This window comes from Heliorestis convoluta (genome assembly GCF_009649955.1).
GTDB classification, from domain to species: domain Bacteria; phylum Bacillota; class Desulfitobacteriia; order Heliobacteriales; family Heliobacteriaceae; genus Heliorestis; species Heliorestis convoluta.
On the sequence record NZ_CP045875.1, the window covers coordinates 3,148,001 to 3,205,671 of the forward strand.

Genomic DNA, 57,671 nt, shown 5'->3' on the forward strand with positions numbered 1-57,671 from the left:
GACCAAGTGATTGCAGAGGCTTTGCTTGATGCCCTACCGACGGATAATACAGAGCCACCAGAAAGCTTATCAACGCAGAAAGATAATGAAAATGGCTCTGCCTTTCACGAAGAAGTTCCCACAGGATTACAAAGCTAAAAGTTTTATTAAGAAATTTTTACCAAAAGGAATTACCGCGCGCCATGAAGGCAGGCGCGCGGTTTTCTTCTTTGATACTAGGAGGTACTATGGAAGAAGAACGCAACCATCCACCCTATCGTATTACAGAGTCTCATTTTGTAATCAGCGCTGTTGGGCCTGATCAGTATCCTGAAGAGCCCTGGCCAGAAGTAGCCATGGTAGGACGCTCTAACGTAGGAAAATCGTCCCTCATCAATAAGATTTGCAATCGTAAAAACATGGCTCGTACATCATCGAAGCCAGGAAAGACGCAAACGCTTAATTTTTATCAAATCAATAAAGATGCACACCTCGTAGACTTACCTGGTTACGGCTATGCCAACGTACCCAAGTCATTGAAATCAACTTGGGGTAAAATGATGGAACGATATCTTCGGGATCGTCAGCAATTGCGAGGCGTTTTACAACTTATCGATATTCGGCACAGCCCTACGAAAGATGATGTAGCGATGAATGAATGGCTGGCTCACTTTGGCATTGCAACAGCCGTCATTATAACCAAAGCAGACAAAATCTCCAAAGGAAGATATCCTCAACATGTCAAAGAAATTCGCAAAACTTTGAACATAGCCCCCCATATCCCAACGATTATCTTTTCAGCTGAAACGGGCGAAGGCAAAGAAGAAGTTCTTGAATTACTCGATTATCTCTGGCACTTTGAAGAAGGAGAAATCGATAGCTAAACCAGCTCTACGCAAAAAGGGCTGGCTTTTTTTTCACCATTTTTGCTATAACCGCATAGGGTATTTCGAAGAAAAAAAGTGATAATGAAATTCAAATTCATAAAAAGGATGTGCAATTACCATGTGCGGTATAGCAGGTTGGTTTGATAGTGAAAGAGATTTACGCTCAAAAAGTGCTAGCGTAGAATTGGAAAAAATGGTAAATCATCTGTCTCATCGAGGCCCTGATGCCTCTGCGCAATGGCAATCACAAGCCGTTGCCTTAGGGCATAGTCGATTAATCGTCGTGGACCCGGCAGGAGGCGCTCAGCCGATGATTCGCTGTCAAGGCAATAACAAGTTTGTTATTGTTTATAACGGTGAGCTATATAACACACCGGAGCTACGGCAAGACTTAGTTGACGCAGGTTATACTTTTCAGTCTCATTCAGATACGGAAGTTTTGCTGAACGCTTTTATCCACTGGCGACAAGGTGCTGTTGAGCGACTTAATGGTATATATGCTTTTGCAGTCTGGGACGTAGAAAAACAAAGTCTCTTTATGGCACGGGATCGTTTTGGTGTAAAACCACTGTTCTATACCCAACGGGGAAGTGCTTTTCTTTTCGCATCAGAGCTTAAAGCGCTACTGGCGCATGAATTGATTGAACCGGAAGTGGATGTAGAAGGTCTAGCAGAAATCTTTGCCCTGGGGCCGGCGCGCACACCAGGTCATGGTGTTTTTCGTGATATTAAAGAATTAAAGCCTGGTCATGCACTAGAAATCAATGGGCAGGGAAAACGAATCTGGCCCTATTGGCAACTGGTTAGCAAAGAGCATGAAGAGGATCTAGAGCAAACAACATCTATGGTGCGAGAGTTGCTAGAAGACGCTGTAACCCGACAGTTGGTTGCTGATGTACCTATCTGTACCTTCCTCTCAGGAGGACTTGACTCCAGTGCTCTAACGGCGCTCGCTGCTCAGAAATATAATCTAGAAGGAGAAAAACTGCGTTCTTTTTCTGTTGATTATCAGGACAATGAGCGCTATTTCAAAGCCGGAGACTTTCAGCCCGATGCCGATCGCCCTTGGATTGAAAGGGTATCAAAGCATTATGGTACCGACCATCGTTATGTAGTCATTAACACAGAGCAACTCATTGAATCGCTCTATGAGGCTATGCGAGGACGGGATCTTCCTGGGATGGCTGATGTAGATGGTTCGTTGCTTCTTTTCTGCAAGGAGGTTAAAAAAGAAGCCACAGTAGCCCTTTCCGGAGAATGTGCTGATGAAGTTTTTGGAGGCTATCCTTGGTTTCATCGTCAAGAAATCTTAGAGAAAGATCAATTTCCATGGTCTCCTTTACAAGCAGATCGTTTTACTTTTCTATCGCCTCAATTACGCCATGAAATGAAGCCAGAAGAATATCTATCTCGTCGCTACAGAGAGTCGATAGAAGAAGTGCCTAGACTGCCTGGTGAAGAATCTATAGAGGCACGACGCCGGGAAATCTTTTACCTGAATATTCAATGGTTCATGGCCAATCTATTGGATCGTAAAGATAGAATGAGCATGGCGACAGGATTAGAAGTGCGTGTACCTTTTTGCGATCATCGCTTGGTTGAGTATGCGTGGAATATACCCTGGTCGATGAAAGCTTGGAAAGGTCGCGAAAAAGGTTTGCTACGGCGTGCCTTACAAGGCCTACTGCCTGATGATGTTATTGAACGCAAAAAAAGTCCCTATCCGAAAACCCATCACCCAGTCTATCGTCAAACAGTCATTCGTCAATTGCAAGAAGTACTTCATGACAGCAATTCGCCATTGTTAGCCCTTGTGGATCGTAACTACCTACTTTCCTTATTAGAAAGAGAAAAGCAGGTAGAAGGTACAATGGAGCGACCTTGGTTTGGTCAATTAATGACTCGGCCACAGTTTTTTGCTTACCTATTGCAAGTAAATATGTGGCTTCAAGAATATAAAGTGAAAATTTGTTAAAGTACCGACATATCTATACCTTGTAAGAAAGAAAAAAAACTTACAAGAAAAGGAGTGCGCCGATGAGGATAGGGCATGTGCGCAAAGTTTATGCCGGGGCTAATAGTTCGATAGGCTTTTTTTCTTACTATGATCAAATTATAGAACCTGATTGCACCCGTATTCTGGTCATCAAAGGTGGACCTGGTGTCGGAAAGTCTTCTCTGATGAAGTCTATCAGTGCAGTAATGCAAGAAAAAGGGCTAGACGTGGAACATCATTGCTGCTCATCTGATAACGACTCTATTGACGGATTGGTTATTCCAGCCATAGGTGTTGCTTTGTTAGACGGTACAGCACCTCATGTGGTAGATCCTAAGAATCCCGGCGTGGTTGATGAAATTATTCATCTTGGCGATTATTGGGATGAAAGTAAGCTTGTTGGTTCAAAAGCTGAAGTTATACGTTGCAACCGTCAGGTAGGGCGACTCTTTTCAGTTGCCTATAGCCGCTTGCGTGAAGCAAGAGTGGCTCATGACGAATGGGAATCATATATCAGTGAAAGTGTGCACTGGCCCTCCATTCACAATGTGACAGAAGAAATTCATGCTCAGGTCTTTCAAGGTATTACGGCCAATTATCAAAGAGAAGCAAAGATACGCCATCTTTTTGCCAATGCCATTACGCCTCAAGGTCTTGTTAACTATGTTTCTACCTTATTATCAGGTTATGAACATTGCTATCTGCTACAAGGCTATCCAGGCACTGGTAAATCAACGATCCTTTCATCAATCGTAGAAAAAGCGAAAAGGGTAGGGTTAGACTGTGAAGTCTATCATTGCCCCTTTGACCCTCAAAAAATTGATCTGGTATTCATTAAAGATTTAAAAACCCTTTTTATTGCAGAATCAGAATTGCTCAAATTGGATCTAAGTAATCATAAGCTCCGACAGCAAAAGATTGATCTTAACGAAATGATCAAAGATACCCTTCTATCGAAGTGGGCACCGGATATATCATCGGCAAAAACACGTTTCTGGCATGTATTTCAGGAAGCTGTAAAAGCCGTTGGTCGCGCCAAAGCCTATCATGATGAACTGGAGAAATACTATATACCACACATGGACTTTTCAGCGATTAATGAGCGAAGAGAAAGAATCAAAGAAAGAATCTTAGAATATGCAAAAGCACAAAAAGTCTTAGCGCCTTCGTAAATCCTTTCTCTTAAAAGACCTATATGGAGAGCCTCGCCTTGACAGAAATGTCAAGGTTTTTTTATTGTTTACCCTACTCATTGAATGATGTAGATGAACTTTGGTAAAAATACATACTACAGTAAGGACATATTGAATAGATACACAGGAGGGTACCACATGAATTTGTTGCAAGACAAGATTACGAAAGAAAAGGCACTTCAAAAGTTAGATGAAGAACATCGTCGTTATAGACAAGTTCTAGAAGCGGCTTATGCTTTATCAGAAGAGATGATGCAAGCAGCCTTAGAACCTTTACACAAAGAATTACAGGCCATTCGTGGACAAGTAGAGACCATCAAAACAATGGCTCAACCTCAAGTACAAGACAAAGAGCATTATCAAGAGTCAGAGCAGAAAGCGCAAGAGAAAAAGAGTACTCCTAGAGGTAGAAACAATCGTAAAAAAGAAGAGAAAAGTACCAGAAGCAGAATTCGTTGGGGCAACACAGAAGAAGAGATTCGTAAAACGGTATTTGAACAGTTGCAATCCTTAGAAAGTCGCGGAAAAGAGATTACTATTACAACGATTAAAACTGAAGTTCCAAGTATGATGCGCTATGTTTATGGTGATAAAGCGCTCTTCAAAGGTATTGGAGAATTAATGGAAGAATATGAAGAAGCAAAAAGCAGTGACACCTATCAAGAAGATAGCAACAGCAACAATGTCAGCAAAAATTATAAAGAAGAGCAAAGTACATTGATGTCTCGTGTCGTTGAGTTGCCTGCTATGGAAAGACCTAGCTTTAATCTAACTGATAGCGCAGAAGATACAGAAAGAATGCCTTTTGCTCAGACGGAACAAGAAACGGTTTTATATCGAAGTGAGTAGCTTGGTCGAGTGAGCTATACTTAAAAGGCAACAAAAGTATAAGATGAAGAAGTAACAAAGCTAACAAAGCTGCACCTTATAACAAAGGTAATTATATGAAAATGTAAAACATGAAAGGTTCTTACGTTCTATTTGTAGAAGTAACGTAAGAACCTTTTTTGATAGAGATAGGGAGAGTAGGCCTTAGGAGGTGACAATTGGATGAAGGCGATAGACGGTTTTTCTACAAGCCAAATCAAGATACAAAGCCCAACCGTTGCAGGAATTGGCGCAGGTGGATTGAGCAACCCATCTTTTCAACAACTGCTTGATGGAAAAATAACAGAAAAAGCGGAGCAATTGGCTCAAGCCATTGATAGTGAGATAGAAAAAGGGCAAGGAAAAGGCTCGAAAGAGGCTGAGGAGAAGCGACTTCGTGAACTCTGCCAAGACTTTGAGTCCCTCTTAATTCACCAGATGATTAAAAGCATGCGCAGCACCATCGATCGCTCTCAATTGATTCCGGAAAGTCCAGGACGTCAAATATGGGAAGGTATGCTCGATGAAGAGTATTCCAAAGAGATGGCTAAGAAAGAAGAGCTTGGCCTTGCTACCATGCTTTATGAAGATTTGAGTAGAGGCTTGGGGCGAAAATAGCGGTATAGTTATCCTATAGAACTTATCAAAAGAAAAGCGTAAAAGCTTAGATTTTGGTAAGTTTTTTTCTATGCTTTTTTAGAATGCCTTTTCTTTTTCTTGAACTTCCTTCATAGAAAGCAATAAGAAGGCTATAGCAGGAACCTCTGAAGGGGTGATAGAAATAGTTTAGAAAGAAGACGATGCGGAGGAGTGGTTTTGTGGTAACAGCAAGGGGTTCCAGGGGGAGGCCTAGACAAATCTATCGAGTTCCTTCTCAGAAGCTATCGGCCTATTGTGAACCTCAACGTTTTGCCTTTGCTTCAACGGAAGAAGTTGAACCTTTAGCAATTCCTTTGATTGGGCAAGATAAAGCCCTTCGTGCCATGGATTTTGGTATGGCGATTACACAACAAGGATTTCATATTTTTGTAACCGGTCCAGTAGGAACGGGAAAAAGTGATTTTGCACTTTCTCGAGTGAAAGAAAGGGCTGCCGATAGAGATATACCACCTGATCTTCTTATTGTGCACAATTTCAAGCAACCGGAGCGACCGCTCTGTTTATTTTTACCTGCTGGTAGGGGCTGTGAATTTCGAGAAGATATAAAGTGGCTTTATGAAGAAATGCGGACGGGACTTCGTAAAGCGATTGAAGATGAAGAATTTGAACAACGTAAAAATGAATACTTGCAACAAGTAGAAGCGAAGCTGGCAGAAGCTTTTTATGAAATGGAAGAGTCGGCTCGGTTAGAGGGCTTTGTACTGCAAAAAAGTAGCAATGGTATTTTTACGGTACCTCTCAACGATTCAGGCAAAGCTATGACCAAGGAAGAGTTCGAGGATTTAGAAGAAGAAGAACGGCAGCTCCTTTCTGCTAAAGAGCGGAAGTTAGAAATGCAGTTGGCTCATATTGTGCGACGAACTAGAAGTATACAGAAAGAAACGACGACCCATCTCGGTGATATGGAAAAAGAAGCAGCTCGACAAGCGACAGTGCCCCTTGTTGAAATCCTTATAGCGAAGTATGAAGAAATAGATAAAGTAAAAGACTATCTTTTTGCTATGCAAGAAGATGTAGTGCGCCATCTCGATGAAATGAAAGAATCAAATCTAGAAGGAGAAAAGACAGAACAAGTTTTATCTTTGTCTACCATGAGCAGAATAGGCAAAAAAGAGACAATGAAACGCTATGAAGTCAATCTTTTTGTAGATCGGTCCAAAGAAAGTGGCGCGCCTGTTGTCATTGAAATGAATCCTACCTATAACAATCTTTTTGGCAAGCTGGAGTATCGAAGTACTTTTGGGAGTCTGGTTACCGATTTTACGATGTTCAAAGCAGGCGCCATTCATAAAGCCAATGGTGGTTATCTTATCCTTCCTGCCAAAGAGCTTCTTACAGCACCGGGTGCTTGGGATGGTCTCAAAAGAATTCTCAAAAAAGGAGAAATGACTGTTGAGAATCTTGGAGATCATCTTGGTCTATCGGTGGCAACTACGATCAAGCCAGAGCCCATTCCCATTGATCTGAAAGTCGTTCTGTTGGGTCATCCGAAGATTTACAATTTATTATATCAATGGGACGAAGATTTTCAGAAATTATTCAAAGTTCGTGTTGATTTTGCATCTTATGTAGAGCGGCAAGATAAAACGATGGATCAATATGCAGCCTATATTAGTACGCTTTGTCGTCAGGAAAAGCTGTTGCCTTTTGATGCAGCGGCTGTGGCAGCTGTTATTGATGATGCCAGTCGACGGATGAGTCATCAGCTGAAGCTATCTGTTAACGTAGAAGAGATGAGAGATCTACTGGTTCAATCGTCACTCTGGGCGAAGCAAGCAGGTGCACAATTCGTTGGAGCAGAACATATTGAAAAAGCTGTAGAAGAAAAGCGATATCGACGTAGTCGTCTGGAAGAACAAGTAAGAGAGCTTATGCAAGAAGGTACTATTTTAATTGATACAGATGGCGCCGTGCTAGGGCAGGTAAATGCACTAGCCCTCGTTCAGCAAGGCGATTATATCTTCGGTAAGCCCAGTCGTATCACAGCTAGCCTTTATATGGGGCGAAATGGTATTGTGAATATTGAGCGCGAGACTCATATGAGCGGACAGAGTCACTCCAAAGGGATTCTTATCCTTTCTTCTTTCTTTGCTTCTCGCTTTGCGAAAGATCGCCCTCTTGCTTTTAGTGCGACCCTAACATTTGAACAGCTCTATGAAGGCGTGGATGGCGATAGCGCCTCTTCGGCGGAACTCTATGCCTTGATGTCCCTGATGGCAGATCTACCCCTTGATCAATCTATTGCCGTTACAGGATCGGTGAATCAAAAGGGAGAAATTCAGCCTATCGGTGGCGTCAATGAGAAGGTAGAAAGCTTTTTTTATCTTTGTAAAAAGCGAGGCCTAACAGGAAAGCAAGGCGTCATCATTCCTGTACAGAATTTGCCCCATTTGATGCTGCATCGAGATGTGATTCAAGCGGTGGAAGATGAATTTTTTCATATCTACGCTATTAAAAATGTTGATGAAGGCATAGCGATTTTAACAGGTCTGGAAGCAGGAGAAATGAGTGATGAAGGTCTTTATCCGGCAGACTCTGTCAATGGTCGTATTGCGGATACACTACAAGCGATGAACGACAAATGGCGTAAACTTCAAGGCCCCAATGGCAAAAGTAGTAAAAATGGCTTTGTTCAGAAAAAAGCTAAAAAAAGCTAACCATAAGCCGAGAAAGTAAACAAAGAAAAAACCCTGGAGTTAGGGCCCTTCTCTCCAGGGTTTACTTTTTTTTGCTTTGATGAGGCCCCGGGTCGCTCGGCTTATCTACGGTAGGTTGATGATCGATGAGCAGATCATGGCCGAGGTTATTCGCTTCTTCTGTCAGAGCAAGGTGATCCAGTTCTGTGAATCTGCTTGTTTTTTGGGAATCGCCCTTTTGATTAACATCACCAGGTTTCAATTTCTACCTCCTCTTCTGAGGCATTGTCCTTATGATCAGGCTGAAGTTCATGAAGAGAATCTTTTTTGTCATCATGAAGGGTTGGAATTTCAGGGTTCAACAGAATTGCCACCTCCTTTTCTATTTGCTTTTAGATTGTGCCTTTTTTCAAATTTACATACTCTTTTATCGCTATTCGCTTTTTTTAAGAAAACTATTTTTACAATATACTATTGAAACCATAACCCCCTAGGGGTATAATTAGGCCATGTCGGATGCAGACTATGGATAAAAGGAATTTATAACGATAGAGATGGAAAGGTGGCGAACAAAATGCCTATGTATGAATACAGGTGTATACATTGTAATCACCTCTTTTCACTGTTGCGCCCCTATAGCAGTCGTGATGAACAAGTGATTTGCCCTCATTGTCAATCTGATCAAGTTAGACGACTTGTCAGTTCTTTTGCTAGTAATACGAACAGCTCAAGTTCTGGTAGTAGTTGCGGAAGCGGAGGCTTTTTCCGCTGAGGTTAATACAGAGGAACCAGTTTGGTTCCTTTAGGCGGTGATTATTTTGCCCTGGGATCTCATTGTTCCGCTTGCATTGCCGATACTTTGGGTATATCTAATTGTAAGTGGTAAAGCCGGATGAAGTACCAATTCGTGTCGTCTCCCGGCGGGAGATAAAAATGAGAAGCAAAGTGATTCACAAAGACAAGAAAATGTAGAACCGTAGCGCGTTACAATATTGCTATCTTCTTACCCTATTGGGTTTTTGTTATACTCCCTCTATGTAGACCCTCCAGATTTACTGGAGGGCTCTTTTTTTGTTAGGCGCTATTAATGCACTTGCGTTGATGACAAGCCCAGAGCTTTACGTTTTGTCTCAATTTCATTGATATAGATTTGCACTGTTTTTTCTGCATCAAGCTCAACAACGACTTTTCCAAGTCCTAGTTCGGCTGTTGTTTCCGTTAAGGTCTTGACGACTAGATCACTGCCTGTAATGGAGGGCACCGGAGCTACATGAACCATCCAACCCAAGGCGAGGGCTGTGCAGGCGTCAGCCACTGCTTTTTGTTCTAGATACTCGGGGGCTCCGATTACAAGAGGAAGCATGTTCGTGTCAACATCAAGGGCGTCGGCCAACTCTTTGGCTGTTAAGGTCATTTTACCAATATCGACACAAGCTCCAAAGTTTAGGACAGGAGGGATGCCTAGAGCTTCACAGACTTTACGCAGACCTGAACCTGCTTCGGCTGCTGCAGCCGGATCGGTGAGGCCTCCATATTGCATGACACTAGAAGTACAGCCGCCTGAAAGAACTAGAATATTATTTTTAATTAAACCTTGTGTTATTTTGAAGATATTGCTGCCACCTTGACCATAGCGAGCCGTTGTGCAACCAACGATAGTAGCAATACCACGAATATTGCCATTGGCGATTTCATCAATCAGTGGCTTGAAAGAACCTCCGAGAGCTGCTTTTACTGATTCGGTGGAGAAACCGACCATGCATTTTTCGCTTACATAAGGTGGAATATAGACTTGTCTTTTTTCGGCTTTTCGAGCTTTGAAAGCATCGATGGCCATTTCCAAGGCTTTTCTTGCTTGTTCTCGCATTATTTCTGGACGGAAGTCGAGAGACTCTGTATCAGGCATACGGATAACAGGGTCTACCGATAACATCTTTGTGCCATAGCGTTTTGCATAGAGTGGCAAGGTGGGAACTGTGCAGTTGTAATCAAAAGTCCATAAATCAACAGCCCCGGTGGCAAAGAGATATTCCTCTGACAGCCATTCGCCTTCCTGGTTGCCAAAAGCTTTAAGGTTGTGAATGCCCGAATAGTTCATCAATTGTTGCCCTTCACAGACGTGCCCAAGTACTTGTAAGCTTTCGGCACCTGCTTGTCGGGCTTTTTCTTGCCATTCATCGGAAGAGGCTTCTTCGATGAGTACATGAGCCAAGAGCGGCATGTGACCATTGGTGATAATATTGACACGGTTTTCTTTCAAGAGGCCCATGTTTTGCTTTTTAATGGTCGGTTGCTGGGTGCCCATCAGAATTTCTTGAATGATATTGAGCATTAGCAGTCCTTGATATTCGTTGGCGACGCCCAATCGGACCGACTTAAGTAGGAAGTAGATGGGGTCGGCATTTAAATTGGTCATGCACATGCTTTGGGCCATTGCTACTTCTGCATTGGCTCCTCCAGGAAAGATGTCAAGCTTGCGCCAGAGTTCTTTACGGCGAGAGGGAGCAAAAGCTTCTGTAGTCTGCGAAGGTTCATAATGAGGGCGACAAATATCAGCAATAACCCAATTGGCAAAATCAGCGGCGAGATCGTTAACGCTTTTGCCTGTGTCTAAGCCAGCAAGAGAGGCCCAATGTTTTAATTTTTCTGGTTCACGAATTTTAAGGCCACTTTCGGGATGAAGAGCTGCGGCCTTTAACGTGCGGGCCGCTTGATGACAATGATAGACGTTGGCTGCAGTGCCGATGGTGACATGGCGATACATAAAGTTACGAGCAACCATTACGTGAGCATCGACACCACAAACACCACGCTGCACTTTTTCAGAGATACGGCAAGGACCGTTGGCACAGAGTTGGCAGGACAATCCTTCTACGCAAAATTTACAACGAACTTTTTCTTGTTCTGTGAAGCGGTCGAAGACGTTGGTCAAGCCTTGATCGTGTACAGACTTGTACATAACACGCATGGCTGGATCAAGAATGACATTTAAGGGATAGCCTTCTTTACTTTGGTCATCTTTGTGGGCTACATGTTCCCGTTGCCAGCGATGGACATCACCGGGTGGCGGTGCTACTTTTTCATCGATCATAAACTTTGGAACTTGATGATGTTCATCTTGGTGGGCTGTTGGGTCATTGGTGCCCGATTGAGGATGACGATCGGGTGCGCGCTCTATTGTTTTACCTGGAATGGTCGGGTCCGTAGAGTGTTGTAGATCCCTTGAAGAATAGTCACCTGTCGGGGTTGGTGCCATTGCTTTACCTGGCTGACCTTGCTCAGGATACTTCTTATCATGGCTCATCCTTATCGGCTGCTCCTTGCTTTAAGAAACCGGAGAAGAGAGAATTCCCTTCTCCGGTTTCTCTTTGTTATTTTTCAATTAATAGCTTGAACCAGATGTGTTGAAAGGCATTTGGCTGGAATTGTAGGCATAAGGGCTATAATCACCACGAATGGATCCTTGCTGAGTGGTAGGGTTCATAGAAGTGCTTTGTGTTCCCATGGTCATGTTTATAGGGGATGTATAGGTAGAACCAGAACCGCCCATGGTTGTTGTAGTGAAAGGTTGTTGTTGACCCATTGTATAGGAAGGAGTGCTGTAAGTGCCTGCAGCGCTAGAAAAATCTTGCGGTGGGCCATCGTGCTTCATACCGATGCTAGGACTGCTGAAGCTAGTGGTGCTGCCCATGCCAGTAGAACCGTAGCTAGAAATGCCCGTTCCAGAAGTGGTCGTTGATCCAAAACCTGTTGTTCCTGTTCCATAGGTGCTCATACCTTGACTGTCCGTACCATAGCTAGGTCCATCACCCATGATGGTACTGCCGTAGGAGGTGCTAAAAGGTGTTGTGCTGGTCATGCCCATGGTGGTCATGGAAGTGTTCGGTGTCATGGTTGTGCCCATGGGATAAGAACGAGTGGAGTAGCTTTGGTTTTGGCTAGCGATAGTTTGTAATTGCTGCGTCATTTGAGAGCAAATGCCTTGTAGTTGACGCAGTTGGTTTTGAGATTGTCCTTCGCTTTGGGCAATGGAAGCAAGTTGTTGTTGGTTGCGACGCTCCGATTGTTCCATCTGACTTAATGCAGTTTCTACTTGGCGGAGTTGGGATTGCAGACTTTGAATTTGTTGCTGTACAAAAGGTTCCATTTTTGTAGGCCTCCTTGTTGTAATGGCTTGGACTACCTTTACAGTTCCCCTGTTGGAATGACGGTAATCAAGGAGGTTTTTGGAAATTGGTTTTGTTGGACCAAACTTTCCTGATCACGTTGGGGTTACTTTATGCGGGGGCCTGGTCATCACGCTTTCCTCCGCTCTGGACTGGTCCCACGCTGTTACCGCCAGCAAGCTACTGATACGCTGAGGTCCCAAGTCCCGCTGCGGAAAGCGTGATGCCCAGGCCCAGAGGGTTTTTGCTGATTGTTACTCCCGTTGGAATAGCTTGGCGAAACTTCCTGCTATACGCAACGGCTATTGTATTTGCAATGCAATAGGCCAAAACTCAGTCACAACCAGCAAGATGTACCTGGGTCAGGCGTTATGACTTCCTGGAGAGAGGACTTCAGACCTCAGCCTTTCACGCAGCTTGCTGCCGCTTATGGCGTGGGATGAGTCCGTTCGGAAGGAAATCATAACGCCTGACCCCACCACAGAGTAGCAATTAACCATTTTCGTACTAGCCAAAGTAGGAACTTTTTCAGTAGCTCCGATGGTTATGCTGTATCGTAAAACCTGTTATCCAGAGACATTTAGCTTCCGGTGACAAGTTGAGTGTGAAGCATTGCACTATACCCCAACGAAGAGATAGAATAAAAGAAAAAATCTCCTGATGAGGAGGCTAAGAGAGTGAAGGAACAAGAAAAAGCCCTGATCATTCTATCAGGCGGCTTGGACTCTACGACTACAATGGCCTTGGCGCAAGAAGCAGGCTATTGCTTGTATACCATAACTTTTGATTACGAGCAGCGTCATGGAAGGGAAATTGAAGCGGCTAAAGCTGTGGCCGCTTATTATGAGGCGCCTCATCATGTGATCAAGCTGGGCCATATTTTTGCCGAGAATGCCTTGTCGAAGGCTCGTCCCACTGAAGGAAGAGGTGAGCAAAAGACCTATTCGCTCGAGCAAAAAGGGGATGAAATTCCGGATACCTATGTACCGGCTCGCAATATTCTCTTTCTAGCATTGGCTCTTTCTTATGCCGAGAAAATCAAGGCAAGAGCGCTTTATATGGGAGTGAATGCTCTTGATCATCCGGGTTATCCTGACTGTCGACCTCCATTTATTGAGGCCTTTCAGCAGGTTATTGATCAAGGGACCGAAAGAGGTGTGCTTGGAGAAGGGGTGCGCTTGGAGACGCCTTTGCTTTATTTAAAGAAAGAAGAGATTTTACAAATCGCCTTACGCTTAGATTGCCCCCTTCATCTAACCCATACATGCTACGCAGGAGAAAGTCCCGCCTGTGGGGTTTGTGCGAGTTGTATAAATCGTCGACAAGCTTTTCATAATCTAGGTCTACAAGATCCAATACCGTATCAGTAAGATGGTTATTTATCTATATGATGGTTCCTTCGAGGGACTTCTTACTTCCATTTATGAAGCCTATTATCGTCGTGAGGAACCAGAAGAGATTCACTCGCTTGCGTCTGTCTACACGGCGTCACTTTTTGCATCTTCTGTGACCATTGAGACAGATCCAGAAAAAGCAGAAAAAGTAGTGCAATCGATTCAGAATAAAATTTCCTCTCAGGCCTTTCGTCATAGTGCCTATGCTTTTCTATCGGAAGCAAAAGGAGCAGAGCTATTTATCTATCAATATCTTCGTCTCGGTTGGAAAGTCGGTCCTGATGTAGATCGCTATCTTGTCGATCCGGTCTGGACAATTCATCAATTGAGCGGCAAAGTGGCTAAAGAGAGACATCGCATGCTAGGCTTATTGCGATTTCGTTTATTACGTGATGATATCTACTATGGACCTATGGAAACAGATCACAATATTCTTGGATTGCTAGCGCCACACTTTACAAGACGACTGGCTGATCAGAATTGGATTATTCATGATAAGAAAAGATCGATGGCGGCTCTTTATAATCAAAAAGAGTGGATTCTAACAGATCTTAATAGAGAGCAAGTCATCAGTCTTGCGCCGGAAGAAAAAGAGTATCAAGCACTGTGGAAAGATTATTTCAACAATGTTACTATTACAGAGAGAAAGAATCTGAAACAACAACGAAGTTATATGCCTTTTCGCTACTGGTCTTATTTAATTGAAAAGTAGTATCCTTTCTTAATTCTTTGACATAAACTTAAAATGGATGCTCTAGAGTTGTTGACAGCAAACTATAGAGGTGCTACAATTTATGTACCAGTAACAACAGCATAGGGTATGCCTCATCTCGAAGGAGTTGAGGTAGAGGCGCGGTAGTTCAAGAGTAGATTCAAGAAGGTCCAAAGGCATGGACGATGCATTGAATTGAAAGGGTTCAACCGCCGAAGCTGAGACGATTGCACAAGTCCCAGCTGGGTCTGCAGTGAATAGCTGCAGGACTGTCACCACGGAGCATTCCCACCTTGATTTTCTAAGGCGCTCTTATTGTGGTGGAGCACTATCTTACTAGGGAGTAGAGAGGGCATTTTTCGTGTTGACGTAATAAGTCGCCGAGAACGCTCGGCGGCTTTTTTGTGTACTTTTCGAGATATGGGTTACAATGGATCACAACTAGAATGGGCTATACAGATAAGGGGCGAGGAATCATGAAACTTCAAGGTACAGCGATGATTAACGAAAAAGGGCATTTATCCATAGGTGGATGCGACACTGTTGAATTGGTACAAAAACATGGAAGTCCACTTTATGTAATGGATGAGACTTTTCTTCGTGATAACTGTCGAGCCTACTATCAGGCTTTTAGTGCATCAGGAAATGGCGAAGTCATCTATGCCTCTAAAGCTTTCATGAACCTGGCCATGTGTCGAGTCATTGAAGAGGAAGGTCTTGGACTGGATGTTGTATCTGGTGGTGAGCTTTATACGGCTCGCAGAGCAGGCTTCCCCATGGAGAAAGTATACTTTCATGGCAACAACAAGACAGACGCAGAACTTCAACAAGCTATAGAATATGGCATTGGCCACATTGTGCTTGACAATCACTATGAGATGGAACGACTTAACAACATTGCTGGGCGAGCAGGCAGAACGGTGAAGGTGCTTTTGCGCATTACGCCAGGCATTGAATGCCATACCCACGAGTTTATTCGAACAGGTCAAATTGACTCCAAATTTGGCTTTCCTCTCCCTACAGGTCAAGCCATGGAAGCAATTCAAGCCGTTGTAGAATGTAACAATCTTATCTACGATGGACTTCATTGTCATATTGGCTCTCAGATTTTCGAACTAGAATCATTCCGCTACGCTGCGGAAGTTATGATGAACTTTATTGAAGAGATTCACCAAAAGACTGGTGCTGTTACTTCCATCTTGAATCTTGGCGGTGGCTTTGGCATTCGTTACACAGAATCGGACGAACCAGCCGATATTAACGACTATGCAAGAACCGTTCTTGGTGCTGTACAAGGGGAAGCTGAAAAAAGAGGATTGACCATTCCGAAAGTGGTCGTCGAACCTGGACGCTCCATTGCCGGTCCTACTGGAACGACTTTATACACCATTGGGTCTGTCAAAGAAATTCATGGCGTTCGCAAGTATGTCGCTGTAGACGGCGGTATGAACGACAACCCTCGTCCTGCTCTTTACGGCTCCCGCTACGAAGCCATGATTGCCAACAAAGCAGAGCAAGCAGCTGAAGAAGTTGTTTCAATTACAGGAAAATGTTGTGAATCTGGAGACATGTTAATCTGGGATGTAAGCTTACCAAAAGCAGAAAGTGGCGATATTCTCGCTGTATCAAGCACAGGTGCTTACAACTACACCATGTCTATGAACTATAATCGCATTGGACGTCCTGCTGTCGTCTTTGTTCGCGATGGACAGTCTGCAGTCGTTGTAGAAAGAGAATCCTTAGATGATCTCATTCGCAATGATCGGATTCCACCTTATCTACAAAGATAAGGGTATCGAATGAATATCCTATAACCACGGAAGCAATCTTATTAACATACTCGTGAGACTACGTGAAAGGGGTGACGGAAGATGTCAGAAAAATTTTATGAGTTGGCTATGGAACAATTAAGAAAACAAACAGAGGATCAAGCTACCGAAACCGTCGCTGAAACAGTCGAAGAGAGAGAGTAAAAGGTTGTCCTAAGCATGGTTATATAGGGCTATCGATTATCGAAACTAAAATGCGGTACCCAGCTTTTTGAGCTGGTACCGCATTTTTTTCTTGATCTTCCCTATGGTAAAGTGATATAACATATATAAGAATATAATTATATAATGTTGAGATTGTTCCTTATCTCTATTTTTGGCCATGCTTTTTCAGGAGGTTTTTTCTGATGAAAGAGCGCAACAAATTTCTACTCATGCTCTTGATTTTTTTGGCTGCCTTTTATATTCCTCTAGATAGTGCCAGAGTACAAGGTGCCTTGATAGAAGCTTTTTATATGTTACAAGATTATGCAAGAGAGCATGTCTTAACGTGCTTGATCCCGGCTTTCTTTATAGCCGGTGCCATTGCCATTTTCGTATCTCAAGCAGCGGTGCTCAAGTATTTTGGTGCTGCTGCCAATAAAGTTTTATCTTATGCTGTAGCATCTGTCTCAGGTACTATCTTGGCCGTCTGTTCTTGCACCGTCTTGCCACTTTTTGCTGGCATCTATATGCGTGGCGCAGGTATTGGACCAGCAACGGCTTTCTTGTTCTCGGGACCGGCCATTAATGTGCTCGCTATTATACTAACAGCAAAAGTGTTAGGTTGGGAATTAGGTGTTGCTCGAGCCATTGGAGCGATTGTTTTTTCCATTGTTATTGGTCTTCTGATGCACCTTATCTTTTTGAAAGAGGAAAAAGAAAAAGAAGTTGCTTCCTTCCATATACCTGCAGAAGAAGATCGACGGAGCCTCTGGCAATATATCGTCTACTTTGGTACTATGATTTTACTCTTAATTACAGCTTCTTGGGGAAGACCACCGGAAGATGGAGGTTTTTTCTACTTTGTCTATACCATAAAATGGCCTCTTACTGTCTCATTGTTGATTCTATTGGCTATACTGTTGAAACGCTGGTTTACCCAAGAAGAACGAAAAGAGTGGGTGGGATCAACTTGGTCGTTTACCAAACAGATCTTCCCGTTGCTCTTAATCGGTGTTCTCGTTGCAGGCTTTCTCATGGGCCGACCTGGCACAGATAGTGGTATCATACCTGCAGAATACGTGAGTGCTCTTGTAGGTGGCAACTCTCTCAGTGCCAACTTCTTGGCTGCTTTTCTTGGTGCTTTTATGTACTTTGCCACACTGACAGAAGTGCCTATCTTACAAGGTCTCCTAGGAAGCGGCATGGGCAAAGGTCCCGCTTTGGCGTTGCTCTTAGCAGGTCCCTCTTTAAGCTTGCCAAACGTCATCGTTATTCATCAGATCATGGGTTTTAAGAAAACAGCCGTCTATGTAGTTTTGGTTGTAACGATGGCGACAATCAGTGGATTTATCTTCGGTACTTTTTGGGGATAACGCTATAAGACAGAAAAAGTGAAAGGAAGATATTCTATGGATATTAAAGTTCTCGGAACGGGCTGTCCAAAATGTAACCAGCTAGAAGAAAGAGTAAAAAAAGTTGTTCAAGAGCTAGGTCAAAAGGCTACCGTATCCAAAGTAGGCGATATCAAAGAGATTATGTCTTATGGTGTAATGATGACACCCGCTTTGGTTGTGGACGGAGAGGTAAAGTTCTCTGGAAAGCTGCCTTCGGAAGAGGAAATCAAAAACCTTTTTGCATAAGCGAGCAAAGGCCTTCCGGCATTGAACTGTGGAAGGCCTTTTCCTGTTAACCCCCCATGCCCGGTCGGGCACAACCATTTGATGAAAATCAGCTTTTTCTGATTACGTTGGGGTTACTTTGTGCAGGGGCCTGGTCATCACGCTTTCCTCCGCTCTGGACTGGTCCCACGCTGTTACCGCCAGCAAGCTGGCGACAGCTGAGGTCCCAAGTCCCGCTGCGGAAAGCGTGATGCCCAGGCCCAGAGGGCTTTTTACTGATTGTTACTTTCCGTTGACATTGCTTTGCGTAACGTCCTGCTATGTTTACACAGCTGCCTATTGTATTTGCAATAGGCCCAAACTCAGTCACAACCAGCAAAATGTACCTGGGTCAGGCGTTATGAATTCCTGGAGAGAGGACTTCAGACCTCAGCCATCGGCAGCTTGCTGCCGTTCATGGCGTGGGATGAGTCCGTTCGGAAGGAAATCATAACGCCTGACCCACCACAAATTATCTATTTTCGTCTTAACCAGCCATGCCCGACTAAGACGTACTGTTATCACTGAAGGAGGATAGACTACAGCATGATTGAAACGAAACAACAAGAAGATCTCTCTTTCTGGGTCGAACTCTTCAAAGTACTAAGCGACAAAAGTCGATTAACCATTTTAGCTTTGCTCATGAACAAGCCCCTTTGCGTTTGCGAAATTGTCAACTATCTAGGCATGACCCAACCAGCCGTCTCACAACACCTGCGTCGCTTGAAAGCTGTTGATTTAGTGAAAGAACGCAAAGAAGGACAATGGGTTGTCTACCGAGCCCATCAGGAAAAAATTGCTTGTCTTCAACAAGCCTATGGAAGACTTTTTCAATTTGGAGCAAAGGAAATTGAAAAAGTAGAAATGTTAAGACCGCTATCAACAGAATAAGTTAAGGAACCTTTCTTCACGATGGGGAAGAAAGCATGGTATAATATTTAGAATTAACGATAAAGCAAGAGGTGGGTCGGAGCTTGGAGATTATTCTTACCCACAATAATACGGATTTTGATGGCATTGCTTCGGCTTATGGAGCACACAAATTGTACCCAAGAGCTGTTCCTGTCTTACCGAGCAAGCTTGGGGCGAATGTACAAGAATTTATGGCTCTGCACAAAGATACATTGGGCTTCAAAAGCGTCAAGAAAATCAATCCGCAAAAAGTGAAAAGAATTATTCTGGTGGATACGAAGTCGCCCAATCGTGTCGGTCCTTTGGGCAAGCTTTTACGGGATCCTCGAGTAGATGTGCATATTTTCGATCATCATCCTCCAGGGGAAGACGATGCTGTAGGCTCCTACATCAATCAAGACAATGTAGGCGCTGTTACAACGCTGATTGTAGAAGAAATGCAGAAACGAAAGGTAAAGCTTACTTCTTTCGATGCGACTTTACTCGCTTTAGGTATTTATGAAGATACAGGCAGCCTTATGTTTTCTACGACGACAGCCCGCGATGCAGCAGCGATTGCCTATTTGTTGCAGCAAGGAGCCAACTTAGCTGTTGTTAGCGAATTTATCGATCGACCGCTTTCGGTAGAACAAAGAATGCTCTTTCACATGATCATGAAAAATGCAGAAGTGCATATGATTCAAGGTCTGAAGATTGTTATAACCCAGGCGACGGTAAAAGAGTATATTGAAGGGCTAAGCTTGCTCGTCTATAAACTTAGTGAAAATGAAAGTCCCGATGTTATTTTTGCTGTTGTCAAAATGGACGATCGCGTTGTTGTTGTAGGCCGTAGCCGAATTGAGCATGTGAAAGTGAACAAACTGCTGCTCCCTTTAGGTGGAGGCGGTCACGGCGCTGCAGCTGCTGCTACCATAAAAGGTGCCATTCCAGAAGAGATTGTACCGATCTTACTGGAGCGACTCTATGAGACCATAGAACCCCAAAAAGGGGCTCGAGAGATCATGTCATCGCCTGTCAAATCGGTGACCTCGAATACGACGATTGAAGAAGCAGGAAAAGTATTGCTTCGTTATGGTCATACAGGCATGCCCATCGTAGATGGTGATAAATTGGTCGGTGTTATCAGTCGCCGCGATCTAGACAAAGCTTTTTTTCATGGCCTTCGTCATGCACCTGTTAAAGGCTTTATGTCTCGTAACGTTATCACCATCGGTCCAGAGAGCTCAATACGAGAAATTCAACGGTTGATGATTGAACAAGACATTGGACGCCTGCCAGTCTTAGAAAAAGGAAAGCTCATCGGAATTGTATCGCGTACAGATGTACTGCGTACGTTACACGGAGACGATACACCTCGGATCTATCGCACCAACTTTCCTTCTTTATCTCCAGAAGAGCCTAAAATGCTTCTTGACGACAATCGGCTCGATATTTTACTGGAAGAACGTTTGCCAGAAAAGATTCTTCATCTTTTCCACAACATTGGTCAACTGGCTGACGAAGCAAACGTAAAAGTCTATGTAGTAGGTGGCTTTGTACGTGATCTCTTGCTGGGAGTAGAAAACCTTGATATAGACCTTGTGGTAGAAGGCGATGGCATTGCTTTTTCTACAAGGTTGGCTCGCTTTTTACGAGCTCGATTGCGTGTTCATGAGAAGTTCGGAACAGCCATGCTTGTCTGGGATGATCAGAAAATCGATGTAGCTACTGCACGTAGAGAATTTTACCAACATCCTGCGGCGCTTCCTCAGGTAGAAGCATCGAATTTGCGGCAAGATCTCTATCGTCGTGATTTTACCATTAATGCCTTGGCGATACAGCTGAATTTACCTGCTTTTGGCTATCTCGTTGACTTTTTCTCAGGTCGAAGAGATTTAGAACAAGGCTTAATTCGTGTCCTATATAACCTAAGCTTTGTTGAAGATCCAACTCGAATTATCAGAGCCATACGGTTTGAACAACGTTATGGCTTTATGATGGAAGCAGAGACTTTAGAATTTGCCCATGAAGCGATTTCACGGAAAATGATCGGAGAAGTTTCTTTTGAGCGCATGTTTGACGAGTTGTTGTTGATTTTGCAGGAAAAAAATCCTGTACCAGCCTTGTGTAGAGTTACAGAGTTCGGTATTTGGGAATTTTTTCTGCCCGATCTCCAGTGGAGCGATGGGCTTGAAAGCGAACTAGCCAATGTTACCACCCTTCAGCATCTCTTAAAAGAGCAGCAATGGTGGGATAGCAAGAGTCAGTGGATTTCTTACTTTTTGGTTCTTACCAAACACCTCAAGCCTGACGGAATAGAAGTAGCTCTTCAACGGTATCCTCTCAAGCTTTGGATTCGTGAAGCCATTGTAACAATATCAGAAGAAGGCTTTCGAGTTGCGCAAGAGCTAGATAAATGGTTAAAAGGCGGAAAAAACAGTGAACTAGATGAGATACTACAAGGCTGGTCTGTAGAAGCCTTTCTTTCCCTGCGAGCAACCTATCCCGTTCAAGAGACTATCCTCCTTTTGGAAGCGTGGCAGGCAATCCGAAAAACGAGTATTTCTATTACAGGCAATGATATTAAAGCCTTGGGCATTAAGCCTGGTCCAATTTACGGAGAGATTATGAATAGGCTTCGTGTAGAAAGATTGGATGGAACTGTGCAAAGTTCTGAAGAAGAACGACAACGGTTACGGGAGATCTTGATTGAACTGGGTTATGGAAGTAAAGACTAGGAGGAAAAAATGCTTGATTTATCCTTGGCTTCTCTGGCGGCGAAAGCGCCGGCCATACTGTTGGGCTTAGCCCTTCACGAGTACGCCCATGCCAAGGCCGCTACGATGCTTGGGGATCCCACGCCGGAACAGGAAGGTCGCTTAACGATTAACCCTTTGCCGCACCTTGATGTCATTGGCACCTTGATGCTGATCATTGCGCCGATTGGATGGGCCAAACCTGTCAATGTAAATCCTTACAACTTTCGGGGCGACCCAAAACGTGGCATGATGTATGTTTCCTTAGCGGGACCGGCCATGAACATCTTTTTAGCCCTTATATCGATGATTTTGCTTGTTGGTTTTTACAGACAGCCGGAACTTCATAGCGTCTTACAATGGATGATTATTGTAAATATCTCTTTGGCTGTCTTTAATATGCTCCCCATTCCACCACTGGATGGTTCGAAAGTACTAGCAGGATTGTTACCGTACCGACATCTAGGCTGGATGAGTAAGGTAGAACAATACGGTCCCCTCATTCTTATTGTAGCTGTTGTTACAGGCATTGCACAAATGATCATTCGACCTCTTTGGATACTCGTCCACGATGGCTTTATCTATCCCATAGGTCGATTTATAGGATCTTTTATATTTTTTTGATATCGCTTTTTAGGAGGAACCAAAACGGTGAAAAAAGGCACAATTTTTAGTGGCATGCGACCTACAGGCCGCTTGCATATTGGTCACCTGAGTGTCCTAGAGAACTGGGTACGCTTACAGGATGACTATAACTGCATTTACGGCATTGTGGATTGGCATGCCCTGACCACTTCTTTTGAAGATGTACAAGCTTTACAAAATAACATTCGTGAAATTGCTTTAGATTGGCTTTCCGCAGGCTTAGATCCTGAGAAAAGCATCATTATGGTACAATCTCAAGTTAAAGAACATGCTGAGTTGCATTTGCTGTTCTCGATGATGACACCCCTTAGCTGGTTAGAACGTTGTCCGACTTACAAAGACCAGGTGCAGCAGTTCGGTCAACAAGGAAAAGAAATTAACATGTATGGCTTTTTAGGCTATCCTTTATTACAATCAGCTGATATCTTGCTCTATCGAGCCGATCATGTTCCTGTTGGACAAGACCAACTTCCTCATATTGAGATTTGTCGAGAAGTAGCACGACGATTTAATTATCTCTATCAGCAAGAGCTTTTCCCGGAGCCACAAGCGCTGCTTTCGAAAGTAGCCCTCCTACCAGGCATTGATAAACGTAAAATGAGCAAGTCCTACGGCAATGACATTCCTTTATCAGCATCAGCAGAAGAAGTGAAAGAAAAAGTTCGTCTGATGGTTACTGATCCATCTCGCGTGAAAAAGACCGATCCAGGCGATCCTTCTGTCTGTGTCGTTCATAGCTATCATGAGATTTACAATGCCGAAGAAGTAGAGGAGCACGCCCAAGGTTGCCGCAGTGCAGGCATTGGTTGTGTGGCTTGTAAAAAACGGCTTGCTGTTAAGCTAGAAGAAGTCCTAGGACCGATTCGGGAACGTCGTCAAGAGTTGCTTTCTCGACCCGGCTTGGTCGATGAGATTCTAGAAGAAGGATCCAGAAAAGCTCGTGCCATTGCTGCTGAAACAATGATGCAAGTGCGAGAAGCTATGGGTGTAAAAGGCCCTTTAGAAAGGTAAAAAGATGACCTATCGAGTCAATCTTCCTGTTTTTGAAGGACCTTTTGACTTGCTCTTTCATCTGATTGAGAAGAAAGAATTGGATATCTATGATATACCAATTGGTCAAATCACAGCAGAGTACTTGAACTACTTGCGACAAATGGAAGAGTTGGACCTGGAAGTGGCCAGCTCTTTTCTTGTCATGGCAGCCACATTGCTATCTATCAAAGCACGGATGCTTTTGCCCAAGCCGGCAGCGTCCGAAGAAGGAGAAGCTGAGGAAATTGATCCGCGGCAAGAACTGGTTGATCGATTGTTAGAATATCGAAAATACAAAGCTGTCGCAGAATTACTAAAGTCAAAAGAAGAAGAGTATGGGAGAAACTTCCCAAGATCCATCGATCCGGCCAGTTTAGCGCATCTCTTTGCGGAAGAGGACCCTTTACAAGGTATTATGATAGGTGATTTGCTCGAATCTTTGCGCAATGCTCTTCAGGAAGAAGAGGAAAAAGAGCTCGTAACAGAAATCCCAAAAGAAGAAATCTCCATTCAACAGCGGATGAAAGAACTACTAGAGAAAGTGGAAGCGCAAGGACGAGAAAAACCAGTGCTTTTTCAGCACTACTTGCGCTCATCTTATAGTGTCAGTGAAGCAATTGTAACTTTTTTAGCTTTATTAGAGTTAATCCGAATGAGAAAAATTCAAGCAATTCAACAAGAAGCTCTTGGTGATATCTATTTGCTTCCTGGACAAATTTCATGACTGGGACAAGCTTTCCAAGTATATAAGGGGAGGACTAAATTGGACCCTCTTTTTGTCGAAGATCGGTCTCGTGAATTAGAAGCCCTTTTATTTGTATCTCCCGATCCTGTGCCGCTGGATTTGCTCTCTGATGTTGTTGGTTTACCACCTGAGGAGATAGAAAAGCAACTAAAGGCACTCGCAGCAGAATATGATCAGCAACGACGAGGCTGGCAATTGGAAGAAGTTGCCGGTGGCTATCGTTTGGCGACAAGACCTGAATACAGCGCCTATGTTATGCGGTTTTTGAAACCCCAGGGCCCCCAGGGCTTATCGAAAGCAGCGCTGGAGACATTGGCAATTATTGCCTACCACCAGCCTGTAACAAGGGCTGAAATAGAAGAAATTCGCGGCGTCAAAGCCGATCGCTCTCTAGCTACACTGCTTGGCAAAAAGTTGATTCAAGAAAAAGGTCGAAAAGAAGCACTGGGAAGACCCATTCTATACGGCACAACAGACCACTTTCTTCGTCACTTTGGCTTACGTACGTTAGAGGAATTACCGTCTTTAGATGAAGTCTTTGTTCAACCGGATCTGACCTTCCCTGAGGAACAGGAGCGGAATAATGAGGGCGAGCCAGTAAAAAAGCAAGAAAGAAAGGAACTATAGGGAGGGGAACCTATCATGGAATCAACTCGTCATACTTTGAAACTACGAAGTATTACTCTGTCATACTTGGAGTGGAAAGGAAAGGGTCAAGAACCTCTCTTGCTCCTTCATGGACTGGGCGATCATGCGCTTGTCTGGTCTGATCTAGCCGACTTGCTTAAAGATGATTTTCACATTATTGCACCGGATATGCGTGGCCACGGAGAAAGTGACAAGCCTCATAAAGGCTATACTTTTGACCATGCTATCGATGATCTGGAACAATTGATGGATCATTTGCAGTGGTCTTCAGCCCATATCGTGGGCCACTCTTGGACGGGTAAGTTAGCACCGATCTGGGCTCGCAAGCAGAGTGGGCGCTTTCGAAGCATGGTGCTTATTGATCCCATCTTCATTGTCAAAATGCCAGCTCTCATGAAGCTATCTTTCCCCATTTTGTATCGTGTTTTAGACAGCCTCAAAGGCATGGGTCCTTTTGCCAACTATGAAGAAGCGGAAGCCAAAGCACGGCAACTGCGCCAGTATGAGGGCTGGAGTGAACTACAACAAAAAGTATTTCGTCAAGGACTCGAAGAAAAAGGAGAAGGGCGCTGGGGTAGTAAATTTGTTATACCAGCACGCAATCAAATTTTCGAAGATGTTATGAAAGTAGCAGGTCTGACGGAAGAAATCACTGTGCCAACACTTTTTGTGCAGCCGGAAAAAGGCGTCAATCGAGCCGAATTTCTCGTAAAACCCTATAAAAAATACCTAAAAAACCTAACAATCGCCAATGTTCCAGGGAACCACTGGCCTCATCTCGTGGAACCCCTTCACTTTAATGCTGCAGTCCGCGACTTTTTGCAGAGTCATCGGGAATCGTAAGAAGTAGGGAAGTACTATACAGGAAAAAAAGGAGAGGGCTTAACAAAATGGCAAACTATATAGACGGCAAAGCAATGGCGGCTGAATTGCGAGCCGAAGTAAAAGCAGAAGTGGAAAAATTAAAAGCCCAGGGCTTTCAACCAAAGCTGGCTGTCTTGCTCGTGGGAGACGATCCGGCTTCGGTACTCTACGCTCGTTCTAAAGAAAAAAGCGCAGCCAATGTAGGCATAGACTTTGAACTTTTCCATTTACCAGGTCAGACAACAGAAGAAGAAGTATTAAGGTTGATTGAAAGGCTGAACCAAGACGATCAAGTCCATGGCATTATGGTAGAGTTACCTGTGCCAAAACATATCTCGAAAGAAAAAGTAATGGAAAAAGTTGATCCACGCAAAGATGTTGATGGTGTTCATCCATTGAACCGAGGCTACCTTGTGGCGGGACGCCCAGCTCTTGTACCAGCGACACCGCAAAGCTGCATTATATTGCTAGAACGCTCCGGTATTGATTTGCGAGGCAAGAAAGTGGTCTTGGTAGGACGAGGCGAGACAGTTGGCAAGCCTTTGTTCTTTTTGCTCTTACAAAAGAATGCCACTGTAACACTCTGTCATACTGGCACTAAAGACCTCGCCAAAGAAGTACAAGCTGGGGAAATTGTCATTGCTGCGGCAGGTCGGGCCGGTCTCATTACGAAAGAGATGATTGCCCCAGGTGCCGTTGTAATTGATGCAGGTATCAATGAAGTCGAGGGACGCATTGTGGGCGATGTTGTTACAGAAGAAGTGGCAGAAGTAGCTTCACTGATTACGCCTGTTCCCGGTGGGGTCGGTGCTTGTACAACAGTCCTACTCTTTAACAATGTCGTAGAAGGACTCAAAATGCAAAAAGGCTTATAGGAGCTGAATGGGATAGATGAAAAAGCTGTTTGAAGAATCTTTACAAGAAGTGCTTGCGCAGTCAGCCTCAGCAGCACCAACACCTGGCGGTGGTTCTGTATCGGCCATTGCTGGTGCTTTTGGTGCGGCCATGGTCGCTATGGTTGGCAACTTAACAGTGGGAAAAGAAAAATACAAAGACGTAGAACCAGAAGTAAAAGAACTGCTTGCCCAATCCAATCAGTTGATGAAAGAACTAGAAGAACTTGTTCAAGCCGATATAGACGCTTTCAATAACTATATGGATGTTTTTAAAATGGCCAAAAACACAGAAGAAGAAAAAGCACTGCGAGCGGAAGCACTGCAAAAAGCGGCCATTGCAGCAACTGATGTACCTCTACGTATTGGAGAAGCAACGATCAAAGGATTGCAGGTAGCTCAAAAAATGGCTGCACTGGGGAACAAAGTAGCCATTTCCGATGTAGGCGTAGGTGCTTATCTCGGTGAGGCCGCTTTGAAAGGCGCTTTACTAAGTGTAGATATCAACATACCGGTGATTAAAGATCAAGCCTATGTAGAGAAAGCCGTAGCAAAAAGAGATGAACTTATTGCAGAAGCAGAAGCGTTACGATCCAAAGCGGTAGAAGTGGTCAAAGAACGAATATAAAAGGAATAAACAGAATTGAATTGGGAATAATATCCTCCTGAGATAGAGGGGGATTTCCCAATGGTGACCAAACTGATTCTGGGAACCCTCTTGGTTGGGACATTGCTCCTGAGCCTGGGGGTTCTTTTATTTCAATTACCACTAACTTTGCAGATTACATATGACAAAAAAGGAGCAAAAAATAGAGTTGATGTTAACTTGCTCCTCTTTAATCGCGCCATACCTCTTGTTAAAAATCCTTTTACATCTAAAATAGAAAAAAATAAAAAAGGATTGCCATCGATGAAAGCAGAGGCGCCGCAAGAAAAGCATCATGAAAAAGAAATGATGCAGATGTTTGGCACTTTACAACGGGCCATTCCTAAGACGCGGCAATACTTAAGTTATTTACGTCGTAACGCCAAAAAGCTTCAGATACGAAAGCTACACTGGGGAAGCCATGTAGGGGGAACGGATGCCCTTGAAACGGCCATGCTTTCAGGGTTTTTGTGGACACTTAAGATGTCCTTGCTAGGTCGTTTTTTTTACTTGTTGGATAGAAAAGATGAAAAGCCAAGAGTTTTCGTGAATCCTTGGTATCAAGGAAAACGGTTTGATATGCATATTGATTGTATAGTTACCCTACGACCGGGTCATATTATTTTTACCGGACTTTGGCATGCCGGAATTATGCCGCCTGTGTTATCTAAGGGGGGTGAAGGAAAGAATGAACCATCCCATCGAAGGTCTTATGCGAACAGCCATGGAAAGTATCAAAGAAATGGTTGATGTTAATACCGTCGTCGGCGACGCTGTACAAGCCCCGGACGGCAGTCTAATAATTCCAGTTTCACGAGTAGCCTGTGGCTTTGCGGTAGGTGGCTCAGAGTTTAGTACCGATAGCAGAATGGAAGAGCCAGAAGAACGGGCCTCTGCGTTGCCTTTTGGAGGCGGAAGTGGTGCTGGTGTATCAGTTCAACCTGTAGGCTTTCTTGTCGTACACAACGGAAGTGTGCGTCTTTTGCCTGTAGACGGTACAGCTATGGTCGATCGCTTAATTGATTTAGCTCCGCAGATGATGGATCGCCTCAAGTGCATGATGGAAAAAGAAGAGTGTGAGAGTCCTGATAAAGAGCCTTGTGATGAGAATCCAGAAGGATCCACTGTTAATCCGGAAAAAATCTGCTAAGCTAAGGCCACTTTTCGTAGTGCTCAGTGATTGTGGCATAATGCTGTGCTACTTTCATTTGGTTGTACCGTCCAGACAGAGAGGACTTATAAAAAGAACCTTGAGTTTCACTGAAACTCAAGGTTCTTTTTATTTTTTAGAGCAAAGTTGTAGCGAAACAAAGCTTTAATCTTCTAATCCGCCTTCAGTACCTTTTTTTTCTACATTCGAAGTGTTATTGAGAAAATCTGAAGGTGTGGGTGCTTTCGTAGTCGGTGCAGGTTCTGTTGGCTTTGACGTTGAGGGAGGACTTGTGGAGCTTTTTGTGGGGCTGCCACTATCATTTCCTAGATCGGGAACGGCAGGTACGTTATTCCACAATTCAGCCAGTTTTTTGGCTTCTTCGTTTGAGAGAGAAGTAGAATTATCAATTGATGACGGTGCTTTGTTTGTAGGAGAAGACGTTGAGCCATTAGCTGGTGGGGTTGAGGAAGAATTTGAATATCTGGATGTAGAAGATGGATAGTAGGAATCAGAAGAACTAGAGGAAGAAGCTGTAGAATCAGTTGACGCAGTTGAACTGTTGGAATCGTTTTCTGCCGAAGCGGTGCTGGCTCCATCAGAAGGGATCGTTGAGGCAGAAGCGGAGCGGCCTATAAAGTCACCTGCAGCATGTAAAACTTCTGCAGGGCGGGCAAAGGCTTGCACAGGTCGATCTTGTAAAGCACTATTGAGAACTTCTCGAAACATTGCAGCAGGATAGGAACCACCATAGATTTGACGTAAATAATTATGGCGGTCTGTTCTGTCATAACCCATCCAAACTGCACAGGTTAGTTCTGGTGTATACCCGACAAACCAGGCATCTTTGTTACCGCGGAGATTGCGAAATTCTGCGATGGGTGGTAGCTCCACAGTCCCTGTTTTACCTGCTACAGGTCTGTTCATCTGCGCTCTTGTGCCTGTTCCAGACTGGACAGCCGTTACCAGCATATCCGTCATTTGGTAGGCAGCTACTTCACTAAGTACTCGATTGATATCTGGAACGATCGGTTTTTCCCGTCCCTGAAAATCAACAATCCGGGTTACTGCGTGAGGCTCATTATAAATCCCTCCATTGGCCATGGAGGCATAGGAGCCGGCCATTTGCAGAGGTGAGACGCCTCTGGTCATACCTCCAAGTGCAAGAGACAGATAAGGTTCTTCACCTTCCATGGGCAATCCCGTTTTACGAGCAAAGTCAACGCCTACAGTAGGGCCGATGTGGCGAAAAAGATAAACAGCCGGTACGTTGATAGATTGAGCAACTGCCTGTCGAATGGTAACATGGCCGCGATAGGTGTTGTCATAATTTCTAGGGACATAGCCGCCACCGAAATTGATAGGACTATCTGGTAAGATATCATTCGGATGAAAGCCTGCTTCCATGGCTGGTGCAAAGACAAAAATTGGTTTGGCCGCCGAGCCTGGTTGTCTTTTTAACTGACTGGCTCGATTAAAGCTACGAACACCATCGTAATTGCGTCCACCGCCAAGGCCACGAATCAACCCACTTTCTTGTTCTATCACAGCCATAGCCGCTTGAACAAGTTGGTCGCTAGAATTCGGTGGAAAAAAGGCTTCGCTGGAGAGAACCTCTTCAATCTTTTGTTGCAACCTTCGATCCATGGCTGTATAAATATGCAAACCTCCGCGGAAGACCTGACTGTCTGTATAGCCATGGCGACTCGTCAACTCTTCAATCACGTAATCGACATACGCAGGAAAGGGATATTGTAAAGAATTTATGTGTACTTGTTGGGGTAATGGCTCAGAAGCGGCCATTCTTGCTTCTTCTTGTGTTATCAAACCGTTTTGAATCATGAGGTGCAAAACGGTACTACGACGATCAGAAGCAGCTTCTGCATTATGAATGGGAGAATAAAAGCTAGGGCGACGAGGCATACCTGCAAGCAAAGCAGCTTCTGCTAAATTAATATCACGAATATCTTTATTAAAATAGGTTTGTGCAGCTGCTTGCACACCATAAGCACCATGACCAAAGTATATCCAATTTAAGTACATTTCTAGGATTTCATCTTTGGTATATCGTCTTTCGATTTGATAAGCCAGAAAGGCCTCATGAATTTTTCGTTGAATTGTTTTTTCCGGTGATAAAATAGCGTTCTTTGCCAGCTGTTGCGTAATCGTACTGGCACCTTGAGAAAAACCGCCATCTTGAACATTGGTAAAAAAAGCCCTCAATATAGCTCGCAAGTCAATACCTTGATGGTTGTGAAAACGTAAATCTTCAGCGACTAATATGGCTTTTTGTAGATTCTCAGGAACTTCTTCAATCGATACAGGAATTCGATTTTGCTCGCCATGTAAAGCCGTAATCAACTCGCCATCTTTATCATAAATAAAAGAGGTGGCTTGCATCGATAGGAGAGAATCGGCATCGAAAGCAGGTCGATCTTGTAAATAGTAAGCTAAGACGAGTAAAGGCGGTAAAAACAGAAAGAGAAATAGAACAAGGAGAGGAATCAGAAAAGGTCGAACGTAGCCTTTCAGCTTTGGTTGAAGCACTTCATTCCAAAAAGATTCGGCTTCTTTTTTTTCTTTCATCACACAGAACCAACCTACCTTCCAGGAGGGTATTTATTCCAGCCCTACCAATCATACCAAATTAATTCGGAGAAGGTAGCCAAAACCCTCCCATGAATTAACATATTTTAACTCTTTTTCCTTATGCCTTTTCCGGCGATATTTTCATGCTCGGTGGAGGAGAAGCTTCTACGAATTGGCTCTTTCCTTAATCCGGTTCTAGCCTATCCCGGTTGGTCATAAGCTTGTACCAGTCGGAGGTGATTATCGTGAATTGGATATGGACAATTTTTATCATTGTTGGAGTTGCCGTTGCGGCAGCACAAGGAGAAATTCACAAAGTTACCGAAGGAGCCATTAAAGGGGCAGAAATGGCAGTCGCTGTGGCTCTAGGACTGATTGGAGTCATGGCTTTATGGCTAGGTATCATGCGCATTGCCCAAGAAGCAGGGCTCGTTAACTTATTAGCACGAGCTGCTAGGCCTGTGATGGCCAAGCTTTTTCCTTCTATTCCATCGAATCATCCAGCGCTCGGACACATCATCATGAATTTGAGTGCCAATATACTGGGACTAGGTAGTGCAGCAACGCCTTTTGGTATGAAAGCAATGCAAGAAATGCAGAAACTAAACGGTAATCGTCCTGTGGCATCAGAAGCGATGTGCACCTTTCTGGCTTTGAATACTTCTTGTCTCACTCTTGTTCCAGCTACCATTATCAGTGTTCGTGTAGCAGCTAACTCTGCCAATCCCACTGAAATTGTAGGGCCGACCATCTTAGCGACGGCTGTTGGTATGACAGTGGCTATAACAGCCGATTGGATATTAAGAACTTATTATCGCCGCCGAGGAGGCTTCTAAGATGCTAACAGAGATACTTGATCCCCTATCAAGATGGACAGTGCCCCTGTTGCTGACAATTATCTTACTCGTCGGATTAATGAAAAAAGTTAAAGTTTATGATGCTTTTGTCTCCGGTGCTGAAGAAGGCTTCACGATAGCAATTAAGCTCATACCCTATCTCGTAGCAATGATGGTGGCCATTGGAATTTTTCGAGAGACCGGTGCACTGGCTATCGTTCTCGGCTTTTTAGCGCCTTTAACAAGTTGGCTTGGCATACCTGGCGAAATATTGCCTCTTGCCATTATGCGTCCTCTCTCCGGTAGCGGGGCTCTCGGTGTAGCTACGGAGTTAATTCAAACGCATGGCCCCGATTCCTTTATTGGACGTCTGGCTTCTACCATGCAAGGAACGACCGATACGACTTTTTTTGTTCTAACCATTTACTTTGGTGCTGTAGGTGTAAGCCGTTATCGATATGCCCTATTTACAGGTTTATTGGCTGATGTGACAAGTTTTTTGGCTTCGGTATATTTTTGTCGACTTTTATTTATATAGAGATAAAGTCTGAAAAAGAACAGAGAAAGAAAAAGATTTTCCTACAAAAGTTCTTTTATACACAAGCTTTTTGTGGTACTATAATAGCGAGATTAAGTTGATCATCTATTCAGAATAGACTGTCAACGATAGTGCCACGAAAGGAGGGAGGACGATGGCAAAGCAATCTTATATGTACCAGATAGGCGAACGTGTAATTACTTATAATGCGCAATCAGGGACTATTAGCAGCATCGTTCATGATGAAGATGGTGGTAGCTTTTTACTTGTAAAACTCGATCATATGACTGGCGAATATGCTTACGACTTTAGCGAAGTCACAAGACTTGCGAAAGTAAGAAGTAACCATAGAACGAAAGCAGAGCCTGTCCTGAGTCGGTGCTGAAAAGAAAAGCCTAGCTTCCTTGCCTTGTGGAAAAGAGAATACGGTAAAAAGACCTACTTTGGGCCATAATTGGAAAGTAGGTCTTTTGTTTTATTTTTTGAAATCGCTTACAATAGATCGTAAAACCTAACCTATATATACTATAAGGAGGACAAGACAACGGAAACTATACGCTTACAAAAAGTCCTTGCTGCAGCAGGCATAGCATCTCGCAGAGAAGCAGAACAAATGATTGTTGCAGGCCGTGTACAAATAAATGGTAAGACAGTTAAAGAATTGGGTGTAAAAGTTCAAGAAGGAATAGACCAAATTGCTGTAGACGGCAAGGTAATTGATTCTAAAGAAGAAAAAGTTTATTATCTTTTGAACAAGCCAAAAGGCTATGTGACGACGAAAAAAGATCCACAAGGAAGGCCGACTGTAATGAACTTGCTTTCGGAAGTAAAAAAACGGATCTTTCCAGTGGGTCGCCTTGATCAAGATACAACAGGCTTGTTGTTGCTTACCAATGATGGTGATCTAGCCTATCGATTGACCCATCCTAGCTTTGGGGTAGAGAAGACCTATGAAGTTACTTTAAAAGGACAGGTGAACGCTGTAACGCTCTCTCTTCTAGCGAAAGGTGTTGAGCTAGAAGATGGTGTCACAGCGCCTGCGAAAGTTCGAATGATAAAAAAAGACAAAGATTCAACAACGCTCGAATTAACCATTCATGAAGGTCGCAATCGTCAGGTTCGCCGTATGGGGGAAGCAGTTGGCCATAAAGTGATCTCATTACAAAGGCTATCTTTTGGACCCTTGAAATTACAAGGCTTGCCGGAAGGATCTTATCGCAAACTAAGACCTTCTCAAGTAGCTCAGCTTATAAAAGAAGTATCTTCGCCAGCTACGAAGAAGAATAACAAGGGAGGGAAAGACCATAAAAAGGCCGACTCTAGAAAAAGGACTTATTCAGGTCTACACAGGAAGCGGAAAGGGTAAGACAACAGCTTCATTAGGCTTGGCTTTACGAGCTTCCGGTCATGGTTTTAAGACTTTTATCATTCAGTTTATGAAAGGCAATGCTTATTACGGTGAACTTTTTGCTTTACAACGGATGTACCCTCAAATTCAGATTGCGCAGTATGGACGAAATTGTCCCCATGATCCTTTAATTCGGCAAGGTGAGATGAAGTGCTTAGGTTGTATGAAGTGCTTTGTCCAGAAAGGAAAAGCAGAAGAACAAGACCTATTAATAGCCCAAAAAGCCTTAGCGAAAGCAAAAGAAGTTCTTCAAAGTGAAGAATTTGATCTAGTGATTCTTGACGAATTATCGAATGCCATTTATTTTGAACTTATTACAGTAGAGGAATCCCTGCAATTGCTGGACCTAAAGCCTGATCACGTTGAAATCGTTATTACGGGAAGGAATGCACCGCCTGAGATCGTAGAGCGAGCTCACTTGGTGACAGAAACGAAAGAAGTAAAGCATCCTTACCAGATTGGCTTAGCCAGTCGACGGGGGATTGAGTATTAAAATGGCATTCCTTTTTCCATAAAATTAAAGGAATTTTACCTGCTTTTCTCGAATAAGGAGATATATTATAGATTGGTTGGAGGATATAATCTTGACTGACTTAATCAACATACAAGGGGAAGATTGGCCCCCTCCTCTAAAAGCAAGAGTTCGTCTCGATTTTCGAACTCCCTATCGGAAGAGTAGGATTTTTTTTAGCAACAATGGGTTGGATAAAGAAGCAGGAACGATTCGAGAACAGCAAGTGTCCTTGTTGCAGAATGTGCCGATTCAAGGCATTGTAATAGAGCAGATCGATACAGAAGCAGATATTTATAGCCTTTTAGATGAAGTAAGCGGGCGAGAGGTCGCTTTTGCACCGGCTATCTTAACCATAAGAGCAGATTCATTGGAAGATTTATTGCGATTTACATTACGAGAAGACTTTCGCAAGATTGAGATGCTTGAGCCAGAAGACATCTCTTTGCAACGTTTTGAGCTCGAACGTCTTATATATCGTATTAACGAAGAACAGAGAAAGATTATACAGAGTATAGAACGCAAACTGATTGGCCGTTGAAAGGCGGAATAGAGCAATAATGTCATCGATTCTAGTTATCGGAGGGGGCGCAGCCGGTCTAATTGCCGCCATCATGGGAGCTAAGACCGGAGCTTCTGTAACACTTTTAGAACGCAATGAAAGACTGGGTAAGAAAATACTTATTACAGGCAAAGGTCGTTGCAATGTCACCAGTGCAGCAGATGTAGAAGAAATTGTTCGCCATTTCCCAGGTAACGGCACCTTTCTTTACAGCTCTTTGCGCGCTTTTGATAGCGCACGTACGGTGGAGTTTTTTGAAAATCTAGGCGTACCTCTTAAAATTGAACGAGGTCAGCGTGTTTTTCCTGTGAGCGATCGTGCGCAAGATGTGGTCGATGCTTTAGAGAAAGAGCTAAAAAGACTGGGAGTATCGGTTCATTATGGACAAAGAGTAAAAGCGATTAAGCGCAAGGCTGAAGGGGCTGTTGCAGGTGTCGTTACAGAAAAAGGCGACTCCTTTCCTGCTTCTGCTATTATCATTGCAACGGGCGGTATGACCTATCCAGGCACAGGAAGTACCGGTGACGGTTATAGACTGGCTCAAATAGTAGGACATGAGATCAAACCTTTGCGCCCATCGCTTGTGCCACTCGTTACAGAAGAAAAGTGGATTGCCGATCTACAAGGGTTATCGCTCAAAAATGTACGACTGACCTTGACAACAAAGAATGGGAAAAAGCTCGGAGAAGATTTTGGAGAAATGATTTTTACCCATTTTGGTCTCTCAGGTCCTTTGATCTTAACATTAAGCAAAAAAGCAACAGACTACTGGGAGCAAAAAGGGAAAAGTACAGACCAAAAAGAACCCTTAACAATGAAGATCAATCTAAAACCAGCCTTAACACCGGAGCAATTAGATCGACGAATTCAAAGAGATTTTGAACAATATGCCAGGAAACAATACAAGAATGCATTACAAGACTTGTTACCGAAGTCACTGATTCCCGTTATTCAAAAGCTATCTATGATTCCCGAAGATAAATTTGTGCATCAAATTAATCGACAAGAACGTTTTCGTTTGCAAGAGTTGATCCGAGCCATGACGCTTACGGTTGTCGATCATCGACCGATGAAAGAAGCCATTGTTACAGCTGGTGGCGTTTCCATCAAAGAGATCAACCCGAAGACCATGGCTAGCAAAATTGTTCCCGGTCTTTTTTTTGCTGGGGAAGTAATCGATGTAGACGGATATACAGGTGGTTTTAACTTACAAGGTGCTTGGTCTACAGGCGCTATTGCGGGAAAAAGTGCTGCAGAGGTTGTGACAGACACCTAAGATTCGCCGACGATAGGAGGGCTTTGGCCATGACAGGAACTCGGGGAAGTAGAAAAGCTGCTGTTGCAGCTTTGCGCTTGGCCATGACGGATTCAAGAGAAGAAGAATACCAATTGCGAAAAAGCTTTGCTAGAGAAGGCATTCGCTCTGCAGCTGTCGACTACGGTGGCGAATACATTGGAGCTGTTAAAAAAATTATTGAACGAGCCATTGTAGCTGCAAGGCGAGAGAATATGATCGGACAGAGCCATCATGAAGAAGGTGCTGTTGCTGGTGCGACTCACGAAGCAATGATGCAAATTATGGCCAAAGCAGTTGGATTGAATATCGGAGGCAAAGTCGGCCTGGCTCGTTATGATGACCATATTTCTGTAGCAATTTTCTTTGGCATTGGTCTGCTTCATCTTGACGAAGTCGCCGTAGGTATGGGCCATCGAGCCGCATTAGAGGAGGCAACAAAAGAATGACCATCTATCACAGAGGCTTACGCGGTGCTATATCCGTAGAAGAGAATACGAAAGAAGCCATTCATGAAGCAACACGAAAGCTGCTCTTAGAAATGATGAGAGCCAATGATGTGCAAATAGAAGATATTGCTTCTGTGATCTTTACAGCTACAGCAGACTTAAACGCTGATTTTCCAGCTTATGTAGCTCGAGAGATGGGCTTTCAGTCTGTTCCTTTGCTTTGCGCTCGTGAAATGGATGTGCCTGGCGCGATGGAACGCTGTATACGCCTCCTAATGCATGTGAATACGACGAAAAAGCAAGAAGAAGTCCTTCATATCTATCTTGGAGAAGCGGCAAAGCTTCGTCCTGATCTAGTCGAAAAAAATAAAGGTCGCCAGGAAGAACTGTAATTCTTCTTCGGTGACCTTTTCTTTATCCTTTAACAACAAGCTTTGCTTTTTAACTGGGCAACTTTTTTTAGACCTAACCCTGATACTTTCATTAACTCATCAAGCGATTGAAAAGGACCATATTCTTCTCGGAAGCGAATGATTCGGCGAGCGTAAGCAGGACCTATGCCGGGAAGCTGATCAAGTTCATTCATATCAGCAGAGTTAATGTTAATTAAGAGAGCGCCTTTTTGTCCAGCCACTTCCATCGGTACTACTTCAACAGGCACAGGTGAGAGTGATAGCTTGGCCAATAGGTCGTCAATGTTATTTAAGGATGCTTGCAGAGCTTCCCGATCCATAGTTGCTGAATGGGTTAACTTGTATTGAGATAAGAGGTTATCAACGGCCAGACGTAATATCTCATCGACAAGCATGAAAGCATCGCTCATGGAAGTTTTTCGATCAGAAAGGGTCAAGAGACGGTCATTGGGAATAGCAAGAAGTAGGTCTACAAAGGGATGCAATTCTTCAAGACCTGCAGTGGCAATCAGGGAGCGCTTACGTCCTTCAAAAGTAAAAGGCAGTGTTACTACAGCCCATACAGGAAGACCTTTTTCGCGTGCTATCTTGGCCAAAAAAGGTATCACAGCTGTGCCCGTTCCACCACCAAGTCCAGCCACTAAAATCACAACCTGACTATTTTCTATCAGCTCAAACAGTTCTTTCAGGTTTTCTTCGGCCGCTCTTTTGCCCAATTCTACATGAGAACCAGTCCCCAGTCCTTTTGTTGTGCCTAAACCAAGGAGGAGCTTTTTCTCTGCTTGTGAGCGTTGTAAGGCTTGCAGATCTGTATTGATAGTTACAAATTGCAGACCCTCAACACCTTGACGAATCATATAATCAATGGCATTACAACCGCCTCCACCGATACCGATGGTAGTGATGAGCGATTGTAGTTTTCTTTCAGACTTTTGCGGAAACAAAGGGAGTCCCTCCAAGCCAAAATGATCGTAAAAAATAAGGACTCCCTACCCCTTTGTCGAATTGTTACGATACTTGCTAGTAAAAGCAACAAAGGCAGGACCCTTGTCGATAGCATAGCACAGCTTCTTCAAAACATAAAGCCTGCACTTCTCTTTTTCTCGATGATTAACAGGCCTTACAGAACTCTTTCTCTACAGAGCGGAAACATTTTTGAGTGTATTCACGATGTTTTCTTCTTTGAAAGGCTTTACGATAAAAGACTTGGCACCACACATAACAGCTTCACGTACATGAGTCTCTTGTCCCATGGCCGTAACCATAACGACTTTTGCTTTCGGGTCAAGGACCATAATTTCTTTAAGAGCTGTGATTCCATCTACATGGGGCATTGTAATATCCATAGTTACAAGATCCGGGCGGCATTCAAGGTATTTTGTAACAGCGGTTGAACCATTCTCCGCTTCTCCAACGACTTGAAAGCCCTTCTTTTCTATCATCATCTTGATTGTCTTACGCATAAAGGCGGCATCATCAACGACTAACACCTTAATTATAAGACCCACATCCTCTCTTACCTTTTGGTAATCTTCTGCAAAGACTAAAAAACATGAAACAACTAAAACAATAGATAATAAGAAGTGCAATTTGTATTTCCATTACTAAAATTAACTATTGATGAAAAATACTTCTACTGGTATTCTAGCATATTTTTCTGGTAAATTGTAAAACGATTTAAGACCTTAGTCCTATTGCTTCTAGCACAAAGGACGATTTTGCGGTGTTATCAAATCTTATGACAAGTGAGTGAAGTACTGCAAAGTACTTTTTTCATCTTTTGGTTGTAGATACCAGGGACCAGGGGTTGAGGAGTATGTTTTTTTATTGCAGGTATATTAATACGTTCGAGGAAAGGGTGAGAGCATATTATTATCGGGAATCTTCTTGTTGCAGCACTACTAGCTCTTATAGGTGTTTTTTTTCGTGCTGGGCGTTTTCTAGATCTTATGGCTGGATACAATACGGCGTCAGAAGAAGATAAAAAACATATGCGTGATAGTGGTCTCTTTTCCTTTATAGGAAATAGTCTACTACTACTGGCCCTCGTTCTCCTCATTGGTGCTGTGTTTGCGTATTCTGGTTACGCTCTATTGTCAGATCTTGCTTGGGCTTTCTTTGTCCTGGGGATTCTTTATATGGTAGTAAAGGCGCAAAAGTTTACGCCACCTACACAAAAGGCTAAATCTAAAGGAGTAACAACTTTTATCCTTGTTATCATGTTATTTTTCGTGGGTCTACTCTGGGGAGGTATGCAAGAATCAACTGTAACTATAGAAGAAGAACGACTTCTAGTCAGTGGTTTTTACGGAGAAGACCTTTCTTTGGCAGAAATCGAGGAAATTAGAGTTGAAGAAGAGATACCACCGATTATCATACGTACCAACGGTTTCCATTTTGGACCTGTGATGAAAGGAAATTTTCGTGTAGAAGAATGGGGAAGAAGTCGCTTGCATCTTCATTCTCGTCAAGGTCCTTATGTCGTAATCCGAACAAGAGATAAGTATATTGTAATTAATTATCGCAATGAAGAAAAAACACGCCAGTTATATGATCAATTATATGAGAAAAAGAATGTGACATGGTGATTCGACGATTGTACACCTGTGGTTCTGATGCTACTTGCTTTCATTAAATGTCCGCTTTTTTTGCATTAAACGGTCCCAGGCAAGTCCTAACCGAAATCAGGACTGTCGACTCTTTCTGTCTTTGCTTCTTCCCACTATAATCAAGACTAGAAAAAGCAAAAGGGGTGGCTCAATGAAGCATGCATTAAAAATTACATGCACATTACTTTTTTCTGGTCTCTGCGTTACAGCCTTAGCAATCGGAGAAGCAGAAGCAAAAAATGATAGGCCGGGACAACCAGGCAATATGGGACAAGCTGTTCGTGCTGCTGTCCACGAATCGCTACGAGAAAGAAATATTCCAGCAGGACCGAAAAATAATGCAGTACAAGTTAGAACAGTAGCGGCAGAAAAAGTGGAGGCTACTGAAGAAGAGATGACCCTTCAAGGATTCGCTGTAGAGCTAGCGGAAGAAGATGTGGAGATAATCAATGAAGAGGAACTAGCAGAAGAAATCGAAGAAGCAATCAATGAAGAAATTGTCGAGGAACAGCCCGAACAAGTTGAAGAAGAAGTTATTGAAGAAGATAAGCAACAAGGACCTCTCTCCAAGCAAGAACTGAAAAAGTTGAAAAAAGAACTTCAATTACAAAGAAAACTAGAACGCAAGCAAAACCAAGCTTTAGCCAAAGCGCAAAAAGAGGAAATGAAAAATCGTGCTGTCCAAGACAGACTCTTTGTTCATGGACAAAGGCTTACCTATGATGTACCTCCTGTCATCCGAGAAGGCCGCGTTCTTGTACCTGTTCGAGCGATTACAGAAGGCATGGGTGCTCAAGTAGATTGGAATCAAGAAAGCAAATTGATCACCATTACAAGAGATGGTGTGACAGTAGAGCTTTCCTTGGATAGCTCGGTCATTCGCGTGAATGGTGTAGAGCAAGTGATGGATACAGCACCAAGTCTGTACAACAATCGAACACTCGTACCTCTACGCTTTATTAGTATAGCTTTAGGCGATCGAGTTCTCTATGATGAAGAAACGGGCGAAATCGATATTATTGAAGAAGAGTTAGCAGAAGAAATCGAGGAAGAGATTGCTGACGAGATCGTTGAAGAGGAAATTGTTGAAGATGCAATAGAAGAAGAGATTGTTGAGGAAGTAACGGAAGAAGATATCATTGTCGATGAGGAAGCCAAAGAAGAGGATTTGCTAGAAGAGGAGCTTCTAGAAGAGGACACCGATGAAAAGGATCTTATAGAAGATGAGGCTTCTGAAGATGTTACGGAAGATGAAGAAGAAAATCTTGAAGAAGAGATTTAAGCGGTAACAAGGTGCTTAAATAGCTGAGGTCTGAAATCCTCTAAAAAAAGCCCTGAACGATGTATTTCGTTCAGGGCTTTCGAGTTCTATAGACAAAAAACAGGGAATTTCTATGCAAGCAGCGAAATTCTTCTGTTGTACCTAGAATCCTTGCAATAGATACAACCAAGAAAAACGGCAATACCCTTCCCTATTGCAGAGCGTCAAAGTTATAAAAAGCCTCGGACAACAAGAAAGGAGCTTCTATCAATGAAAAAAATGCTCACAGCAATGACCGTGCTAGTGTTGGCTCTCCTCTTATCAGGATGCCTTTTTTCCAAAAAAGAAGAAGTTACGCTAGGACTTCCTGACATTCGAGAAGTCGCTTCCTTAGTCTCTGTAAGTCTAATCACCGATCTAGTTGTTGCCATACCGCCAGAAGCGAGCGGTTCTTGGAATTTACCCTTTATGAAAAAAAGCTACCTTGCTGTCGGCGAAGCAGAAATATTAATTGGTATAGATGTCAACAAAATAGAAGAATACAAGGTGAACGATGGTGTCGTAACGGTAAAGCTACCCGAGCCAGAAATCATCAAGAAAAGCTTTGATCCAGAGAAGTGGACCTATTGGGATGATGGTACCGGTATTTTTAGAAAAGTGTCGCCGAAAGATGTTCATAAAGCAGAAGCGATTGCCTTGCAGCAGTTAGAAGATAAGTTGAGGCGTTCGGAAGTTATGGAGGTAGCCCATAGCAATGCGAAGAGGACAATTGAGAAGTTTTTATTGCAAAGTGGGGCAAGGGAAGTCCTGTTTGAGTGATTTATAAAAGAGACCCAATCAAAGTATCTCCCACAAAAAAACACCAACAATCGCCCCAAAAACAACAACAATCACATTGCTCTGCCGCCAGGCTAGCAAGAAAGCAATGAGCCCCCCAAAAAGAGCCGAAGCAAACTGGCCTGTAGACGTCAAAATACCGGGAAAGATTAATGCACCAATCACAGCAACAGGAATATACTTCAAAAAGCTGTTCCAAAAAGGAGGCAGCTTTTTTTCTTTGATTACTAGAAAGGGCAGCAAGCGAGGCAGATACGTTACCAGTGCCATGGCGATCACAAGAAGCAATAAATTATTCACTCGAAGGAGCACCTTCCTTTTGGTCAATCATAGCGCCTACAAAAGCAGCGACTAAAGCAGAAAGCAGTAGAGACCAACCAACCGATAAGGGTGCAAAAAAAGGAAGCCAGGTCAAAAGAATGTGCGTTGCAGCAGCCAAGAGGAAAACAAGTACAAAAGGTCGTGAAGTTTTCAAAGCAGGGACAATTAAGCCGATGAACATGGCGTAAAGAGCGATCCCCATACTCGCTTGCAAGGTAACAGGCAAGCCCGAAGCAAGCAAAAGACCGAGCCAGGTACCACCGACCCAAGCTATATAGGCTGTAAAATTAAGGCCTAGTAAGAAAATAGGCGTGAGATAGGCTTCTTTGCGCAGTGTTGCAACGGAAAATGATTCGTCAGTAAGACCGAAAGCAATAAAAGGTAAAAAAGATCTTGGGGTATCCCCTTCCAATCGCTGCGACAGAGAAGCCGACATCAGCAAATGACGCAGATTCAGCATAAAAGTTGTCAACACAATTTCCCCGAAAAAAGAGCCTAGGCTGATCAAGTTAACAGCAATAAACTGACTGGCACCAGCAAAGACAAGAAAAGAAAGAAGCATCGTGATAGAATCAGGAATGCCTGCTGAGCGAGCCACAACACCGAAGGTAATGGCAATGGGAATGTAACCAATGGCAATCGGAAAAGCCGCCTTAATTCCGTCACGAAGTGTTAATGATGTCACGATGCATTCCTTTCTGTAAGAGATCTTTTTACCCCAAACTTACGATTATATAAAAAGATAAAAGCGCTTGTACAAGCTTCGGCTACCGGAATGGCCAACCAGATCCCGTAAAGGCCAAGCCAGGGAGGTAGCAACCAGAGAAAGAGCAAGACAAGAATAAAGCCGCGGCTGAGTGTAATCAGGATAGACAAGCGAATCTGACCCGTAGATTGATAGTAGTAAGCATAGACCAGGTTATAACCTAAAAAAAGATAACTAAGGAAGAAAAGCGATATTCCTTGCACAGTCAAATTATAGAGCGCCTCCGTTGGTACATCGAAAAGAGCAACAAGGCCATCGGCAAAAAACCAACCTATGATTAGAGCAATAGCACCCATCGATAAAGCGGTCTGCAAAGCCAAACGCAAACTACTGTGCATTCGCTCTAGCAGCGCTGCTCCATAATGAAAGCTTGCAATCGGTTGCAAGGCCAAACCGACACCAATAAAGAGCAAGAGCATCACAAGATGAATGTAATTGACAATGGCATAAGCGGCAACACCAATTTCCCCGAGAAACTTCATAAAAGTAACATTGTACCCAATCATCGCAGCAGCAATAGAAATTTCAGCCACAAAACTAGGAAAACCAATGGTGAAAATCTCTCCTACCACAGGACGAGATAAGGAAGTCTTAACCAGCTTTAAGTGACTTCCAGGGCGGAAAAAATGAGCTAACAATACGCAAAAGCCAATAACCGTACTCAGAATGGTTGCATAAGCAGCGCCCTTCACACCCCAGCCAAACTGAAAAATGAAAAGATAATTAAAGATAATATTAAAGAGAGAGGTCGCAATTAAAGCACCTGTAGCTAGGTATGGGTTACCATCGTTCCGTACAAAAAGGCTTAAGATGTTTTCAAGAACATAGATAATACCAAACATGAGTAAAATCGATAAATAATCAATCACGTAGGGCATAATCACTTCATTGGCCCCAAAAAACACAGCCAAGCGATCAACTTGCCAGAGACTTACCAAAAGAAGCAAGCCAATAATAGAAATCGCTAAAAAGAAAGAATGGGTAAAAATAACTCGTGCCTGTTGTAACTCTTTTTGCCCTAGGGCGATGGAATATAGGGTGGCCCCACCAACGCCAATCCACAAAGAAATCGAAAAAAAGATAGAAAACGCAGGGAAGGCAACATTAACGCCAGCTAAACCATGAGGTCCCACGCCGTGGCTGACGAAGATGCCATCTAGGACGATGTTAATAGACATCAAAAACATACCCAACACAGAAGGAATGAGGTAACTAAAGAAAAGTTTACGCATCGGTGTTTCTCTAAGTTTTACAATCGCTTCAGACAGAATGAAAGCCTCCTCGAAAGTGTAGGTTCTCTATCACTTTCATGAACTCATAAGAAATCGATCTTCATTACCTTGTTATTATAACCCATAAGGCCAATCCTTTCTAAGGGATAAAAAAGATAGACAATTTGGATATTTCTGATCATGAACTATTGTCCAAACAACATGCTATAATTTGCACAATCATTGATGTAATTGTACAGAATAACTTTGATATATCACGATAGATAAGATTGTTCTGTCCTTCCAGAAGAAAGGACCTTCAGGATGAGAAACATATGTAAAATAGCACTTTTCGCTTTAGCAGGTATGCATCTAGCAAAGCCTTTTGTCGGTGTAGACCTTACGATACCTCTCTTTGTCGTAACAGTGCTTGTCTTCATAACGGGAATCCAGATTATGGACAAAGGCTTTCGTCTGATCACCTTTATCTTTTTGGGGATAGGGATATTGCTGCTATTTTGGTATGATCATTCTTTTATCACCTGGGCTCAGGCGGCCAACTCCTTAACCAACGTTGTGGCCATCGTTGCGATTATGCAATTGTTTGCAATTCCCATTACAATCGGAGAATATGACAAAGCCATTCGATACTGGATTAGCCGATCGTCGCAAGGAGAAAAAGGCCTTTTTCTGCTCACTACAACAGGAACGCATTTTTTAACGAGTTTACTTATGTTTGGCTCCATTCCCGTCATGATCTCCATTCTAGGCAATACCTTAAAAAACTGTGTATCCCATTATCAAAAGTTTATTGCTACAGCTACATCTCGTGGCTATGGACTGGCTGCTTTATGGGCGCCTGGCGCAATTAATCTCTTTTTAGTAATGCAAGCCACCGGTGTTGCTTGGTCTTCGATCGTTCTACCGGGCTTACTACTAGCCTTTATTGGCATTTTCCTCTCCTACTTCTTAGAGAAAAAACTCAGTTTTGCTTCGAATAATGAAGCCCCCATCCAGATCGATCAAGGAAACCTACCTAGAAGAGAAGCACGTAATAAAATTGTCCATCTCATCGTAGTCTTAGCAAGCCTAATTGCCTTCGTTGTGCTTTTCGATCAAAGAAACATTGGCGCTGCTACCAATCGAGTTATGCTAGCTGTAGCGCTGGTGACACTTCTTTGGACAATTCTCCATCTTTCAAAGCCGAGCTTTTCTGAGACTCTGAGGAACTACTGGAACAAGGACGCCTTAAAAACAATTGATCTTGCCCCTTTTTTGATCGCCATGGGCCTCTTCTCAGGCGCTTTAGAACAGTCTGGCTTTATGATAATTCTTCAATATACATTACAAAGTTACGTCAATGGCTTGGGCTTATCGGCTGTAGCTGTCATACCGCTGGCGATAATTGCTACATCACTTGTGGGAATCCACCCCTTTATAACGATTGTTATGTTCGGAAAAATCTTAACACCCATCGAACTGCCTTTTTCTGATATTTCTCTGGCCTTGTGCCTTGCTTTAGGTGGCTCCATTTCATACATCATCTCACCTTTTGCAGGCGTCACCATCGCAATTGCCAAATATCTCGATAGTTCTATTAGAGATGTTTCAATTCGGTGGAACTGGCTCTTTGTATTGCTCTACTTCATCGTAGGAGTTCTTTTTGCTTATTATTGGGGAGCTTGGATAGAGTAGATGAGAAAGGATTAATAGAAAATAAATTTCCAGCTAAAAGGGTTTTCTAAAAGTTATCAGGAAATAATGTGGTAATGCACTGTCATAGAGGAGGGTTAAGAGTTGATCAAAAAGACAAAAATTGTCTGTACTGTAGGACCGAGTACAGATCAAGAGACTGTATTAGATCAGATGATAGCAGCAGGTATGAACATTGCCCGGTTTAACTTTTCTCATGGCACTCATGCTGATCATAGCAAGCGAATCGCGATGGTGCGAGCAGCTGCACAAAGGTCACGAAAACCGATTGCGCTCATGCTTGATACCAAAGGACCGGAAATGCGCGTCGGTCAATTTGTCGATCAAAAAGTGTACTTACAAGCAGGGCAAAAGTTTACCTTAACAGCCCAGGATAGAATGGGTACTGCCGAAGGTGTGTCTGTAACCTATAAGAATTTACCCCAAGAAGTCTGGCCAGGAGTGAAAATTTTACTGGCCGATGGTTTAATTAGCTTGGTGGTAGACAAAGTCGAAGGCACTGAGATTATTACAACCGTTCAAAACAGCGGTGAGATTCACAATAACAAGCGAGTGGCCGTACCGGGTGTGCTGATCAACTTACCACCTTTATCAGAGCAAGATATCAAAGATCTTTACTTTGGCGTAGAACAAGACATGGACTGTATCGCTGCTTCTTTTGTACAAAGAGCTTCTGATATTTTAGCCATTCGTAAAGTTTTAGAAGATGCTGGCGGTGATATGGCCATCATTGCCAAGATAGAAAGCCCAACGGGTGTTGATCACATAGATGAAATCTTACATGTAGCCGATGGCATCATGGTGGCTCGTGGCGATCTAGGCATTGAAATACCAGCAGAAGATGTACCGCTTGTTCAAAAAATGTTAATACAAAAGTGTAATCAACAGGGTAAGCCTGTCATTACAGCAACGCAAATGCTTGAGTCCATGATGGTCAATCCCAGGCCAACAAGAGCGGAAGCAAGCGATGTGGCCAACGCCATTATGGACGGCACCGATGCTGTCATGTTAAGTGGTGAAACAGCGGCAGGTCTCTATCCCGTAGAAGCCGTAGAAACAATGGCTCGAATCGCCATTCGAACAGAAAAAGATTTGCGGTATGAGAATTTGTTTTTACAAAAAGGCATGACCATAGAAAGCACAACGACCGATGGCGTAAGCCATGCGACCGTACAGATGGCCCATGAACTCGGTGCAACAGCCATTGTCACAGCAACCTATTCGGGCTATACGGCTCGTATGGTCTCGAAATATCGACCGAAAGCGCCCATTATTGCTTTAACACCGAAGGAAAAAACAACAAGAGTGGCCCAGTTACTCTGGGGTGTCTACCCTTTGTTGACGAAGCGCTTCCAGAACTCCGATGAAATTGTGAATGATGGTTTAGGCGTTGCAACCCAGGCAGAACTCATTCAAAATGGCGATCTTGTGATCGTAACGGCAGGCATGCCTTTTGGAACGCCTGGCACAACCAATATGATTCGTGTACATCTTGTAGCCCATGTAATTCTTCGAGGTCAAGGGATCGGACATGAATCAGTGCAAGGAAAAGTGCGCTTAATCAAAAATTATGAAGATCTACATAAATTTCAAGAAGGCGATATCATGGTGGTAGCTGGTATCGATGAAGAAACAGCACCCTATGCTACAAAAGCAGCAGCTCTTATTACAGAAGAAGCGGGCTTATCTTCGAACGCAGTCATTGTGGGCATTAACTGCAGGATCCCTGTTATCGTCAATGCAGGAGGCGCTTTGGCGTCGTTGCAAGATGGCATGATTGTAACTGTTGATGCTTTACGTGGTTTTGTTTATGAAGGTGAGATTCAGGTGCGGTAGAAGTTCTATGATCACAACGAAAACCGACCAGATTGGTCGGTTTTCGTCTGCAATAAGGTACTTGTTTTTATAGTCCTCTTAATTTTCTCAATGATTACATCTTGAATTAAACTCCAAAAAGCTGTCGCAATTCATCCTCCATAATGTCTAACTCGAAAGCCGACTCCGATTTGTTCTGCAATCTTACGGCACGCTTCAATATCTTTTTGTGGCAGAATATCAACGACCGATACAATAACATGAGTTACATAGCTTTTGCATTGCAAAGCAAAATCTAGTAGAGCCTGAAAGGATTTTTCTCCATACATCGATTTACACAAGCTTTGATAGTCTTCCCCATTTTTAGCATTTAAACTAATCGAAATAGCATCGACGCAGTCTTTAAGCGATGGCGTAATGTCATAGCCATTAATCAAATTTCCATGGCCATTTGTATTGATCCGAACTTGAAGCGGATAAGTGGCTTTCAGTGCTTTACAAATTTTGAGAACCTCGTCAGTTCGAAGCATCGGTTCGCCATAGCCGCAGAAGACAAACTCATGCAACTGTGAGATATCCCATTTTTTAACATCTTGTAATACTTCATCGACAGTGGGTTCTTGATCCAACCAAAGATCATATCCGCTCGAAAGACCTGCAGGACTGTTGCGAACACAAAAAGTACAGTCGCAGGTACAGCGGTTGGTAATGTTGAGATAGAGGGAGCTTCCTATTCGATAGGTGATCATAAGGCTCAAATCCTTTTTAGCAAAGAATATGCAAGAGTCGAACTTATTGTATCAAAAGGGTAAGGGTTCTTCAATTTTTCCTTTGGCTTTAGACCTGCTAAAGGTCGGAACTTTTCTTTCATTGTGATATACTAGAATCAAAAAACGAGGTCACAATAAAAAGTCGAATCAAATTGAGTACGAGGTGTCCAATGAAAAGAGAACATAGTAAACTTTATCAAGCAAAAACTAGAGTAAAGACTTTAGCCTTCCCGTTATTATTACTCCTCTTAGCCCTTTTCCTTACAGCATGCGGCCCTCAGAAAGAAGAGGTGCAAAAGGGCGCCTTAGATTACCAAAAAATTTATCAGCAGAAAACCTTGTATGTAGGTGATGCAAGCAAAGTTGGAAACATGACAAACTTGCTTTACTACAACGATTACAGAGAAGGCATTGCCTTACAGACGGATGCGGAGCCTTATGGTATCACTGTGAATTATGAGATGCCTGAAGAGCTGGCTCAAAAAGAAGTTATCCCTGTAACCGACGAGATGCTTCAAAATGCAGCCTTGATGTTTTGCCTTATTGACAACGTAGATCAGATCACCTTTGCTTTTCATGAGGAGCAAGATATCAACAGCATCGCTTTTTCGAGAGAGCAATTCAATGTGCTTTTTGAAAAAGATATAAGAGTATATGGTTCTTCATGGGAAGTGTTTCAGAATGATTTTGTTTCTTTGTTGGAGCAACAAGAATGGCGAGAGGGCTTTTTTGATTTGCAACAATAAGCTTCAAAAGATAGCCAGTCCTTTGTAACCCTAACTTGAAAGAAGAGTTGATCCCGTTCTTGGGATCGACTCTTCTTTTTGTTTTTTACGTTAAGAAGGTACTAATATCAAGAAACCTGTTAGATTGCAAAAATCCAAAATATGGAACAAAGTCATAATGTTTGAGAATATATCATAAGCAAGAGCGTGATAGAAAGCACTATGTAGAATGGGAGATGTAAAAAGTCGTCAAGGGAGGACGAGACGTGTGAGTAAAGAAGGGACCAACTGGCGCCCTAAAGTTGCTTCGAAATTTAGTTCTAGGATTTGGGTAAAAATTGTGCTGTCCATGGTGATCACATCATCTTTGCTGGCAATTTTCGTAGGTGTCGTTGCCTATATGGAGAGCAGCAAACGAATTCAAGAACTGGCCAAAAACAATATGATAACCATGTCAGAAAAACAAACGCAAGAATTTACCTATCTAATCTTGCAATCAGAAAGAGCCGTCGACGAGCTGGCAAAGCGTGCTGTGAGTTCTGTAGACATAGCGGCGTTACAAAATGATCCTGCTTATCTAGAGCGCTTTCTAGCCTATATGAATCCTGTTGTAGTAGAAGCAGCGGAAAACGCATCTGCTATGGCAATGTACCTCTATGTAAATCCCGATATTACGGGACGAGTCGGAGAAATTTATTATGTAGATCTTCAAGGTACGGGCAATTATGTTTTAGATGTTGGACTGACTATAGAAGAATTTGATCCCAATCTAGAGTATATGAGATGGTACTATGATCCAATCGATGCGAGACAAGGAATTTGGTCAGAACCCTATGAGTGGCATGAGTGGGACCATCTAGATCTAGAAATGATATCTTATGCAAGGCCTGTCTATATAGGTCAGACCTTGCTAGGTGTTGTAGGGATTGATTTAAACTTTAAGTTTTTTGAAGACACCATTTTGGGGTATAACTTTTATGATCATGGTTTTGCCTATCTATTAGATGAAAAACAAAACTTTCTAGTTCACCCTGATCTACCGAGAGATGCCAATCTCAGAACCATTATAGATGGTACTTTAAACTATGTAGCCGATGAAATCGAATCCACAGAATCAGGATATCTTAGCTATGATCATCCCCGTGGAAAAAGTGTTTTAAGCTATCATCTTCTGCCCAATGGTTGGGTTTTTGGATTGATCGTTGTAGAAAGTGACTTGCTCCATAATATTGAAAGCTTAAAGACAGCCTTGCTCTGGATTATTGTAAGCGGTATGGCGCTGGTGGGATTGATTGCTTTATGGATCAGTCGTAAAATCTCCAAGCCTATCACCATGGTTACGAACTCTTTGCAAAAAATAGAGCAATACGATTTCACAGACGATAACTATCTCAGTACGGTAACATCCAATCGAGATGAGACAGGTACAATGGCCCAGGCTGTTGCCGTGATGAAGCAATCGATGGCCAATCTAGTCAAAGAGATTCAAGAAAAGGCAAGTCAAACGAATGAATATGCCGAAAAGTTGAAAGTAGCAACGACTGAAACGAATGTTACGATTGACCAGATCGCAAAAACGGTGGAGGAATTGGCCCAAGGAACATCAGAACAAGCAAGTAGCGCCAAAGAAGGTTTTGAACAGCTAGAGTTGTTGACAGAAGATATGACGGAAGTGATGAACCACTCTCAGCAATCGCAACAGTTTGTGCAAGAAGCAGAAGAAGCCAATCAACAAGGTGTAGAGGCCGTTGAACGATTGCAAGATAATTTTCATGCTTACAATAAAATTTTAGAGCAGTTGGAGCAAAGCGTAACCCTTCTAAATAACAAATCGAGTTCTATCGGAAAAATAGTCACTGCTATCGGATCGATTGCCGATCAAACGAACTTGCTGGCGCTCAATGCAGCCATTGAAGCAGCTCGCGCTGGAGAGCAAGGTCGAGGCTTTGCTGTAGTAGCCGAAGAAATACGCAAGCTTGCAGCGCAATCAGCCAATTCAACCGATGAAATTGCATCGATGATAGATGAGATTCGCCATGAAATTACTCGTACGAAAGAAAGCATGAATGAAGCAACAGAAAAAGCCAAGTCATCGAATGAAGCGGTTCAGGAAACGAACCAATCTTTCCAAATGATTGAAAAGTCAGTACGCACTCTCTTTTCACAAGTAGATCAACTGAACCAAGGTCTTCTGAAAATTGATGAGAAAAAAGATAAGGTATTAAAAACGATCCAAGAGATCAATCGCAATTCCCAAGAAAATGCGGCTTCTACAGAAGAAATATCGGCTTCGGTAGAAGAACAATCGGCAACGATGAACGTACTTGTTCAAATGGCTGACGATCTTCGAAAGATAGCAACTATGCTCGAGCAGTCTGTTGAGCGATTTCGGTTATAGCGTATAGAACACAAGGCGATGGTTCTCCCTGTTATGAAAAAATACAGGAGAACCATCGCCTTGTACTTCTTTGTGCACCCTTTCTTGTTCTTGGAGCTTTACCCCTTTCGTAGTCACATAGTATAATTTAGGGTATGCCAGTCAGATTATGGCTGCCATTTTCGAAAGGGGTTTCCATAGAAGATGAAGCACAAACTGTTTATGGGCAATGAAGCCATCGCTTGGGGTGCCATTGAAGCGGGCGTCGCAGTGGTGGCAGCCTATCCCGGCACACCGTCTACTGAAATTACGGAGACAGTATTACGCCACAGTAAAGAGTACGGAATCGCAGCTGAATGGTCTGTCAATGAAAAAATTGCTCTCGAGACAGCCATCGCGGCTTCTTGGTCCGGTCTACGCGCCATGGCTTGCATGAAGCAGGTAGGCCTTAACGTTGCGGCTGATCCACTTATGACATTAGCCTACCTTGGCGTTAAAGGCGGCTTGGTCATTGTTGTTGCTGATGACCCCGGTCCTCACAGTTCGCAGACGGAGCAAGACACCCGGCTTTTTGGTCGCTTTGCCAAAATTCCGGTGCTCGATCCAGCGACACCTGCAGAAGCTCGTGAAATGACCTTGAAAGCTTTTGAGCTTTCAGAAGAGATGGGAGTACCAGTTATTCTTCGCCCTACAACTCGAGTTTGTCATGTTTGCCAGGACATCGCTTTTATACCGCCTCCTCAAGAAAAAAGTCGTCTGAAGGGCAATTTTGAAAAAGATCCTCGCTGGGTGATTATGCCTTCCCGCTCATCGCAAGCCCATCGACAGCTTAATGCCATTCAGCCCAAAATCGCCCGTTGGACTCTGCAAGCGGGATTCAATGAATCTCGATGGATCAGAGGTGGCAATAAGGAATTAAAAGACCTAGGGATTATCGCCAGCGGAATTTCTTTTAACTACGTGAAAGAAGCCTTAGAACGCTTTGGTTTGACAGCAGAAGTTTATAAAATTGGAGCACCTATCCCTTTTACGACGGAAGGTTTGTTTGAATATCTACAAGGCAAGTCCTCCGTGCTATGCGTTGAAGAACTTGAGCCAGTCATTGAAGAGCAATTGCTCACTGCTTTATCGCTAAACCGAGCATTCAATTCTCTGTCCGTCTATGGTAAATATTCCGAGACCTTGCCGCGAGAAGGTGAGTTTAACAGCGATCTCGTGGCAACGAGACTGCTTAGCTTCTTCCGAGAAGCTGATCCTTTGCTCGCAGAGAGTATCGAAGCAGCGTTGCCCAATCTTGTAGGTAGTACATATAGAAACACAAGTGAAGATCGCCCCGAACCGCCAAGAAGAGCACCCGTTCTATGTGCTGGCTGTCCTCATCGTAATTCTTTTTACGCTTTCAATGTGGCAGCTCGTCCTAAGAAGGCCATTTTTACTGGCGACATTGGCTGTTATACCCTTGGCGCTTTGCCCCCACTGAACGCTTCGGACACATGCCTCTGCATGGGCGCTTCTACAGCCATGGCAGCAGCCTTTCATAAAGTCGAAAAAGATCGTCCCGTTGTTGCTTTTATGGGGGACTCTACCTTTTTCCATTCCGGCATGGCGCCTTTAATTAATGCTGTTTATAACCAAGCTCGAATGACCCTTGTAATACTTGATAACGAAACGACGGCTATGACGGGCCATCAACCCCATCCTGGCATGGGTATAACGGGAACAGGAGAGCAGACTTTTCGCTTTAATTTTGAAGCCATAGCTCGCTCTTGCGGTGCCAACTGGGTACGCACTGTAGACCCTTACGATTTAGAGGCAACCATTGAGGCTGCTCGTGAGGCTTTAGATCAGCCTGGTGTTTCTGTTCTGATCTGTCAACGCCTATGTATTAACCGGACTCGTCCTTCTAAGCCTTACGTTGTCGACCAAGAGGCTTGCCTTCGCTGTGGAATCTGTATTGATCGCTTAGGCTGTCCTGCTCTTTTTGAAGGAGATCGGGGAGAAGATCGGAAGCAAAAGAGACGAGGGCCTGCTTATATTGAAAAAGCCAAATGTACGGGCTGTGGGGCCTGTGCGTATGTTTGTCCGAAGAAAGTGATTCAACAGGAGGGAAGCTTATGAACTGCTTTGACCTGATCATTTCTGGTGTTGGTGGGCAGGGAACAGTGCTTGCTTCCCGCCTTTTTGCAGAAGCGGCTCTTAAAGTTGGTCTAGAAGTGCGCACTTCGGAGACCATTGGCATGGCGCAGCGCGAAGGCCCTGTGATCAGCCATGTGCGAGTCGGTCAGAATCTCTCAGGCGCTTTGATTCCCAATGGAAAGGCTCAAATCTTGCTGAGTCTAGAACCAGCTGAAGCATTGCGCAACTGGGACAAGCTTGCTCCTGATGGCATAGCCCTTGTTAACAGTCGACCCATCATTCCGCCAGGATTATCGTCAAACGAAAAAGGCTACAATGTGCCATCGATACTCAACTTTCTAGCACAAGAAAAAGATCGAGTGTCTCTACTCGATGCGACAGAAATAGCGCTAGAAGCAGGTAATGTAAAAGCTGTGAACATGGTCATGCTTGGTGCATTGTCTACAGTAGATATACTTCCTTTTCCAGGTGAGTCCCTCTGGTCAGTGGCAGAAGAAGTGCTGCCATCTCACCTACTAGAAGTAAACCGCCTGGCTTTCCAGGCAGGACGGACTGCTTTTGAGAAGAGCGTAGAGATTATTTAGAAAAGTTGAGAGGTAACAACAGGAGTTGAGTAGAGTTCTATGGCTTCCATTATTGATTATGAAAGAATCACCCAGGAACAGTGGCCTAAACTGATTACTGCTGTCAATTATGCTTTCGAAAAAAGCCCCTTTTACCGTGAACGCTTGGGCCAAGCTGGATTTCAGCGAGGCGATCTTACATCCATCGAAGACCTAGCTCGCTTGCCTTTTACGACCAAAGAGGACTTGCGAGCAGGCTATCCTCTCGGCTTAATGGCAGCCGATGAAAAAGATGTAGTCCGTATTCATTCTTCTTCAGGAACAACAGGAAAGCCCGTTATTGTTCCTTATACCCAAAAAGATGTTCTTGATTGGGCCGTAATGATGGCACGAGCTTTGGCAATGGCGGGTGTTACTTCTCTGGATCGAGTTCAGGTAACACCTGGATACGGTCTTTGGACAGCCGGCACAGGCTTTCAAGCTGGTGTGGAGCAACTAGGCGCCATGGCCATCCCAACAGGTCCTGGCAATACGGAAAAGCAGCTCGAAATGATGACGCAGTTGAAAACGACCGTCTTAATTGGCACTTCTTCTTATGGCTTACTCCTTGCTGAGGAAGCGGCGAAGCGAGGCCTCTTAGATCAACTTCACTTGCGCTTAGGCATCTTCGGATCGGAACGGTGGGGCAATAAGATGCGCCAGCACATGGAAGAGCTCTTAGATATTCAGACTTTTGATATCTATGGCTTGACAGAAATCTACGGTCCTGGTATCGCCATTGATTGCGCCTATCACCAAGGATTGCACTACTGGCATGACTTCTTATACTTTGAAATTATTGACCCTGTGACAGGAAAAGTCTTGCCGCCAGGGCAAGAAGGCGAACTTGTCATTACCACTCTAACCAAAGAAGGGATGCCACTGATTCGCTTCCGCACACGTGATCTGACAAGATTGGTCCAGGAGGCTTGTCCTTGTGGCAGTCCTTATCCGATGATGAAACGTCTCATCGGACGGAGTGATGATATGTTCAAAATCAAAGGCGTCAACATCTTTCCAGGTCAGATCGATCAGGTTCTTTCTCAAACGAAAGGTGCTTTAAGTGAATATCAGATCATCTTAGAGCGCCGGGAATATAAGGATCATATGTGTCTGAAAGTGGAGATTGAAGAAGGCTATTCATCAGATGAAGTTGCTGCTTCTTGTCGTAGTCAAATCAAGTCTTCTATCGGTATTCTGGCTGAAGTGACGTGCTTGCCCCAAGGTAGCTTGCCTCGGAGCGAGAAAAAAACGAAGCGACTTTTCGATTATCGGTAGCACGCCTTGACCTATTGCTGAGCTGAGATGAGAGATTGATCTTATATTTTCAAAAAGGAGGAAAAATTTTGAAAAGAAAAAAAGTACTGTTATCTTTATTCGTTACTCTATTGCTCCTTAGTTTTATAACGTCTGGCTGTGGAGACAACCAACAGGCAGGAACAGATGCAGATAATCCGATTGTATTAAAGTATGCATTCTTTGCTCCGGCCAATACATTCCCAGCCCAGCAAATGGAGAAGTGGAAAGAGGAAGTAGAAAATCGTACTAACAACAGAGTTAAGGTAGAACTATTCCCAGGTGGTACAATCCTTACGGACAAAAATATGTATGACGGTGTGAAAAACGGGGTTGTAGAAATGGGTTTGTCAAGTACAACCTATGAACCAGGAAGATTCCCACTCCTAGGTATATCTGATCTCCCTTCAGGCTATCCCAATGCGACTGTAGCCAGCAAGGTTGTTTATGACTTGATTCAAGAGTATCCACCGGAAGCATTTCAAGATTTCAAAATTATTACAGCTTTTGCTACTGAACCAAATTACTTGATGACGAATTTTCCAGTATCGACACTACAGGGTTTACAAGGTAAAAGAATAAGAATATCTAGTTCTGTAACACCTGTCTTAACACAACTTGGCGCCAGTCCGATTAGCATGTCTATGGCCGAAGTGCCTCAATCTTTACAAACCGGTATTGTAGAAGGCATTGTTACTTCACGAGAAGTGCTCAAAGATTTAAAACTGGTAGAAAATCTTAGCTATGGAGTCGATTATCCTTTAAGCATTGTAACCTTTGTAGCAGTTATGAACAAGAATGTCTGGGATTCTCTTCCTTCTGATATACAGCAAGTCATCGACGAATTAGGCCAGGAAATGGCCATTTGGACGGGAGAATACAAGGATAGTCACGTTGCGGAGTCGTTAGACTGGAGCAAAAATAACCATGCTTTTGAGTTAATTCGTCTTTCTCAAGATGAAATAGAAGCTTGGAATCAAGTGCTACAGCCCTTACAAGATGAATATGTGGCTGATCTACAGTCAAAAGGGTTGCCTGCTGAAGCCTATCAAGAGCGGCTTTATGAATTGATCAGCCAGTATAGTCAATAAGCTCTATTCTGCAAAAAGACCTGTTGTGATTCTACTAAAAATACTGGTTCTTGGAAAAGGGGGTTGCGTCAAGAAACAATGAGCCATGGAAGAAGCATGAAGAATAGAATTGTTGATCGATTGGATAGGACAAGCTATCTGCTAAATCATGGTCTTGCCTTTTTGGCGGGATCCTGCTTGTTGTTGATGATGGCCTTGGTCGTAGGCAATGCAGTTATGCGCTTCTTTGGAGCGCCCATTCTTGGAACGACTGAAATTGTCGGATGGCTTACAGCCCTATCGATTGCTTTAGGACTCGGTTATACGCAGATCACTCGTGGCTATGTTGAAATCAATGCTTTGGTTGAAAGATTCCCTCCCTTGTTGAAGAAAATTTTGCATAAGGCTGTTCTTGTTACGAGCATGCTCTTTTTTGCTCTTGTTTCTTGGCAGCTAGTTCTATATGGTCTTACAGTAAAGCAAAATGGCAACCTTTCCGAAACTTTATGGATACCTTTTTATCCACTTATATTTCTTATTGCGCTAGGATTCGCTGGTTTGACCTTTGCTATTTTTGTAGATTTTTTTAAGCAGTTAGTGGGTGATGCCCGAAAATGAGTTTGGTAACGGTATCTTTGCTTGGCTTGGGTGCGCTTTTTTTACTAATGATGTTAAGAATGCCTATTGCCTTCGCTATGTTTATAGTAGGATTTGTGGGTTTGTTGGTCGTCGTTTCTCCAGCGGCTGCTTTTACGGTTTTAACGTCAGATCTTTGGAATCAATTATCTAGCTATACGTTAAGCGTAATTCCTCTATACATATTAATGGGCGAAATACTTTTTCGGACAGGCGTAACCCGTAGTCTCTTTGAAACGGCCTATACATGGATGGGACACTTAAAAGGGGGTATGGCCGCTGCTGTGGTCATGGCAAGTGCAGGATTTGCCGCAATTTGCGGTTCTAATTCAGCCTCCGCTGCAGCGATGTGTACGATTGCGCTACCAGAATTAAAAAAGATTAAATATAACGATTCCTTAAGCACAGGAGCTGTTGCCGCAGGAGGGACGCTCGGCATCATTATTCCGCCGAGTACGGTCTTAATCATTATTGCTTTGCAGACAGAACAGTCCGTGAGGCAATTGTTCGTTGCTAGTGTAATCCCTGGCATTCT

The 57,671-nt window shown here is 43.4% G+C and carries 56 protein-coding genes and 1 riboswitch (2 of these 57 running past the window's edge); of the genes, 46 read left to right on the forward strand and 10 right to left on the reverse strand.

Annotation, left to right across the window (positions count from 1 at the left end; genetic code table 11):
- From lon to FTV88_RS15190, 7 genes are all read left to right on the forward strand, one after another.
- Positions 1–138: the 3' end of an endopeptidase La gene (gene lon, locus FTV88_RS15160; RefSeq protein WP_153726380.1), read on the forward strand. The gene continues 2,298 nt to the left of window position 1, outside the view; 138 of the gene's 2,436 nt are visible here — the last part of the coding sequence; its start codon lies beyond the left edge, outside the window; the stop codon is at positions 136–138.
- An 89-nt stretch (positions 139–227) separates the two neighbouring features.
- Positions 228–863: a ribosome biogenesis GTP-binding protein YihA/YsxC gene (yihA, locus tag FTV88_RS15165; protein ID WP_153726381.1), complete on the forward strand. Its 636-nt coding sequence runs from the start codon at positions 228–230 to the stop codon at positions 861–863.
- 121 nt (positions 864–984) lie between these two features.
- Positions 985–2,841 (forward strand): asparagine synthase (glutamine-hydrolyzing), encoded by a 1,857-nt coding sequence (gene asnB, locus FTV88_RS15170; protein WP_153726382.1) that lies wholly within the window; start codon positions 985–987, stop codon positions 2,839–2,841.
- A gap of 62 nt (positions 2,842–2,903) precedes the next feature.
- On the forward strand, positions 2,904–4,034 hold the full coding sequence (locus FTV88_RS15175) for a PRK06851 family protein (protein ID WP_153726383.1): 1,131 nt from the start codon (positions 2,904–2,906) through the stop codon (positions 4,032–4,034).
- Between the two features lie 159 nt (positions 4,035–4,193).
- The gene (locus tag FTV88_RS15180; protein ID WP_153726384.1) at positions 4,194–4,904 is read left to right on the forward strand and encodes a hypothetical protein; all 711 of its coding nucleotides are present in this window, start codon (positions 4,194–4,196) and stop codon (positions 4,902–4,904) included.
- Between the two features lie 201 nt (positions 4,905–5,105).
- Complete coding sequence (locus FTV88_RS15185; RefSeq protein WP_153726385.1) at positions 5,106–5,540, forward strand: rod-binding protein; 435 nt, start codon at positions 5,106–5,108, stop codon at positions 5,538–5,540.
- Positions 5,541–5,740: 200 nt separating this feature from the next.
- Positions 5,741–8,239 carry a Lon protease family protein gene (locus FTV88_RS15190; RefSeq protein WP_162008088.1) on the forward strand — a complete coding sequence of 833 codons (2,499 nt, stop codon included), beginning with the start codon at positions 5,741–5,743 and terminating at the stop codon, positions 8,237–8,239.
- A 61-nt stretch (positions 8,240–8,300) separates the two neighbouring features.
- Here FTV88_RS15190 and FTV88_RS15195 read toward each other — a convergent pair whose 3' ends face one another.
- A complete protein-coding gene (locus FTV88_RS15195) occupies positions 8,301–8,480 on the reverse strand; it encodes a hypothetical protein (protein WP_153726387.1) in 180 nt (59 codons plus the stop codon).
- Between the two features lie 318 nt (positions 8,481–8,798).
- Between FTV88_RS15195 and FTV88_RS15200 the strand changes: the two genes are divergently transcribed.
- Positions 8,799–8,990: an FmdB family zinc ribbon protein gene (locus FTV88_RS15200; protein WP_243137545.1), complete on the forward strand. Its 192-nt coding sequence runs from the start codon at positions 8,799–8,801 to the stop codon at positions 8,988–8,990.
- Between the two features lie 312 nt (positions 8,991–9,302).
- On the opposite strand, the gene cooS is transcribed toward FTV88_RS15200, so the two are convergent.
- Both cooS and FTV88_RS15210 read right to left on the reverse strand, forming a co-directional pair.
- The gene (cooS, locus tag FTV88_RS15205) at positions 9,303–11,522 is read right to left on the reverse strand and encodes an anaerobic carbon-monoxide dehydrogenase catalytic subunit (RefSeq protein WP_243137199.1); all 2,220 of its coding nucleotides are present in this window, start codon (positions 11,520–11,522) and stop codon (positions 9,303–9,305) included.
- A gap of 78 nt (positions 11,523–11,600) precedes the next feature.
- Positions 11,601–12,365 carry a prefoldin domain-containing protein gene (locus tag FTV88_RS15210; RefSeq protein ID WP_153726389.1) on the reverse strand — a complete coding sequence of 255 codons (765 nt, stop codon included), beginning with the start codon at positions 12,363–12,365 and terminating at the stop codon, positions 11,601–11,603.
- 696 nt (positions 12,366–13,061) lie between these two features.
- On the opposite strand from FTV88_RS15210, the gene queC reads away from it, so the two are divergent.
- From queC to ytfJ, 16 genes are all read left to right on the forward strand, one after another.
- Complete coding sequence (gene queC, locus FTV88_RS15215; protein ID WP_153726390.1) at positions 13,062–13,754, forward strand: 7-cyano-7-deazaguanine synthase QueC; 693 nt, start codon at positions 13,062–13,064, stop codon at positions 13,752–13,754.
- Position 13,755: 1 nt separating this feature from the next.
- Positions 13,756–14,490 (forward strand): TIGR03915 family putative DNA repair protein, encoded by a 735-nt coding sequence (locus tag FTV88_RS15220; protein WP_153726391.1) that lies wholly within the window; start codon positions 13,756–13,758, stop codon positions 14,488–14,490.
- Positions 14,491–14,615: 125 nt separating this feature from the next.
- A riboswitch (Lysine riboswitch) is annotated at positions 14,616–14,829 on the forward strand.
- Between the two features lie 137 nt (positions 14,830–14,966).
- Positions 14,967–16,280: a diaminopimelate decarboxylase gene (lysA, locus tag FTV88_RS15225; RefSeq protein ID WP_153726392.1), complete on the forward strand. Its 1,314-nt coding sequence runs from the start codon at positions 14,967–14,969 to the stop codon at positions 16,278–16,280.
- Positions 16,281–16,666: 386 nt separating this feature from the next.
- On the forward strand, positions 16,667–17,836 hold the full coding sequence (locus FTV88_RS15230; protein ID WP_153726393.1) for a permease: 1,170 nt from the start codon (positions 16,667–16,669) through the stop codon (positions 17,834–17,836).
- A 36-nt stretch (positions 17,837–17,872) separates the two neighbouring features.
- Entirely contained in the window at positions 17,873–18,103 is a 231-nt protein-coding gene (locus FTV88_RS15235; RefSeq protein ID WP_153726394.1) for a thioredoxin family protein, read from the forward strand.
- A 564-nt stretch (positions 18,104–18,667) separates the two neighbouring features.
- Entirely contained in the window at positions 18,668–19,012 is a 345-nt protein-coding gene (locus FTV88_RS15240; RefSeq protein WP_153726395.1) for an ArsR/SmtB family transcription factor, read from the forward strand.
- Positions 19,013–19,095: 83 nt separating this feature from the next.
- Positions 19,096–21,750: a CBS domain-containing protein gene (locus tag FTV88_RS15245; protein ID WP_153726396.1), complete on the forward strand. Its 2,655-nt coding sequence runs from the start codon at positions 19,096–19,098 to the stop codon at positions 21,748–21,750.
- 9 nt (positions 21,751–21,759) lie between these two features.
- Positions 21,760–22,392 carry a site-2 protease family protein gene (locus FTV88_RS15250; RefSeq protein WP_153726397.1) on the forward strand — a complete coding sequence of 211 codons (633 nt, stop codon included), beginning with the start codon at positions 21,760–21,762 and terminating at the stop codon, positions 22,390–22,392.
- A 27-nt stretch (positions 22,393–22,419) separates the two neighbouring features.
- Positions 22,420–23,424, forward strand: a complete 1,005-nt coding sequence (trpS, locus tag FTV88_RS15255) for a tryptophan--tRNA ligase (RefSeq protein WP_153726398.1) — start codon at positions 22,420–22,422, stop codon at positions 23,422–23,424.
- A gap of 4 nt (positions 23,425–23,428) precedes the next feature.
- On the forward strand, positions 23,429–24,169 hold the full coding sequence (locus FTV88_RS15260; RefSeq protein WP_153726399.1) for a segregation and condensation protein A: 741 nt from the start codon (positions 23,429–23,431) through the stop codon (positions 24,167–24,169).
- Positions 24,170–24,208: 39 nt separating this feature from the next.
- On the forward strand, positions 24,209–24,817 hold the full coding sequence (gene scpB / locus FTV88_RS15265; RefSeq protein WP_153726400.1) for an SMC-Scp complex subunit ScpB: 609 nt from the start codon (positions 24,209–24,211) through the stop codon (positions 24,815–24,817).
- A 15-nt stretch (positions 24,818–24,832) separates the two neighbouring features.
- Complete coding sequence (locus FTV88_RS15270; protein WP_153726401.1) at positions 24,833–25,681, forward strand: alpha/beta fold hydrolase; 849 nt, start codon at positions 24,833–24,835, stop codon at positions 25,679–25,681.
- 47 nt (positions 25,682–25,728) lie between these two features.
- Positions 25,729–26,577, forward strand: coding sequence for a bifunctional 5,10-methylenetetrahydrofolate dehydrogenase/5,10-methenyltetrahydrofolate cyclohydrolase (locus tag FTV88_RS15275; protein ID WP_153726402.1), 849 nt, complete (start codon positions 25,729–25,731; stop codon positions 26,575–26,577).
- 16 nt (positions 26,578–26,593) lie between these two features.
- The gene (locus FTV88_RS15280) at positions 26,594–27,223 is read left to right on the forward strand and encodes a cyclodeaminase/cyclohydrolase family protein (RefSeq protein ID WP_153726403.1); all 630 of its coding nucleotides are present in this window, start codon (positions 26,594–26,596) and stop codon (positions 27,221–27,223) included.
- A gap of 60 nt (positions 27,224–27,283) precedes the next feature.
- Positions 27,284–27,991, forward strand: coding sequence for a DUF2953 domain-containing protein (locus tag FTV88_RS15285; protein ID WP_153726404.1), 708 nt, complete (start codon positions 27,284–27,286; stop codon positions 27,989–27,991).
- Entirely contained in the window at positions 27,930–28,391 is a 462-nt protein-coding gene (gene ytfJ, locus FTV88_RS15290) for a GerW family sporulation protein (RefSeq protein ID WP_153726405.1), read from the forward strand. Before FTV88_RS15285 ends, ytfJ begins: the two co-directional genes overlap by 62 nt.
- Positions 28,392–28,556: 165 nt before the next feature.
- On the opposite strand, the gene FTV88_RS15295 is transcribed toward ytfJ, so the two are convergent.
- Entirely contained in the window at positions 28,557–30,977 is a 2,421-nt protein-coding gene (locus FTV88_RS15295) for a transglycosylase domain-containing protein (RefSeq protein ID WP_162008089.1), read from the reverse strand.
- Positions 30,978–31,222: 245 nt separating this feature from the next.
- Between FTV88_RS15295 and FTV88_RS15300 the strand changes: the two genes are divergently transcribed.
- From FTV88_RS15300 to aroH, 9 genes are all read left to right on the forward strand, one after another.
- Complete coding sequence (locus FTV88_RS15300) at positions 31,223–31,816, forward strand: nucleoside recognition domain-containing protein (RefSeq protein WP_153726687.1); 594 nt, start codon at positions 31,223–31,225, stop codon at positions 31,814–31,816.
- 1 nt (position 31,817) lies between these two features.
- Entirely contained in the window at positions 31,818–32,354 is a 537-nt protein-coding gene (locus tag FTV88_RS15305) for a spore maturation protein (RefSeq protein ID WP_153726407.1), read from the forward strand.
- A 154-nt stretch (positions 32,355–32,508) separates the two neighbouring features.
- On the forward strand, positions 32,509–32,739 hold the full coding sequence (locus FTV88_RS15310; RefSeq protein ID WP_153726408.1) for a hypothetical protein: 231 nt from the start codon (positions 32,509–32,511) through the stop codon (positions 32,737–32,739).
- A gap of 168 nt (positions 32,740–32,907) precedes the next feature.
- Positions 32,908–33,720 (forward strand): pseudouridine synthase, encoded by an 813-nt coding sequence (locus FTV88_RS15315; protein ID WP_207707975.1) that lies wholly within the window; start codon positions 32,908–32,910, stop codon positions 33,718–33,720.
- Positions 33,659–34,255: a cob(I)yrinic acid a,c-diamide adenosyltransferase gene (cobO, locus tag FTV88_RS15320; RefSeq protein ID WP_153726409.1), complete on the forward strand. Its 597-nt coding sequence runs from the start codon at positions 33,659–33,661 to the stop codon at positions 34,253–34,255. Before FTV88_RS15315 ends, cobO begins: the two co-directional genes overlap by 62 nt.
- A 91-nt stretch (positions 34,256–34,346) precedes the next feature.
- Positions 34,347–34,814, forward strand: a complete 468-nt coding sequence (locus FTV88_RS15325) for a hypothetical protein (protein WP_153726410.1) — start codon at positions 34,347–34,349, stop codon at positions 34,812–34,814.
- 19 nt (positions 34,815–34,833) lie between these two features.
- Complete coding sequence (locus tag FTV88_RS15330; RefSeq protein ID WP_153726411.1) at positions 34,834–36,111, forward strand: BaiN/RdsA family NAD(P)/FAD-dependent oxidoreductase; 1,278 nt, start codon at positions 34,834–34,836, stop codon at positions 36,109–36,111.
- A gap of 29 nt (positions 36,112–36,140) precedes the next feature.
- Positions 36,141–36,578: a HutP family protein gene (locus FTV88_RS15335; protein WP_153726412.1), complete on the forward strand. Its 438-nt coding sequence runs from the start codon at positions 36,141–36,143 to the stop codon at positions 36,576–36,578.
- Complete coding sequence (gene aroH / locus FTV88_RS15340) at positions 36,575–36,970, forward strand: chorismate mutase (protein ID WP_207707887.1); 396 nt, start codon at positions 36,575–36,577, stop codon at positions 36,968–36,970. Before FTV88_RS15335 ends, aroH begins: the two co-directional genes overlap by 4 nt.
- Positions 36,971–36,999: 29 nt before the next feature.
- Here aroH and FTV88_RS15345 read toward each other — a convergent pair whose 3' ends face one another.
- Positions 37,000–37,935: a helix-hairpin-helix domain-containing protein gene (locus tag FTV88_RS15345; RefSeq protein WP_153726413.1), complete on the reverse strand. Its 936-nt coding sequence runs from the start codon at positions 37,933–37,935 to the stop codon at positions 37,000–37,002.
- Between the two features lie 192 nt (positions 37,936–38,127).
- Positions 38,128–38,490, reverse strand: coding sequence for a response regulator (locus FTV88_RS15350; RefSeq protein ID WP_153726689.1), 363 nt, complete (start codon positions 38,488–38,490; stop codon positions 38,128–38,130).
- Between the two features lie 375 nt (positions 38,491–38,865).
- Between FTV88_RS15350 and FTV88_RS15355 the strand changes: the two genes are divergently transcribed.
- The 3 genes from FTV88_RS15355 to FTV88_RS15365 all read left to right on the forward strand — a co-directional run bounded on the left by FTV88_RS15355 (position 38,866) and on the right by FTV88_RS15365 (position 41,680).
- The gene (locus tag FTV88_RS15355) at positions 38,866–39,579 is read left to right on the forward strand and encodes a DUF3784 domain-containing protein (protein WP_279236999.1); all 714 of its coding nucleotides are present in this window, start codon (positions 38,866–38,868) and stop codon (positions 39,577–39,579) included.
- A gap of 172 nt (positions 39,580–39,751) precedes the next feature.
- Entirely contained in the window at positions 39,752–40,882 is a 1,131-nt protein-coding gene (locus tag FTV88_RS15360; protein WP_153726415.1) for a copper amine oxidase N-terminal domain-containing protein, read from the forward strand.
- Positions 40,883–41,131: 249 nt separating this feature from the next.
- Positions 41,132–41,680, forward strand: a complete 549-nt coding sequence (locus FTV88_RS15365; protein WP_153726416.1) for a DUF4230 domain-containing protein — start codon at positions 41,132–41,134, stop codon at positions 41,678–41,680.
- An 18-nt stretch (positions 41,681–41,698) separates the two neighbouring features.
- Here the strand turns inward: FTV88_RS15365 and FTV88_RS15370 are convergent, their stop codons facing one another.
- From FTV88_RS15370 to FTV88_RS15380, 3 genes are read right to left on the reverse strand one after another with little or no spacing between them, the layout of a single operon-like run.
- Complete coding sequence (locus FTV88_RS15370; RefSeq protein ID WP_153726417.1) at positions 41,699–41,998, reverse strand: AzlD domain-containing protein; 300 nt, start codon at positions 41,996–41,998, stop codon at positions 41,699–41,701.
- Entirely contained in the window at positions 41,991–42,704 is a 714-nt protein-coding gene (locus FTV88_RS15375; RefSeq protein WP_207707888.1) for an AzlC family ABC transporter permease, read from the reverse strand. Before FTV88_RS15375 ends, FTV88_RS15370 begins: the two co-directional genes overlap by 8 nt.
- Positions 42,701–44,017: an MATE family efflux transporter gene (locus FTV88_RS15380; RefSeq protein ID WP_153726419.1), complete on the reverse strand. Its 1,317-nt coding sequence runs from the start codon at positions 44,015–44,017 to the stop codon at positions 42,701–42,703. Before FTV88_RS15380 ends, FTV88_RS15375 begins: the two co-directional genes overlap by 4 nt.
- A gap of 303 nt (positions 44,018–44,320) precedes the next feature.
- On the opposite strand from FTV88_RS15380, the gene FTV88_RS15385 reads away from it, so the two are divergent.
- A complete protein-coding gene (locus FTV88_RS15385) occupies positions 44,321–45,691 on the forward strand; it encodes a hypothetical protein (RefSeq protein ID WP_153726420.1) in 1,371 nt (456 codons plus the stop codon).
- A 102-nt stretch (positions 45,692–45,793) separates the two neighbouring features.
- Positions 45,794–47,545, forward strand: coding sequence for a pyruvate kinase (pyk, locus tag FTV88_RS15390; protein WP_153726421.1), 1,752 nt, complete (start codon positions 45,794–45,796; stop codon positions 47,543–47,545).
- Between the two features lie 131 nt (positions 47,546–47,676).
- Here pyk and FTV88_RS15395 read toward each other — a convergent pair whose 3' ends face one another.
- On the reverse strand, positions 47,677–48,273 hold the full coding sequence (locus tag FTV88_RS15395; protein WP_207707889.1) for a TatD family nuclease-associated radical SAM protein: 597 nt from the start codon (positions 48,271–48,273) through the stop codon (positions 47,677–47,679).
- Between the two features lie 191 nt (positions 48,274–48,464).
- On the opposite strand from FTV88_RS15395, the gene FTV88_RS15400 reads away from it, so the two are divergent.
- The 8 genes from FTV88_RS15400 to FTV88_RS15435 all read left to right on the forward strand — a co-directional run.
- On the forward strand, positions 48,465–49,040 hold the full coding sequence (locus tag FTV88_RS15400) for a DUF4825 domain-containing protein (RefSeq protein ID WP_153726423.1): 576 nt from the start codon (positions 48,465–48,467) through the stop codon (positions 49,038–49,040).
- A 247-nt stretch (positions 49,041–49,287) separates the two neighbouring features.
- Entirely contained in the window at positions 49,288–51,417 is a 2,130-nt protein-coding gene (locus FTV88_RS15405; RefSeq protein ID WP_162008090.1) for a methyl-accepting chemotaxis protein, read from the forward strand.
- Positions 51,418–51,600: 183 nt separating this feature from the next.
- Positions 51,601–53,514, forward strand: coding sequence for an indolepyruvate ferredoxin oxidoreductase subunit alpha (gene iorA, locus FTV88_RS15410; protein WP_153726425.1), 1,914 nt, complete (start codon positions 51,601–51,603; stop codon positions 53,512–53,514).
- Positions 53,511–54,116, forward strand: a complete 606-nt coding sequence (locus tag FTV88_RS15415) for an indolepyruvate oxidoreductase subunit beta (protein WP_153726426.1) — start codon at positions 53,511–53,513, stop codon at positions 54,114–54,116. The genes iorA and FTV88_RS15415 overlap by 4 nt, the downstream gene beginning before the upstream one ends.
- A gap of 39 nt (positions 54,117–54,155) precedes the next feature.
- A complete protein-coding gene (locus FTV88_RS15420; protein WP_153726427.1) occupies positions 54,156–55,412 on the forward strand; it encodes a phenylacetate--CoA ligase family protein in 1,257 nt (418 codons plus the stop codon).
- A 68-nt stretch (positions 55,413–55,480) separates the two neighbouring features.
- Positions 55,481–56,521, forward strand: coding sequence for a TRAP transporter substrate-binding protein (locus tag FTV88_RS15425; RefSeq protein ID WP_153726428.1), 1,041 nt, complete (start codon positions 55,481–55,483; stop codon positions 56,519–56,521).
- Positions 56,522–56,584: 63 nt separating this feature from the next.
- Positions 56,585–57,118: a TRAP transporter small permease gene (locus FTV88_RS15430; RefSeq protein WP_243137204.1), complete on the forward strand. Its 534-nt coding sequence runs from the start codon at positions 56,585–56,587 to the stop codon at positions 57,116–57,118.
- A protein-coding gene (locus FTV88_RS15435) for a TRAP transporter large permease (RefSeq protein WP_153726429.1) crosses the window boundary here: on the forward strand, positions 57,115–57,671 show its beginning. The gene runs 736 nt beyond the window's last position; only the first 557 of its 1,293 coding nucleotides appear in the window; it begins with the start codon at positions 57,115–57,117; the stop codon falls past the right edge of the window. Before FTV88_RS15430 ends, FTV88_RS15435 begins: the two co-directional genes overlap by 4 nt.

Bases quoted from the DNA above. Each gene is read 5' to 3' on its own strand.
- yihA (WP_153726381.1), top strand. From the start codon at position 228: ATGGAAGAAGAACGCAACCATCCACCCTATCGTATTACAGAGTCTCAT.
- asnB (WP_153726382.1), top strand. From the start codon at position 985: ATGTGCGGTATAGCAGGTTGGTTTGATAGTGAAAGAGATTTACGCTCA.
- FTV88_RS15175 (WP_153726383.1), top strand. From the start codon at position 2,904: ATGAGGATAGGGCATGTGCGCAAAGTTTATGCCGGGGCTAATAGTTCG.
- FTV88_RS15180 (WP_153726384.1), top strand. From the start codon at position 4,194: ATGAATTTGTTGCAAGACAAGATTACGAAAGAAAAGGCACTTCAAAAG.
- FTV88_RS15185 (WP_153726385.1), top strand. From the start codon at position 5,106: ATGAAGGCGATAGACGGTTTTTCTACAAGCCAAATCAAGATACAAAGC.
- FTV88_RS15200 (WP_243137545.1), top strand. From the start codon at position 8,799: ATGTATGAATACAGGTGTATACATTGTAATCACCTCTTTTCACTGTTG.
- cooS (WP_243137199.1), bottom strand. From the start codon at position 11,522: ATGAGCCATGATAAGAAGTATCCTGAGCAAGGTCAGCCAGGTAAAGCA.
- FTV88_RS15210 (WP_153726389.1), bottom strand. From the start codon at position 12,365: ATGGAACCTTTTGTACAGCAACAAATTCAAAGTCTGCAATCCCAACTC.
- FTV88_RS15220 (WP_153726391.1), top strand. From the start codon at position 13,756: ATGGTTATTTATCTATATGATGGTTCCTTCGAGGGACTTCTTACTTCC.
- lysA (WP_153726392.1), top strand. From the start codon at position 14,967: ATGAAACTTCAAGGTACAGCGATGATTAACGAAAAAGGGCATTTATCC.
- FTV88_RS15230 (WP_153726393.1), top strand. From the start codon at position 16,667: ATGAAAGAGCGCAACAAATTTCTACTCATGCTCTTGATTTTTTTGGCT.
- FTV88_RS15235 (WP_153726394.1), top strand. From the start codon at position 17,873: ATGGATATTAAAGTTCTCGGAACGGGCTGTCCAAAATGTAACCAGCTA.
- FTV88_RS15240 (WP_153726395.1), top strand. From the start codon at position 18,668: ATGATTGAAACGAAACAACAAGAAGATCTCTCTTTCTGGGTCGAACTC.
- FTV88_RS15250 (WP_153726397.1), top strand. From the start codon at position 21,760: ATGCTTGATTTATCCTTGGCTTCTCTGGCGGCGAAAGCGCCGGCCATA.
- FTV88_RS15260 (WP_153726399.1), top strand. From the start codon at position 23,429: ATGACCTATCGAGTCAATCTTCCTGTTTTTGAAGGACCTTTTGACTTG.
- FTV88_RS15270 (WP_153726401.1), top strand. From the start codon at position 24,833: ATGGAATCAACTCGTCATACTTTGAAACTACGAAGTATTACTCTGTCA.
- FTV88_RS15275 (WP_153726402.1), top strand. From the start codon at position 25,729: ATGGCAAACTATATAGACGGCAAAGCAATGGCGGCTGAATTGCGAGCC.
- FTV88_RS15280 (WP_153726403.1), top strand. From the start codon at position 26,594: ATGAAAAAGCTGTTTGAAGAATCTTTACAAGAAGTGCTTGCGCAGTCA.
- FTV88_RS15285 (WP_153726404.1), top strand. From the start codon at position 27,284: ATGGTGACCAAACTGATTCTGGGAACCCTCTTGGTTGGGACATTGCTC.
- ytfJ (WP_153726405.1), top strand. From the start codon at position 27,930: ATGAACCATCCCATCGAAGGTCTTATGCGAACAGCCATGGAAAGTATC.
- FTV88_RS15295 (WP_162008089.1), bottom strand. From the start codon at position 30,977: ATGAAAGAAAAAAAAGAAGCCGAATCTTTTTGGAATGAAGTGCTTCAA.
- FTV88_RS15305 (WP_153726407.1), top strand. From the start codon at position 31,818: ATGCTAACAGAGATACTTGATCCCCTATCAAGATGGACAGTGCCCCTG.
- FTV88_RS15310 (WP_153726408.1), top strand. From the start codon at position 32,509: ATGGCAAAGCAATCTTATATGTACCAGATAGGCGAACGTGTAATTACT.
- FTV88_RS15330 (WP_153726411.1), top strand. From the start codon at position 34,834: ATGTCATCGATTCTAGTTATCGGAGGGGGCGCAGCCGGTCTAATTGCC.
- FTV88_RS15335 (WP_153726412.1), top strand. From the start codon at position 36,141: ATGACAGGAACTCGGGGAAGTAGAAAAGCTGCTGTTGCAGCTTTGCGC.
- aroH (WP_207707887.1), top strand. From the start codon at position 36,575: ATGACCATCTATCACAGAGGCTTACGCGGTGCTATATCCGTAGAAGAG.
- FTV88_RS15360 (WP_153726415.1), top strand. From the start codon at position 39,752: ATGAAGCATGCATTAAAAATTACATGCACATTACTTTTTTCTGGTCTC.
- FTV88_RS15365 (WP_153726416.1), top strand. From the start codon at position 41,132: ATGAAAAAAATGCTCACAGCAATGACCGTGCTAGTGTTGGCTCTCCTC.
- FTV88_RS15380 (WP_153726419.1), bottom strand. From the start codon at position 44,017: ATGCGTAAACTTTTCTTTAGTTACCTCATTCCTTCTGTGTTGGGTATG.
- FTV88_RS15385 (WP_153726420.1), top strand. From the start codon at position 44,321: ATGAGAAACATATGTAAAATAGCACTTTTCGCTTTAGCAGGTATGCAT.
- FTV88_RS15395 (WP_207707889.1), bottom strand. From the start codon at position 48,273: ATGATCACCTATCGAATAGGAAGCTCCCTCTATCTCAACATTACCAAC.
- FTV88_RS15400 (WP_153726423.1), top strand. From the start codon at position 48,465: ATGAAAAGAGAACATAGTAAACTTTATCAAGCAAAAACTAGAGTAAAG.
- iorA (WP_153726425.1), top strand. From the start codon at position 51,601: ATGAAGCACAAACTGTTTATGGGCAATGAAGCCATCGCTTGGGGTGCC.
- FTV88_RS15415 (WP_153726426.1), top strand. From the start codon at position 53,511: ATGAACTGCTTTGACCTGATCATTTCTGGTGTTGGTGGGCAGGGAACA.
- FTV88_RS15420 (WP_153726427.1), top strand. From the start codon at position 54,156: ATGGCTTCCATTATTGATTATGAAAGAATCACCCAGGAACAGTGGCCT.